The organism is Stutzerimonas stutzeri, from assembly GCF_002890915.1.
Taxonomy (GTDB): Bacteria; Pseudomonadota; Gammaproteobacteria; order Pseudomonadales; family Pseudomonadaceae; genus Stutzerimonas; species Stutzerimonas stutzeri_AF.
In genome coordinates this window covers 170,638-226,180 of the sequence record NZ_POUT01000007.1, presented here as the reverse complement: position 1 = coordinate 226,180, position 55,543 = coordinate 170,638, and the positions used below count along the sequence as shown (strand labels likewise).

Annotated in this window: 56 protein-coding genes (2 of these 56 running past the window's edge); 28 read left to right on the top strand and 28 right to left on the bottom strand. The window is 66.1% G+C overall.

From position 1 onward, the window contains the following. The 7 genes in view from CXK94_RS14080 to nirS are tightly spaced (at most 57 nt apart) and all read right to left on the bottom strand, a layout consistent with a single transcriptional unit that may run on beyond the window. Positions 1–216 carry the beginning of an Lrp/AsnC family transcriptional regulator gene (locus tag CXK94_RS14080; protein WP_037039962.1) on the bottom strand. 228 nt of this gene lie to the left of the window's left edge, so the window shows 216 of its 444 coding nt (coding positions 1–216); its start codon is at positions 214–216; its stop codon lies off the left edge, out of view. Next, positions 209–724, bottom strand: a complete 516-nt coding sequence (locus CXK94_RS14075) for an Lrp/AsnC family transcriptional regulator (protein ID WP_037039960.1) — start codon at positions 722–724, stop codon at positions 209–211. The genes CXK94_RS14080 and CXK94_RS14075 overlap by 8 nt, the downstream gene beginning before the upstream one ends. Continuing rightward, complete coding sequence (locus CXK94_RS14070) at positions 721–1,179, bottom strand: Lrp/AsnC family transcriptional regulator (protein WP_102894813.1); 459 nt, start codon at positions 1,177–1,179, stop codon at positions 721–723. The genes CXK94_RS14075 and CXK94_RS14070 overlap by 4 nt, the downstream gene beginning before the upstream one ends. Before the next feature lies 1 nt (position 1,180). After that, positions 1,181–2,356, bottom strand: a complete 1,176-nt coding sequence (locus tag CXK94_RS14065) for a cytochrome D1 domain-containing protein (RefSeq protein ID WP_102894812.1) — start codon at positions 2,354–2,356, stop codon at positions 1,181–1,183. Continuing rightward, entirely contained in the window at positions 2,353–2,694 is a 342-nt protein-coding gene (locus CXK94_RS14060) for a c-type cytochrome (protein ID WP_037039951.1), read from the bottom strand. Before CXK94_RS14060 ends, CXK94_RS14065 begins: the two co-directional genes overlap by 4 nt. Positions 2,695–2,710: 16 nt before the next feature. After that, a complete protein-coding gene (locus CXK94_RS14055) occupies positions 2,711–3,025 on the bottom strand; it encodes a c-type cytochrome (protein ID WP_037039948.1) in 315 nt (104 codons plus the stop codon). Between the two features lie 57 nt (positions 3,026–3,082). Further along, entirely contained in the window at positions 3,083–4,795 is a 1,713-nt protein-coding gene (gene nirS, locus CXK94_RS14050) for a nitrite reductase (protein ID WP_102894811.1), read from the bottom strand. Positions 4,796–5,170: 375 nt separating this feature from the next. On the opposite strand from nirS, the gene CXK94_RS14045 reads away from it, so the two are divergent. The 7 genes from CXK94_RS14045 to CXK94_RS14015 all read left to right on the top strand — a co-directional run bounded on the left by CXK94_RS14045 (position 5,171) and on the right by CXK94_RS14015 (position 11,621). After that, positions 5,171–5,950, top strand: a complete 780-nt coding sequence (locus tag CXK94_RS14045) for a CbbQ/NirQ/NorQ/GpvN family protein (protein ID WP_102894810.1) — start codon at positions 5,171–5,173, stop codon at positions 5,948–5,950. Then, positions 5,934–6,521, top strand: a complete 588-nt coding sequence (locus tag CXK94_RS14040) for a cytochrome c oxidase subunit 3 (protein WP_037039942.1) — start codon at positions 5,934–5,936, stop codon at positions 6,519–6,521. The genes CXK94_RS14045 and CXK94_RS14040 overlap by 17 nt, the downstream gene beginning before the upstream one ends. A 27-nt stretch (positions 6,522–6,548) precedes the next feature. Further along, positions 6,549–6,797, top strand: a complete 249-nt coding sequence (locus CXK94_RS14035) for a cytochrome C oxidase subunit IV family protein (RefSeq protein ID WP_037039940.1) — start codon at positions 6,549–6,551, stop codon at positions 6,795–6,797. Between the two features lie 251 nt (positions 6,798–7,048). Continuing rightward, positions 7,049–8,230, top strand: coding sequence for a heme d1 biosynthesis radical SAM protein NirJ (nirJ, locus tag CXK94_RS14030; protein ID WP_102894809.1), 1,182 nt, complete (start codon positions 7,049–7,051; stop codon positions 8,228–8,230). A gap of 69 nt (positions 8,231–8,299) precedes the next feature. Then, positions 8,300–9,136 carry a uroporphyrinogen-III C-methyltransferase gene (gene cobA, locus CXK94_RS14025; RefSeq protein ID WP_102894808.1) on the top strand — a complete coding sequence of 279 codons (837 nt, stop codon included), beginning with the start codon at positions 8,300–8,302 and terminating at the stop codon, positions 9,134–9,136. Next, positions 9,127–10,650, top strand: coding sequence for a nitrite reductase (locus CXK94_RS14020; protein ID WP_102894807.1), 1,524 nt, complete (start codon positions 9,127–9,129; stop codon positions 10,648–10,650). Before cobA ends, CXK94_RS14020 begins: the two co-directional genes overlap by 10 nt. 110 nt (positions 10,651–10,760) lie before the next feature. Continuing rightward, positions 10,761–11,621: a LysR family transcriptional regulator gene (locus tag CXK94_RS14015; protein ID WP_037039935.1), complete on the top strand. Its 861-nt coding sequence runs from the start codon at positions 10,761–10,763 to the stop codon at positions 11,619–11,621. 12 nt (positions 11,622–11,633) lie between these two features. Here CXK94_RS14015 and CXK94_RS14010 read toward each other — a convergent pair whose 3' ends face one another. The 12 genes from CXK94_RS14010 to CXK94_RS22645 form a co-directional block, all read right to left on the bottom strand. Next, positions 11,634–12,770 carry an HPP family protein gene (locus CXK94_RS14010; protein WP_102894806.1) on the bottom strand — a complete coding sequence of 379 codons (1,137 nt, stop codon included), beginning with the start codon at positions 12,768–12,770 and terminating at the stop codon, positions 11,634–11,636. Positions 12,771–13,173: 403 nt separating this feature from the next. Continuing rightward, the gene (locus CXK94_RS14005; protein ID WP_102894805.1) at positions 13,174–14,286 is read right to left on the bottom strand and encodes a methyl-accepting chemotaxis protein; all 1,113 of its coding nucleotides are present in this window, start codon (positions 14,284–14,286) and stop codon (positions 13,174–13,176) included. 14 nt (positions 14,287–14,300) lie between these two features. Next, entirely contained in the window at positions 14,301–15,044 is a 744-nt protein-coding gene (locus CXK94_RS14000) for an SDR family NAD(P)-dependent oxidoreductase (protein WP_102894858.1), read from the bottom strand. A gap of 118 nt (positions 15,045–15,162) precedes the next feature. Continuing rightward, positions 15,163–16,353, bottom strand: coding sequence for an NnrS family protein (locus CXK94_RS13995; RefSeq protein ID WP_102894804.1), 1,191 nt, complete (start codon positions 16,351–16,353; stop codon positions 15,163–15,165). A gap of 361 nt (positions 16,354–16,714) precedes the next feature. Continuing rightward, positions 16,715–16,897: a twin-arginine translocase TatA/TatE family subunit gene (gene tatA / locus CXK94_RS13990; RefSeq protein WP_102894803.1), complete on the bottom strand. Its 183-nt coding sequence runs from the start codon at positions 16,895–16,897 to the stop codon at positions 16,715–16,717. Positions 16,898–16,928: 31 nt separating this feature from the next. Further along, positions 16,929–17,504, bottom strand: a complete 576-nt coding sequence (locus CXK94_RS13985; protein WP_037039917.1) for a nitrous oxide reductase accessory protein NosL — start codon at positions 17,502–17,504, stop codon at positions 16,929–16,931. Between the two features lie 23 nt (positions 17,505–17,527). Then, the gene (locus tag CXK94_RS13980; protein ID WP_037039914.1) at positions 17,528–18,358 is read right to left on the bottom strand and encodes an ABC transporter permease; all 831 of its coding nucleotides are present in this window, start codon (positions 18,356–18,358) and stop codon (positions 17,528–17,530) included. Beyond that, positions 18,355–19,281 (bottom strand): ABC transporter ATP-binding protein, encoded by a 927-nt coding sequence (locus tag CXK94_RS13975; RefSeq protein WP_037039911.1) that lies wholly within the window; start codon positions 19,279–19,281, stop codon positions 18,355–18,357. The genes CXK94_RS13980 and CXK94_RS13975 overlap by 4 nt, the downstream gene beginning before the upstream one ends. Further along, a complete protein-coding gene (locus CXK94_RS13970) occupies positions 19,278–20,576 on the bottom strand; it encodes a nitrous oxide reductase family maturation protein NosD (protein ID WP_102894802.1) in 1,299 nt (432 codons plus the stop codon). The genes CXK94_RS13975 and CXK94_RS13970 overlap by 4 nt, the downstream gene beginning before the upstream one ends. A 189-nt stretch (positions 20,577–20,765) precedes the next feature. Further along, on the bottom strand, positions 20,766–22,679 hold the full coding sequence (nosZ, locus tag CXK94_RS13965) for a TAT-dependent nitrous-oxide reductase (RefSeq protein WP_102894801.1): 1,914 nt from the start codon (positions 22,677–22,679) through the stop codon (positions 20,766–20,768). 67 nt (positions 22,680–22,746) lie between these two features. Then, positions 22,747–24,921, bottom strand: a complete 2,175-nt coding sequence (gene nosR / locus CXK94_RS13960; protein ID WP_102894800.1) for a transcriptional regulator NosR — start codon at positions 24,919–24,921, stop codon at positions 22,747–22,749. Between the two features lie 255 nt (positions 24,922–25,176). After that, on the bottom strand, positions 25,177–25,353 hold the full coding sequence (locus CXK94_RS22645) for a helix-turn-helix domain-containing protein (RefSeq protein ID WP_256046019.1): 177 nt from the start codon (positions 25,351–25,353) through the stop codon (positions 25,177–25,179). Between the two features lie 163 nt (positions 25,354–25,516). Between CXK94_RS22645 and CXK94_RS13950 the strand changes: the two genes are divergently transcribed. The 3 genes from CXK94_RS13950 (at position 25,517) to CXK94_RS13940 (ending at position 27,644) form a co-directional block, all read left to right on the top strand. Then, the gene (locus CXK94_RS13950) at positions 25,517–26,728 is read left to right on the top strand and encodes a hypothetical protein (RefSeq protein ID WP_256046018.1); all 1,212 of its coding nucleotides are present in this window, start codon (positions 25,517–25,519) and stop codon (positions 26,726–26,728) included. After that, positions 26,725–27,114, top strand: a complete 390-nt coding sequence (locus CXK94_RS13945; RefSeq protein WP_102894797.1) for a hypothetical protein — start codon at positions 26,725–26,727, stop codon at positions 27,112–27,114. Before CXK94_RS13950 ends, CXK94_RS13945 begins: the two co-directional genes overlap by 4 nt. Positions 27,115–27,242: 128 nt before the next feature. Continuing rightward, the gene (locus CXK94_RS13940; protein ID WP_102894796.1) at positions 27,243–27,644 is read left to right on the top strand and encodes a hypothetical protein; all 402 of its coding nucleotides are present in this window, start codon (positions 27,243–27,245) and stop codon (positions 27,642–27,644) included. 186 nt (positions 27,645–27,830) lie between these two features. On the opposite strand, the gene CXK94_RS13935 is transcribed toward CXK94_RS13940, so the two are convergent. From CXK94_RS13935 to CXK94_RS13925, 3 genes are all read right to left on the bottom strand, one after another. After that, positions 27,831–29,081 (bottom strand): acyl-CoA dehydrogenase family protein, encoded by a 1,251-nt coding sequence (locus CXK94_RS13935; protein WP_102894795.1) that lies wholly within the window; start codon positions 29,079–29,081, stop codon positions 27,831–27,833. A 181-nt stretch (positions 29,082–29,262) separates the two neighbouring features. Continuing rightward, entirely contained in the window at positions 29,263–29,703 is a 441-nt protein-coding gene (locus CXK94_RS13930; RefSeq protein ID WP_102894794.1) for a CopD family copper resistance protein, read from the bottom strand. Between the two features lie 65 nt (positions 29,704–29,768). Further along, positions 29,769–30,122 carry a hypothetical protein gene (locus CXK94_RS13925; protein WP_102894793.1) on the bottom strand — a complete coding sequence of 118 codons (354 nt, stop codon included), beginning with the start codon at positions 30,120–30,122 and terminating at the stop codon, positions 29,769–29,771. A gap of 216 nt (positions 30,123–30,338) precedes the next feature. Between CXK94_RS13925 and CXK94_RS13920 the strand changes: the two genes are divergently transcribed. Beyond that, positions 30,339–30,737 (top strand): DUF488 domain-containing protein, encoded by a 399-nt coding sequence (locus CXK94_RS13920; RefSeq protein WP_037039902.1) that lies wholly within the window; start codon positions 30,339–30,341, stop codon positions 30,735–30,737. Positions 30,738–30,838: 101 nt separating this feature from the next. On the opposite strand, the gene CXK94_RS13915 is transcribed toward CXK94_RS13920, so the two are convergent. After that, entirely contained in the window at positions 30,839–31,837 is a 999-nt protein-coding gene (locus CXK94_RS13915) for a TRAP transporter substrate-binding protein (protein WP_180984425.1), read from the bottom strand. A gap of 479 nt (positions 31,838–32,316) precedes the next feature. Here CXK94_RS13915 and CXK94_RS13910 point away from each other — a divergent pair, with 479 nt between their 5' ends. From CXK94_RS13910 to CXK94_RS13900, 3 genes are all read left to right on the top strand, one after another. Beyond that, positions 32,317–36,156, top strand: a complete 3,840-nt coding sequence (locus tag CXK94_RS13910; protein WP_102894792.1) for a response regulator — start codon at positions 32,317–32,319, stop codon at positions 36,154–36,156. A gap of 3 nt (positions 36,157–36,159) precedes the next feature. Continuing rightward, on the top strand, positions 36,160–37,221 hold the full coding sequence (locus tag CXK94_RS13905) for an HD-GYP domain-containing protein (protein WP_102894791.1): 1,062 nt from the start codon (positions 36,160–36,162) through the stop codon (positions 37,219–37,221). 286 nt (positions 37,222–37,507) lie between these two features. Beyond that, on the top strand, positions 37,508–38,884 hold the full coding sequence (locus CXK94_RS13900; RefSeq protein WP_102894790.1) for an L-serine ammonia-lyase: 1,377 nt from the start codon (positions 37,508–37,510) through the stop codon (positions 38,882–38,884). Positions 38,885–39,076: 192 nt separating this feature from the next. Here CXK94_RS13900 and CXK94_RS13895 read toward each other — a convergent pair whose 3' ends face one another. After that, positions 39,077–40,633, bottom strand: a complete 1,557-nt coding sequence (locus CXK94_RS13895) for a sigma-54-dependent transcriptional regulator (protein ID WP_102894789.1) — start codon at positions 40,631–40,633, stop codon at positions 39,077–39,079. 257 nt (positions 40,634–40,890) lie between these two features. Between CXK94_RS13895 and phhA the strand changes: the two genes are divergently transcribed. The 3 genes from phhA (at position 40,891) to CXK94_RS13880 (ending at position 43,380) form a co-directional block, all read left to right on the top strand. Then, positions 40,891–41,676, top strand: coding sequence for a phenylalanine 4-monooxygenase (gene phhA, locus CXK94_RS13890; protein ID WP_102894788.1), 786 nt, complete (start codon positions 40,891–40,893; stop codon positions 41,674–41,676). A 151-nt stretch (positions 41,677–41,827) separates the two neighbouring features. Further along, positions 41,828–42,184: a 4a-hydroxytetrahydrobiopterin dehydratase gene (locus tag CXK94_RS13885; RefSeq protein WP_037039976.1), complete on the top strand. Its 357-nt coding sequence runs from the start codon at positions 41,828–41,830 to the stop codon at positions 42,182–42,184. Then, a complete protein-coding gene (locus CXK94_RS13880) occupies positions 42,184–43,380 on the top strand; it encodes an amino acid aminotransferase (RefSeq protein WP_102894787.1) in 1,197 nt (398 codons plus the stop codon). Before CXK94_RS13885 ends, CXK94_RS13880 begins: the two co-directional genes overlap by 1 nt. A gap of 9 nt (positions 43,381–43,389) precedes the next feature. Here the strand turns inward: CXK94_RS13880 and CXK94_RS13875 are convergent, their stop codons facing one another. Further along, a complete protein-coding gene (locus CXK94_RS13875) occupies positions 43,390–43,914 on the bottom strand; it encodes a cytochrome b (RefSeq protein ID WP_102894786.1) in 525 nt (174 codons plus the stop codon). 171 nt (positions 43,915–44,085) lie between these two features. Here CXK94_RS13875 and CXK94_RS13870 point away from each other — a divergent pair, with 171 nt between their 5' ends. The 3 genes from CXK94_RS13870 (at position 44,086) to codA (ending at position 47,567) form a co-directional block, all read left to right on the top strand. Beyond that, positions 44,086–44,847 (top strand): phytanoyl-CoA dioxygenase family protein, encoded by a 762-nt coding sequence (locus tag CXK94_RS13870; protein ID WP_102894785.1) that lies wholly within the window; start codon positions 44,086–44,088, stop codon positions 44,845–44,847. Between the two features lie 193 nt (positions 44,848–45,040). Beyond that, positions 45,041–46,318 (top strand): cytosine permease, encoded by a 1,278-nt coding sequence (gene codB, locus CXK94_RS13865; protein WP_102894784.1) that lies wholly within the window; start codon positions 45,041–45,043, stop codon positions 46,316–46,318. Between the two features lie 13 nt (positions 46,319–46,331). Then, positions 46,332–47,567 carry a cytosine deaminase gene (gene codA, locus CXK94_RS13860; RefSeq protein ID WP_102894783.1) on the top strand — a complete coding sequence of 412 codons (1,236 nt, stop codon included), beginning with the start codon at positions 46,332–46,334 and terminating at the stop codon, positions 47,565–47,567. Here codA and CXK94_RS13855 read toward each other — a convergent pair. Next, complete coding sequence (locus tag CXK94_RS13855; protein WP_102894782.1) at positions 47,561–48,241, bottom strand: c-type cytochrome; 681 nt, start codon at positions 48,239–48,241, stop codon at positions 47,561–47,563. The genes codA and CXK94_RS13855 overlap by 7 nt on opposite strands. Positions 48,242–48,575: 334 nt before the next feature. Here CXK94_RS13855 and CXK94_RS13850 point away from each other — a divergent pair, with 334 nt between their 5' ends. Then, positions 48,576–49,079: an acyl-CoA thioesterase gene (locus tag CXK94_RS13850; RefSeq protein ID WP_037040487.1), complete on the top strand. Its 504-nt coding sequence runs from the start codon at positions 48,576–48,578 to the stop codon at positions 49,077–49,079. 109 nt (positions 49,080–49,188) lie between these two features. Further along, on the top strand, positions 49,189–49,530 hold the full coding sequence (locus tag CXK94_RS13845; RefSeq protein WP_037040483.1) for a zinc ribbon domain-containing protein YjdM: 342 nt from the start codon (positions 49,189–49,191) through the stop codon (positions 49,528–49,530). 189 nt (positions 49,531–49,719) lie between these two features. On the opposite strand, the gene CXK94_RS13840 is transcribed toward CXK94_RS13845, so the two are convergent. Then, on the bottom strand, positions 49,720–50,358 hold the full coding sequence (locus CXK94_RS13840) for a DUF1294 domain-containing protein (RefSeq protein WP_102894781.1): 639 nt from the start codon (positions 50,356–50,358) through the stop codon (positions 49,720–49,722). Between the two features lie 134 nt (positions 50,359–50,492). On the opposite strand from CXK94_RS13840, the gene CXK94_RS13835 reads away from it, so the two are divergent. The 5 genes from CXK94_RS13835 to zigA all read left to right on the top strand — a co-directional run bounded on the left by CXK94_RS13835 (position 50,493) and on the right by zigA (position 54,703). Further along, positions 50,493–51,326: an NYN domain-containing protein gene (locus tag CXK94_RS13835; RefSeq protein ID WP_102894780.1), complete on the top strand. Its 834-nt coding sequence runs from the start codon at positions 50,493–50,495 to the stop codon at positions 51,324–51,326. A gap of 111 nt (positions 51,327–51,437) precedes the next feature. Then, positions 51,438–51,818: a hypothetical protein gene (locus CXK94_RS13830; protein WP_102894779.1), complete on the top strand. Its 381-nt coding sequence runs from the start codon at positions 51,438–51,440 to the stop codon at positions 51,816–51,818. Between the two features lie 49 nt (positions 51,819–51,867). Next, positions 51,868–52,665 carry an AadA family aminoglycoside 3''-O-nucleotidyltransferase gene (locus tag CXK94_RS13825; protein WP_102894778.1) on the top strand — a complete coding sequence of 266 codons (798 nt, stop codon included), beginning with the start codon at positions 51,868–51,870 and terminating at the stop codon, positions 52,663–52,665. Between the two features lie 157 nt (positions 52,666–52,822). After that, on the top strand, positions 52,823–53,227 hold the full coding sequence (gene dksA, locus CXK94_RS13820; RefSeq protein WP_102894777.1) for an RNA polymerase-binding protein DksA: 405 nt from the start codon (positions 52,823–52,825) through the stop codon (positions 53,225–53,227). Positions 53,228–53,500: 273 nt separating this feature from the next. After that, positions 53,501–54,703, top strand: coding sequence for a zinc metallochaperone GTPase ZigA (gene zigA / locus CXK94_RS13815; RefSeq protein ID WP_102894776.1), 1,203 nt, complete (start codon positions 53,501–53,503; stop codon positions 54,701–54,703). A gap of 104 nt (positions 54,704–54,807) precedes the next feature. On the opposite strand, the gene CXK94_RS13810 is transcribed toward zigA, so the two are convergent. Then, complete coding sequence (locus CXK94_RS13810; protein ID WP_102894775.1) at positions 54,808–55,137, bottom strand: four-helix bundle copper-binding protein; 330 nt, start codon at positions 55,135–55,137, stop codon at positions 54,808–54,810. Positions 55,138–55,346: 209 nt separating this feature from the next. On the opposite strand from CXK94_RS13810, the gene CXK94_RS13805 reads away from it, so the two are divergent. Then, positions 55,347–55,543: the 5' end (the start) of an IMPACT family protein gene (locus tag CXK94_RS13805; RefSeq protein WP_102894774.1), read on the top strand. Its footprint extends 394 nt past the window's final position; only the first 197 of its 591 coding nucleotides appear in the window; its start codon is at positions 55,347–55,349; its stop codon lies off the right edge, out of view.

Sequence of the window (55,543 nt, the reverse complement as noted above, 5' to 3'; positions counted from 1 at the left end):
CGCCAGCGCCGCGAGGGTGAAGGCACCGCCCAGGCGCTCGATATCGAACATCGGCCCGAAGCGGGTCAGCACGCCGTCGTCCAGCAGCGCCTGCACCCGCGCGCGCAACGCCTCGGAGGTGCTGCCCAGTTCCTCGGCCAGCGCCTGCCAGGGGTGGCGGACCAGCGGCAGGCCGTGCTGCAGGCGATTGATCAGTTGCCGGTCGAATTCATCCATTGGCAACCTCCCTGGCCGGCGGCGGGGCATAGCGGCCGCCGCATTGCTTGAAGGCGCGCGTGCTGAACAGCAGTTGATGCGGCACTTCGTCGAGGCCGTTGGCGGCGAGCAGCGCCGCGATCAACTGGCAGACCTGCTCGCGTTCGCGCCCATGGACCATGCAGAACAGGTTGTACGGCCATTGCGGCAGGCGCCGCGGCCGCTGGTAGCAGAGGTTGACGCCGGCGGCCTGGCCGAGCCGGCGGCCCACCTCGTCGACCTGCGCGTCGGGGATGTCCAGCACCAGCATGGCATTGGCCCGGAAACCCAGGGCACGGTGCTTGAGCACCAGGCCGACGCGCCGGAACAGGCCCTCGTCCTGCCAGCGCTGGATCTGCTCGAGGACCTGCGCCTCGCTGGCGCCGACCTGCTCGGCGAGCCGTCGATAGGGGCGCGCATCCAGCGGCAGGCCGCCTTCGAGCAGGCGCCGCAGGTGCATCGCCTGCAACTCGTTCAGGCCGGCGTTCATGATGGTTCTCCCAGCGGAAAGCCCAGGTCGATGCGGTAGGCGTGCAGCATCGGCAGGTCGAGCGGCACCAGCCCGGTATCGGCCTCGATCTCGGCGAGCAGGCGGTCGATGTGCGGTCGGTCGGGCCCGGTCAGCACGAACCAGAGGTTGTAGCGATGCTCGCGCAGGTAGTTGTGGTTGACCTCGGGGTAGGCGTTGATGCGCGCGGCGACCTGCTCCAGCCGCGCCTGTGGCACGGCCAGCGCGACCAGGGTACTGGCGCCGGCGCGGCTGTGCTCGAATACCGGCCCGACACGCGAGAGACCGCCGCCGTCCTGCAGCTGCTCGAGGCAGGCGAGCACCTCGGCCTCGCTGCAGCCCAGCTCCTCGGCCATCGCGCGGTAGGGCTCGGCGCACAGCGGCATGCCATGCTGGTAACGGTCGATCAGGCGGCGGCCGAGGCTGTCGATGTGCATGTCACAACCCCGTCTCGTGGGCACGGCTGCTGAAGAAGATGCCGCTCGGGCTCTCGGCCGGCAGGCGCTTGATCAGCTCCAGGCGATAGGGGTCCCATACCTGCACCTCGTTGCCGTCGCGAACCGACAGCCACAGCTGGTCGCCACGCGCGGTGAACTCCATGTGCAGTACCGCCGGCCCCGGCTCCAGGTCGGCGATGATCTGGTGGGTCTCGCTGTCGATGACCTGGACCCGGTGGTTGTCCGGATGGGCGAAGTTGACCCAGATCTGCCGTGCATCGGGGCGGGCCATGACGAACACCGGCTGGCCGGCGACGTCGATGGCGTCGGTCTGCTTCCAGCTCTGCGAATCCATCACCAGCACGCGATGCTGGCCGATGGCCGGGACGAAGGTCTGGTTGCCGGCGACAGTCCAGCCCTCCAGGTGGGGCATCTTGTACACCGGCAGTTTTTCCTGGCCGCGGCCGTAGCCATCGAGAATGCGCTCGACGCCGCGCTCCGGATGCCACAGGTCGATCTTGCCCATGCCGTCCTCGCCGAACAGCCCGGCGATGTAGTAGCGGCCCTCCGGGGTCAGCAGCGCGTCGTAGGGTTGCTTGCCGATGTCGTCGAAACGGGTGATCTGCGGCGTGTTGCCCTGGCTGAAGTCCAGCAGCCAGGTTTCATTGGTATCGAACAAGCTGTAGATGAAGCGCCGGCCGGGCGCATCGATCACGCCGACCACCCGCGAGTTGCGGCTGCCGTCGGCCAGCGGCGTGGCGGGGATGTCGGCGACCAGTGCCAGGGTGCTGGCGTCGAAGACCTTGACCCCGCCCGGCTCGTAGTTGCCGACGGCGATCAGCGTGCCGTCCTGGCTGATCGCGCCGCCGATGCTGTTGCCGCCCTGCACCACGCGCCGGTCGATGCGCTGGCGCAGCAGGTCGACCTTGGTCAGTCCGCCGTCGCGGCCGAATACGTAGGCATAGCGCTCATCGCGGGAAAACACCACCGAGGCGTGGGACAGGTCGCCCAGCCCTTCGACGCGGGCGATGCGGCTCTGGCTGCTGCTCTCGATGATCTGCACGCTGCCGGTGGCGCGCTCCACCACCACGCCGAGGTCGCCCGTGCCGCGCAGCGGGTGTTGCGCGCAGGCCGTGAGCAAGGCGGCCGCGGCCAGCAGCAGAAAAGGACGGATCATGGCTTGGGATATCCTTCGAGTAGACGGTCGACCAGCCAGGCGATGTCCGCCTCGTCCAGCAGGGCCTTCCAGCCGGGCATGGCGGTGCCGGGGCGGCCGTGGGTGACGGTGGCGATCAGGCTGTCGCGGGGTTTGCCGGCAAGCGCTTCGCGGGTCAGCGCCGGCCCGAGGCCGCCGGTCATGCGCAGGCCGTGGCAAGAGCCGCAGTCCTGCAGGAGCAGATGGTCGAGCTGAACCTGGCGCTCGGGCGTGGGCGCCGCGGCCAGGGCAGCGGGAATCAGGAGGAAGGACGCCAGGGCGAGCCCCAGACGCGATACTGCATGGCGGGACTGGATCATGACGTCCTCCAGGGTATTACTTCTGGCTAAGAACCCACTCGGCGAGGATCTTGGCTTCTTCTTCGGTGACAGGGTTTGGCGGCATCGGGATCGGACCCCAGACACCCTGGCTGCCGTTCTTGATGTGCCCGGCGAGCAGGTCGGCGGCGCCGTCCTGGCCTGCGTACTTGGCGGCGACTTCCTTGAAAGCCGGGCCGACCAGCTTGGCGTCGATGCTATGGCACGCAGCGCAGGGCTTGCTCTTGAACAGCGCTTCGCCGTCCTGTGCGAACGCCGGCTGCAGGGCCAGCGCGCCGCCAAGGGCGAGCAATGGGAGCAGAACTTTCTTCATGAGTACTTCCTCAAGGCTAAAGCGGGGGCGGATCTTGAGGCCCGCCCCCTGGTTAACTCAGTACACGTCATACTGAGTGTTGTGGACGTTAAATTTACCGGTTGGGGTAATCAACCTTTTGTCCTTGATCACTGTTTTGAGCTTCAGGGTCTTGTCATCGACCACCACGATGGCCGATTCATCCTCCTGACCGCTCCACACCGAGAACCACACCTCGTCGCCGGCTTCGTTGTACTCAGGCTGCACGACACGCTTGGCACCGTCCTTCAGACCGGCCCACTCGCCGATCGGCAGCACCTTGAAACCGGCCTCCAGGTTGTCGATGTCGAATACCGCGGCCGACTGGCTGACATTGGCATCCGGGTGGAAGGTGGTATCCAGGTACAGGTGCTTGGACTTCGGATGGGTCTTGATGAACAGCGAACCACCGCCCTGGCCCTTGAGGCTGTCGACGTGTTTCCAGGCGTATTGCGGGTGGTTCTTCGGATCGGTACCGATCAGCGAAATGCTCTCGTCGCCGAGGTGGCTGGTCGCCCAGACCGGACCGTATTTGGGGTGCGTGAAGTTGGCGCCACGTCCCGGGTGCGGGATCTTGCCGACTTCAACCAGCGCGCTCAGCTTGCGTTCCTTGGAGTCGACCACCGCCACCTTGTTGGAGTTGTTGGCCGCCGTCATGAAGTAGCGGTGCGTGCTGTCCCAGCCACCGTCGTGCAGGAACGGCGCGGCGTTGATGCTGGTGGTGGTGAGGTTGTCGATGTCCTTGTAGTTGACCAGCAGGATCTTGCCGGTTTCCTTGACGTTGACGATGAACTCGGGATGCTCGTGCGAGGCGATGATCGCCGCCACGCGCGGTTCCGGGTGGTACTCCTGCTTGTCCACGGTCATGCCGCGGGTGGAGACGATCTGCAGCGGTTGCAGGGTCTCGCCATCCATGATGGTGAACTGCGGCGGCCAGTAGTCGCCGGCGATCACGTACTTGTCCTCGTAGCCCTTGTACTTGGAGGTCTCCACCGAGCGCGCCTCGATACCCACCTTGATCTCGGCGACCTTGGTCGGCTCCTTGGCCCACAGGTCGATCATGTCGATCTTGGCGTCGCGACCGATCACCAGCAGGTAGCGGCCGGAGGCGGACATGCGCGAGATGTGCACGGCGTAGCCGGTATCGATGGTCTTGACGATCTTCTTGCTGCCGCCGTCGATCAGCGCGATCTTGCCGTCGTCACGCAGGGTGACGGAGAACAGGTTCGCCAGATCCAGATTGTTCATCTGCTTCTTCGGACGATCTTCCGGCTTGACCAGGACCTTCCAGGAGTTCTTCATCTCGGCCATGCCCCACTCCGGCGGAGTCGGCGGCGTGTGCTGGATGTACTTGGCCATCAGCGTGATCTGATCTTTGGTCAGCGAATTGGAGGTACCCCAGTTCGGCATGCCGGCGGGCGAGCCGTAGGTGATCAGCGCTTCCAGGTAGGCCTGGCCACGCTCCTGGGTGATGTCCGGGGTCAGCGGCTTGCCGGTCGCACCCTTGCGCAGCACGCCATGGCAGCCGGCGCAGCGCTGGAAGTAGATTTCCTTGGCCTGCTCGAATTCTGCGGCGTTCAGATCGGGTGCGCCGGGAGAACGCACGACCTGGGCGCTGGAGGGGTCGACGGCCGAGGCCTGGCCCTTGTAGGCGGCCTCGGCTTTGTCTTCCGGATTGTTCTGCGCCTGGGCGACGCCCAGAGCGAGCAACGAAAAGCCGGCTACAAGTCCGGCCAGTAGTGGTTTGCGCATACTGTTTCTCCTCTGAATCGCTTCATGCGATTCCTGCTAAGTGACGGCGGTGCGGCAATTCCCGGTGCTTGATTGGTGCGCTTGCATCCTAGGAGAGGCCAAATCGTCAAGCGCTTGACGACAATCAAGAGAACCCCCGAGACCCCACAAGCGTGACGCCTTGTCGCGGGGCAGCCGGCCGAACGTGGCACACGCCAACGCAAGGCGGGCGCCGCCTGGTCGCCAATTCCGCCGGGACTTGATCGCAATCAAGCTTTGCCGGCGGATGGCTTGAGCTGGGAACGCCGCGACCGGTAGCTTGGCGACAGATGCTTAACCAACTGCAGCAGTGAGGTATTGCCTGTGAATGCGCCTGAAATCCCAACTGCCACTGGCATGCCGGACGCGCCCTTCTATCAGCCGCTGGGCAACGAGGAGGTGCTGTTCGAGCAGGCCTGGCGCCACGGCATGCCGGTGCTGATCAAGGGCCCGACCGGCTGTGGCAAGACCCGCTTCGTGCAGCACATGGCGCACCGGCTGAACCTGCCGCTGTATACCGTGGCCTGTCACGACGACCTTTCCGCCGCCGACCTGGTCGGCCGTCACCTGATCGGCGCCCAGGGCACCTGGTGGCAGGACGGGCCGCTGACCCGTGCGGTGCGCGAAGGCGGCATCTGCTACCTGGACGAAGTGGTCGAGGCGCGCCAGGACACCGCCGTGGTGCTGCACCCGCTGGCCGACGACCGCCGCGAGCTGTTCATCGAGCGCACCGGCGAAGCGCTCAAGGCACCGCCGGGCTTCATGCTGGTGGTGTCCTACAACCCCGGCTACCAGAACCTGCTCAAGGGCATGAAGCCAAGCACCCGCCAGCGTTTCGTGGCGATGCGCTTCGACTACCCGCCGGCCGCCGAGGAGGAGCGCATCGTCGCCAACGAGGCGCAGGTGGATGCCGGGCTCGCGGCGCAGGTGGTCAAGCTCGGCCAGGCCTTGCGCCGGCTGGAGCAGCACGACCTGGAGGAAGTCGCCTCGACCCGCCTGCTGATCTTCACCGCGCGGATGATCCGCTCCGGGATGACGCCGCGACAGGCCTGCCTGGCCTGCCTCGCCGAGCCACTGTCGGACGACCCGCAGACCGTTACCGCACTGATGGACGTGGTCGATGTCCACTTCGGCTGAAATACTCGCCGCCCCCGGCCGGCGCTTGCCGGGCGACCTGGCGATGTGGTTCTTCATCCTCGCCGAGTTGAGCGTGTTCGCCATCCTGATCCTGGCCTTCGCATTCACGCAGATGTTCCATCCGCAGCTGTTCGGCGAGAGCCGTGCGGCGCTGGACAGTTCCATCGGCCTGGCGCTGACCCTCAGCCTGCTGACCTCCGGCTTGCTCGCCGCGCTGGCGGTGGAGCAGGTGCGCAAGGCCAAGCAGGGGCGCGCGGCGTTGCTGCTGCTCGTCGCGCTGGCGTCGGCCTGCATCTACGTGGTGCTCAAGCTCAATGAGTACGGGCACCTGGCCGGGCTCGGGCTGGATATCGAGCACAACACCTTCTTCACCCTGTACTGGATCCTCACCGGCTTCCATTTCCTCCACGTGCTGCTGGGCATGGTGATCCTCGCCTGGCTGGCCGAGCGCTGCCGCCGCCGCGCCTACCGGCCGGAGGAGCACAGCGGGCTGGAATCCGGGGTGCTCTACTGGCACATGGTCGATCTGGTCTGGGTGCTGCTGTTCCCCCTGGTCTACGTACTGAACTGATCAGGGCCGTTGACGACGAGGCAAGTGATGTCCGCTACCAAGACCCTGGTCGCCTGCTGGTTGGGGCTGGCCATACTGTCGATCTCCACCGTGCTGCTGGGCAGCGCCGGCTCGACCCTGCTGCTGGCCGGCGCCGTACTGCTCGCCGCGCTGGGCAAGGCCTGGCTGATCACCGAGGGCTTCATGGAATTGCGCCACGCGCCGCGACTGTGGCGCCTGCTGCTGCTCGGCTGGCCGCTGGCGATGGCCGCCGGCGTGCTGCTGGCGCTGCGCTAGCGTCACAACGCAGCCCATAGGGTGGGCTTCAGTCCACCAACGGCGATCAAGCGCAAGGTGGATCGGTGAGGCGTGATCCACCCTACGCAGGCCATGCCGGACCGCATGGCCAAGATCGCCCACCGCGGTCCAGCGCCTACGCACCCATTTGTTGTTTCCGATCAAGGATGGCGAGCGCGCCGTCGGAGATTCTGCAGCCATCGAATCACGCGTCACGCCCCGTTTTTGGCGCGTCATGAGGAGAGACGCTCATGTTGAGAATCAGCCATTACCTGCGCGCCCTGGCCCGGCCGACCCTGCCCGTACTCGGTGCCCGCAGCGCCAGCGGCACCCGACCACCGGTGGTGATCTGGAACCTGCTGCGGCGCTGCAACCTGACCTGCAAGCACTGCTATGCCACCTCCGCCGACAGCGAGTTCCGCGACGAGCTGGATACCGCCGAAGCGCTGAAGGTGATCGACGAACTGCAGGAGGCCGGCGTACGCGTGCTGATCCTCTCCGGCGGCGAACCGCTGCTGCGCGACGACATCTTCCAGCTCGCCGACTACGCCCGCGACAAGGGCTTCTTCGTCGCCCTGTCGACCAACGGCACGCTGATCGACGAAGGCAACATCGCACGCATCGCCGCGGCACGCTTCGACTACGTCGGCATCAGCATCGACGGGCTGGAAGCGGTGCACGACGAATGGCGCCAGCTCAAGGGCAGCTTCGCCGCCTCCATGCACGCCATCGACCTGTGCCGCCAGCACGACATCCGCGTCGGCCTGCGCACCACCCTGACGCAGAACAACTACCCGCAGCTGCCGGCCATTCTGGCGCTGATGCGCGAGCACGACGTGCAGAAGTTCTACCTCTCGCACCTCAACTACAGCGGCCGCGGCAAGCGCAGCCGCAAGGCCGACGCCCACCACCAGATGACCCGCGACGCCATGCGCCAGCTGTTCGAGCAGGCCTGGGACGACGTGCAGCACGGCCGCGAGACCGATTTCGTCAGCGGCAACAACGACGCCGACGCCATCCTCCTGCTGCAGTGGGTCGAGGAGCGCCTGCCCGAACACCGCGAGCGCCTGGAGCAGCTGCTGCGCGCCTGGGGCGGCAACGCCTCGGGCAGCGGCATCGCCAACATCGACAACATCGGCGACGTGCATCCGGACACCTACTGGTGGCAGCACACCGTCGGCAACGTGCGCCGCCAGCGCTTCCGCGACATCTGGCTGGAGGCTCCCGCACCGCTGCTCGAGCAACTGCGCCAGCACCCGCGCGCCGTCGGCGGACGCTGCGCCGAATGCCGCTGGCTGCCGATCTGCAACGGCAACACCCGCACCCGCGCCTGGGCCGAAGGCAATCTCTGGGGCGAAGACCCCGGCTGCTACCTCTCCGACGAGGAGATCGGCCTGCCGACGCCCGTGCGCATCCCCAGCATCGCCATCTGATCGATCAAAGCGGCCGCCACGTGCCGCAGCAAGCACTCCGTAAGCCCGATGAGAATTCAGGAGCACCGCATGGACCAGCCACTCACACTTCCCGCTTCGCTGAGCGCCACGTTCGCCCCCGGCGAAGTCGCTCTGGTCGGCGCCGGCCCGGGAGACCCCGGCCTGCTCACCCTGCGCGCCTGGAGTCTACTGCAACAGGCCGACGCCGTGGTCTACGACCGCCTGGTCAGCGACGACCTGATGGCCCTGCTGCCGGCGAGCTGCAGCCGCCACTACGTCGGCAAGACCAGTGGCTACCACAGCCTGCCGCAACCGGAGATCAACCAGCTGCTGGCCACCCTGGCCCGGCAGGACAAGCGCGTGGTGCGCCTCAAGGGCGGCGACCCGTTCATCTTCGGCCGCGGCGCCGAGGAGCTCGAATTCCTCCTGCAGCGCGGCATCGGCTGCCAGGTGGTGCCCGGCATCACCGCCGCCGCCGGCTGCAGCGCCTACGCCGGCATCCCGCTGACCCACCGCGACCTGGCCCACTCCTGCCAGTTCATCACCGGCCACCTGCAGGCCAACGGCGAACTGCACCTGCCCTGGGAAGCGCTGGCCCAGGGCGGCCAGACCCTGGTGTTCTACATGGGCCTGGCCAGCCTCGGTGAAATTTCGCGCAACCTGATCGCCGCCGGCCTGCCGGTGGACACGCCGGCGGCCCTGATCGGCAACGGCACCCGCCCGAACCAGCAGGTGGTGCGCTGCACGCTGCGGCAACTGCCGAGCATGGCCGACGAGCAGCAGCTCACCCCGCCGACCCTGACCGTGATCGGTCGGGTGGTCGGGCTGTTCGCCGAGCGCCAGGTCGAGCATCCGGCGCGTCTGCACGGCGACCCGCTGCCGGTAGCGGAGGCCCTATGCAACTGATGTCTGCCCTGCTGCTGGCCGCCGCGCTGCCGGCTGCCACCTTCGTCGCCCTCGACCTGGCCATCCCCCAGGCCGCCGCGGCCGACCTCCCGGCGAATGCCCAGGCGCTGTATGAACAGCACTGCCAAAGCTGCCACGGCGCCAACCGTCTCGGCGGTGCCGGCCCGGCGCTGCTGCCGGAGAGCCTCAGCCGGATCAAGCCCGCCGAGGCCCACAAGGTGATCCGCGAAGGCCGCCCGGCCAGCCAGATGGCCGCCTACGCCGACGTGCTGGACGAGGCGCAGATCGCCAGCCTGGTGAACTACCTCTACCAGCCACCCGCCACTCCGCCGAGCTGGAGCGACGCGGACATCCGCGCCAGCCACCGCCTGCTCGCCGACCTGGCCAAGCTGCCGACGACGCCGCAGCACGGCGCCGATCCGCTGAACCTGTTCGTCGTGGTGGAAGCCGGCGATCATCATGTGACCATCCTCGACGGCGACCGCTTCGAGCCGCTGACCCGCTTCCAGTCGCACTTCGCCCTGCATGGCGGACCGAAGTTCTCGCCGGACGGGCGCTTCGTCTATTTCGCCTCGCGTGACGGCTGGATCAGCCAGTACGACCTGCACAACCTGACCAAGGTCGCCGAAGTGCGTGCCGGGCTGAACACCCGCAACCTGGCGGTGAGCAACGACGGGCGCTGGGTGCTGGTGGGCAACTACCTGCCGGGCAACCTGGTGCTGCTCGATGCCCGCGACCTGTCGCTGGTCAAGCACATCCCCGCCGTGGGCGAGGACGGTACGCCGTCGCGGGTCAGCGCCGTGTACACCGCGCCGCCGCGTGACAGTTTCGTGGTCGCGCTGAAGGACGTGAAAGAGGCCTGGGAACTGTCCTATGCCGGCGAGCCGACCTTCGAGCCACGGCGGATCAAGGCGCGCGACTTCCTCGACGACTTCTCCTTCACCCCCGACTACAGCCACCTGCTGGCCACCTCGCGCCAGGCCCACGGCGGCCAGGTGATCGACCTCGACAGCGGCCAGGCGGTCACCGACATCCCGCTGCCGGGCATGCCGCACCTGGGCTCGGGCATCTACTGGAAGCGCGGCGGCAAGTGGGTGTTCGCCACGCCGAACGTCAGCCAGGGGCTGATCTCGGTGCTCGACCTGGAAACCTGGAAACTGATCAAGGAGATTCCCACCGAAGGCCCGGGGTTCTTCATGCGCAGCCAGCAGAACTCGCCCTACGCCTGGACCGACGTGTTCTTCGGGCCGAACAACGACGCCGTGCACCTGATCGACAAACAGACCCTGGAAGTCGCCCACACCTTGCGGCCGATGCCCGGCAAGAACGCCGCCCACGTCGAGTTCACCAACGACGGCCGCTATGCCCTGCTCAGCGTCTGGGACACCGAGGGCGCGCTGATCGTCTACGACGCCAACACCCTGGAGGAGATCAAGCGCATCCCGATGAACAAGCCGTCCGGCAAGTACAACGTCGGCAACAAGATCGAGTTCGCCGAAGGCACTTCGCACTAGGGCTGTTGCCCTTTCGTCGCACGCCTGGTTGCCGAGCACTGCAGCCAGGCGCAGCGCAACCGTCATACAATTGCCGGTCAAATCATTTTCATTGCACTGAAGGCCCGCCCATGGACATCGATCTCGCCCGCACCTTTCTCGAGATCATCCGCAGCGGCAGCTTCATCGCCACCGCCGAGCGCCTGCACGTCACCCAGACCGCCGTCACCGCACGGGTGCAGAACCTGGAGAACCAGCTCGGCTGCCGGCTGTTCGTGCGCAACCGCGCCGGCGCCCGGCTGACGGCCGACGGCGAGCGCTTCGTCGCCTATGCCCACCAGCTGGTACAGACCTGGGAAGCGGCGCGGCGCGACCTGCCGCTGCCACGCGGCTATGGCGAACTGCTCACCCTCGGCTCCGAGGTGAGCCTGTGCAATCCGTTGATGCTGGCCTGGGTGCAGCGGCTGCGCCAGGAGCTGCCGGGCCATGCCCTGCGCAACGAGGTGGCCAGCGACAGCGAGCTGCAGCACAAGCTCGACCTCGGCGTGCTGGATGCCGCGCTGGTGCACCAGCCGGAATACCTGCCCGGCCTGCAGGTGGAGCAGCTGCTGGAGGAAAAGCTGATCCAGGTGGTGCACAGCCGCGAGCCGGCCCCCTACCTCTACGTCGACTGGGGCCCGACCTTCCGCAAGCAGCACGACCAGGCGCTCCCCGAGCATCGCCGGGCCGCCCTCAGCTTCAGCCTCGGCCCGCTGGCGCTGCAGTACCTGCTGCAATGCGGCGGGCGCGGCTACTTCCGTACCCGGGTGGTGCAGCGTTATCTGGACGAAGGCATCCTCAAGCGCGTCGAGCAGGCGCCGGAATTCAGCTATCCGGTCTATCTGGTGCATGCCCGCGCCAGCGAATCGCCGGCGCTGCTCACAGCGGTGGAGCTGCTGCGCGAAGTGGCGCGCGACGAATACGACTGGTCGCGCTGGTACTACGAGCTCTGACGCGCGCCCGGCTCAGTCCGGCAGGTGCTTGAGCCAGTTGCGATACAGCGCGGCGATCAGATCGGTCTGGGTGATCATGCCCACCAGCAGCCCCTGCTGGTCGACCACCGGCAGGCAGTGCAGACCGCGGTCGGAGAGCAGGTAGACCAGCTCGACCATGTGCGTGTCGGCCGTCACCGAAATCACCGGCGCACTCATGATGGCGCGCAGCTTGGTGCCACGCAGGAAGCGCAGCTGGCCGAAGCTCAGCCGCCCCGGGCGCGGATGGAAATGCTTGAGCAGGTCCACCAGGGTGACGATACCGACCAGCTCGCGGCCCTTGCCCACCACCGGCAGGCAGCGCAGGCGGTGACGCTGCAGCGTCTGCCAGGCCTCGCCGATGAAGGTGTCCGGCGTGTGCCAGTGCAGATCGCGGGACATGATGTCCGCCGCGGTGATCTCGCCCATGCTGCGGCGCAGCGCATGCTTCTCGGTCTGCTTGAGCAGCCGCTCCAGGTCGTCCCGGGTCACGTCGACATACTCGCCGAAATCGCGCAGCGCACGGTCGAGGTCGTCGGGGCTGAAACTCATACGCTCGCCCGGCAGGGGGTCGCGGGTGTGGTGCAGGTTCTCCCGCGGCAACCGCGGTTTCGGGTAGGCATGGCGGGTCAGGTTGTTGTAGAGCAAGGCCACGGCCAGCAGCAGCAACGAGTTGAACGCCACCGGGTAGAGCAAGCCGTAGCCCAGCCGATGGATCTCCGGGCTGCCCACCACCGCCACCAGCGCCAGCGCCACGCCCGGCGGATGCAGGCAGCGCAGACCGAACAGACAGACCAGCACCAGGCAGACGCACAGTGCCGTCGCGACCATCGGCGGCAGGCCGCCGAGGCCCAGGCTGATGCCGATCAGGGTGGCGACCAGATTGCCGCCGAGTACCGACCAGGGTTGCGCGAACGGGCTCGACGAAGCGGCGAACACCAGCACCGCCGAGGCGCCGGCCGGGGCGATGAGCTGCAGCGTCAGGCTCACGCCGAACAGCCCGAAGCCACTGCAGAGCGTCAGCAGCATGACGATGGCGATGCCGATGGCGGCGCGTATCCATTCTTTCGGTGGGGCGTTGAGCGGAGCGGGAACGAAGGAGCGGAACCAGTCGATGAGGTTGTCGTGCATGTGTCCTGCTTGATCGGTGCAGCGGAAGGCGAGCAATGCGCCCCCCGCAAACGTCCATCCCTGGACCAGAGGAGCATTACATAAACAGACGCCCCGCGTGATTCGCATGCACCGTTGCGGCAGATTGCCACACGACAGGACGTCCGAGCATTGTCGGCGGGGTCTTGGATAATCTCTAACGAATAGTTTTGCTGACATACAGCAAATAAAGTGATTTCAAACGAGTTTATAGGCAGCTTTCGGCCTGCAATCGCCGCGAGGGCGCGCCCCCACAGGTTCGGGCTGCGCTGGCTGCTTTTGTGGGAGGCCCGCCCTCGGGGCGATGCTTTTCGAGCTTCACGTTATAGCCTGAGCGCGGACGGCACCCAGGGCGATTCCGAATCGGCGGGTTGCAATTCTCGCCCTACGCTGCCGCCGCGCTAGCGGCCCGCTCGTATTGCTCGATCACCGCGGTGACGATGCGCATCACCTCCAGGTTGGCCTCCTCCATCCGCCCGAGATGCCCGAGCGCCACCTCCAGGGCGTCCGCGCTGAATGCCTTCAGCGCCGCCTGGCCCTGCTCGTGCACCGCGGTGTGCGGCCGCTCGATCTCGCGGAAATGATCCAGCCCCTGAACCTCGCGATTGCCTTCGCCGTAGTACCAGCGCCCGAACCGGCATTCGCGCTCGCCAGGCAATTGCACGACGGCCTGTCGGTCGTTGCCCAGCAGGTGATTGTAGACCACGAATTTCAGCGACAACTCGTCGAGGTTGGCCAGCTCGACACCAGCCCGCAGGGACGAACGCTCGATGCCGCTGCGCATGCTGCCGGCCAGCCGGTGCAGGTTGCGCATGGCATCCACCGCCGCCTCGGTGGTGCGGCTGAAACCCTGGGCATGAGTGCCCTGCAGCTGGATGTAGGCGTGCACGTGCTGGATCTCGTCCTGCACCTCGCCAATCTTGCGCACGATGTCGTCGGTGGCCAGGGCGGTCTTTTCCGCCAGGCTGCGGATTTCCCCGGCGACCACCGCGAAGCCGCGCCCGGCCTCGCCGGCGCGCGCCGCCTCGATCGCCGCATTCAGCGCCAGGAGGTTGGTCTGGCTGGCAATGCCGCTGATGAGGTCGACGATGCCGTTGATCTCCTTGGACCGTGCGGCCAGGGTATCGACCTTGAGCGAGGCCTGCGCCAGGCCGCTCTCCATTTCCGCGGCCTTGTCCTGCAGCTCGCCGAAGTGCTTCTGGTTGCTCAGCGCTGCGACCGCCACCTGCTCGGCCCGCGCGCGGTTCTCGCCCAACTGCCCGGTGAGGTATTCGAACGAATCGCCCAGATGCGTCACCGAAGTGCTGAAGCGGATCAGGTTGCCGGACACCCCGCGGTAGTAGTCGAGCTGTCGCTGGCTGCGCCGGTTGGCCTCCTCGGCCGTGGCCAACGCCTGCTCCAGCGCCGCGACGCGTGCCGCCTGCGCGGCGTTGGCGGCCTGCAGTTCAGCCTGCTCGCGCTGCAGCCGGCGCGCCGTGCTTTTCCATTGGAACCACATGCCTCACCCCCGCTTCAGCTCACGGTATAGCCGTTGTCCACCACCCAGTCCTGGCCGTAGACGCCGCGAGCGCCTTGCGACAGCTGGAACAGGATGACGTTGGCGACCGCCGCGGACTCGAGGAAGTGCCCCGGCAGCAGCCGTTGGGTGACGCCTTCGGCAACGCCTTCGAGCTGATCGTCGCTCAGCCCCAGCGTGCCCCAGATGGCGGTGGCGGTCGGCCCGGGCGAAACCATGTTGATGCGCACGTCCAGCGGCGCGAACTCGACCGCCAGGGTCCGTGCCTGGGCCGCCAGCGCCGCCTTGCTGGCGATGTACGCCGCCAGGCCGGGAAAGCTCGAACGGATCAGGAAGGTGCCGACGAATACCACCGAGGCGGGCTTGGCCAGCTCGTTGCGCAGCGCCGCGAAGGTATTCAGGGCACCGGCGCCATTGACCCGCCACTGCCGGTCGAACGCCGCCATGTCCAGGCCATCGGCCAGTTCCGCGATGCCGGCATTGGGCACCACGTAGTGCACCGGCCCCAGCTCGGCCGCGCGCCGGCAGAGCTGGCGCAGGTCGTCGGCCGAGGTGACGTCGCCGGCCAGCCAGTACAGCTGCTCGGGGTGGGTTTCCATCAAGGGTTCGAGGCCACCGAGGCTGCGCGACATCGCCAGCACCCGCGCGCCCCGCTGCAGCAGCGCCGCGCATAGCGCCAGACCGATACCCGAACTGGCGCCGGTAACCACTGCCAGACGATCCTGAAACTCGCTTTTCATCATCATCTCCGATGCTCGACGCACGCCGAGTCGCAGGCTGCCCCGGATGAGGCAGCGGTATTGAAGTGGGACGTAAATGGACGGGCGCGCCGGGCGCCCGCCGGTTTGCTCGATCCGCTCAGCCCGGATGCCCATCCACGCGGGGCGCGACCAGCATCGGCGCGTAGCGCCAGGCGTACAGGGCGAAGGCCAGCGCCCAGCAACCCGCCGCCAGCCAGAGGCCGCCGACCGGCCAGGCCACCGAGACGAACACCCGTGCCGCGGTGCCGAGGTTGAGCAGGATGAAGGCCGCGACGATGCCCGGCGGCAGCTGCAACGGCCGGCCAGTGTGGCCGAGCGTGACGCGGGCGATCATCGCCAGGATCAGGCCGCTCATCGAGCCGACGGTCAGCGCATGCAGCGCGGGGCTGGACTGAGCCAGCAGGCCGAAATGCCACAGCGCCAGGCCGAAGGCCGCCACCACCAGCCAGAGCATCGCCACGTGCAACGACCACAGCAGCGGGACGTTCCAGATGCCCTTGTCGTACCAGCGCGCCAGCCGCAGCAGATGACCCGCGCCGATGGCGAGGAACAGTACGCCCAGCAGCGGCTGCGCCTGCAACGCCAGGCCCACGGCATGCAGCACGGCGATCACGCCGGTCCCGACCAGCAGTGCGATATCCAGCCAGACCCAGGGTTTGATCGCCTCGACCTTGCCCAACCCGCGCTGGGTGAAGAACGGGATCACCCGGCCACCGATCAGTGCCATCAGCGCCGCCACCAGCCACAAGCCGGCCAGCACGCCCTGGCGCTGCAGGCCGTCGTCGCCCTGCAGCAGGCCGACCAGCATCAGCGCGTCGGCACCGAGCATCAGCGACAGCACTATCACGATGGGGTAGTTGCGTTTCTGCCGGACGGCCCAGAGCATCCGCGCCATCATCCCGGCGAGCGCCAGCAGGAACAGCAGGTCCAGCGGCGCCAGCCAGCCGGCCGGCAAGCCGAACAGCCAGCCCAGCCGGGCCGCCAGCCAGACCAGCGCAAGGCCCATCAGGCGATGGCCGGAGGGTGCCGCCTGGCCGGTCCAGGTCTGCACCGCGGTCAGCAGAAAGCCGGCGACGATGGCCATGGCGAAGCCGAACAGCATCTCGTGCCGGTGCCAGGCGAGCCAGCCGCCGGTGGGCTGCAGGCCCGGCCACAGACCGGTCCAGGCCGCAACCCAGAGGGGGATCGCGAGCAACGCATAGACGCTGCCGGCGAGGAAGAAGGGGCGAAACGCGAGCCGCCAGACGGGCGGGATACTCAGGGCTTTTCGCCGATCGATAACGTGCACGGAAGGCCTCCCAGAACTCTCTTCGCTGCCGCATGCCCGGCATGCCGGCGCAGCCGCGCCCTCCGGACTGGGGGCGCTGGCTACTTTTTACAGGTTAGGAGCCCTGCGCAGACTTGATTGCAATCAGCTTTTTTTCGAGACGGGTGAGAAGTGACAATCGGTCGGAAGTGCCCGGAGGGCGGCTGCACCAGTGCAGTGCAGCACGATCGCTTTCGGCTCCCGTGGAAGCTCGGCGCTGGAGGATGCTCCCGCAGTTACGGGCAGGGCGCGCCGCCTAGCGGTTCGGTACGGGCCGGGCCGCTTTTGCGCAAGGCCCGGCCTCGGGGTGAAGGCTTTCCCATGGAGCGGGATACAAGCCGCCCTACTTCAACTCCTGCTTGACCGTATCGGTCTGAGCCGTGGTTTCGCCGTCGTTCATCGACTTGCGAAAGCCGCTGATCGCGCTGCCCAGGTCCGAACCCAGGCCACGCAGGCGCTTGGTGCCGAACAGCATGACGACGATCAGGAGAATGATCAGAAGTTGCCAGACGCTGATGCCCATCATTTTTGCTTACCTCGGTGTGTTGAACGGCGGGTCAGTGACCCGCGTGATCCTGATTGTGCGCAGCGGCCGGCATATGGCCGTGCATGTCGCCATGCTGCATGCGCGCCGCTTCCTGCAGCAGCGTCTGGTCGATCTCCGCGAAGCGCAGCACGCGCCCCCCATGCAGGCTGGCGAGCGCCTTGGCGTCCTTCTCCTCGGCGAAACTGGCGAGGGTGGCGCCCATGGCGCTCTTGAGCGAAGTGCCGACGACATAGTAGGCGCTGGTCGCATCGATCAGGTGCTCGTCGTTCGGATGCTCCCACACGCTGCGCCCCATGTCGTGGACGTACAGCTTGGCATCGAGCCGGCGGTTTTCCGGCTGCAGCCACCAGCCGAGCATCTCGGCGGTGGAACAGAACTTCTTCACGCCGCCCTTCTCCACCGCCTGGCCCTTGGGCCCGGGGAAATCGCTGATGATCATGCCGCACACGTGGCATTCGTCGCTGTCGTGGAAGGCCACCGGGTCGAGCCGCTGCTGGACTTCTTCCTTTTCGCCGCAGGCCGCGAGGCCCAGGCCCAGCATCAGAACGAGCAGCGCGCGGACGCCAGTGTGGTACAGCCGAGTCATATTCGTCTCCTTGAGAATGCACATCACGCCAGGCGCCGCCGGAAAATCCGGTAGGCCAGCAGCAGCGACACCCCGGCCCAGGCCAGCAGGCACAGCCAGAGCACGGCGCCGGGCACCGGCAGGTCGCTGCCCAGCGACAGCACGCCCATGGCGCTGCCGCTGCCTTCGAAGCCGGACAGGTTGATCAGCCGGTAGATGTCGGTGGGGTTGAGCAGCAGCAGCCAGGGCAGCAGCTCGGGGTTGAACTTGCCTTCGCTGAGCACCAGCAGCGCCAGCAGCACCAGGTCGAAGACCAGCACGAAGAGGAACCACACGCCGAGCGCCAGCCCGGCGGCGCTGGACTTCTCGTTGACCTTGCCACTGAGCACGTAGGCCAGGGCGAGGAACACCCAGCCGAGCAGCGTCGAGGACAGCATGAAGCGGCCGAAGGCCCAGAGCAGCAGACCCAGCTCGATGTCCTCGACCAGCACGGCGATCGCCAGCGCGGCGCAGCCGAAGCCGATCAGCACCGCCAGGGCGAGGATCAGCCCATGGCCGACGAACTTGCCCAGCAGGATCTGCCCGCGCCCCAGCGGATAGGTCAGCAGCAGCATCAGCGTGCCGCCCTCGTCCTCGCCGACGATGGCATCGTAGGCCAGCAGCAGCGCGATCAGCGGCATCAGGAAGGTGGCCAGGCTGGCCAGGCTGGCGATGGTCGCCGGGATCGAGGTGAACCCCAGCTGGCCGGACGCCGCGGCGCCGAGCCAGGCGATGCCCACCGCGAGCACGGCGAACAGCAGGCTGATGGCGAGCAGCCAGCGGTTGCGCAGGCCGTCGCTGAGTTCCTTGCGGGCGATGTTCCACACCTGGTTCATGCTCTGCCCTCCTGGGCGCGCACGTCGCCGGCGCGCTCCATGTAGTAGCGGTACAGGTCCTCCAGCGAGGGCTGGTGGATCTCGATGTCCTCCGGCGCGCCCTCGCCGAGCAGCTGGCGCAGCAACACCAGCTTGTGGCCGTTGACCGCCACCACTTCGATGCTCGACTCGCTGAGCCCACGCGCGCTGTGGCCGGCGTCGTTCCAGCGGCGCAGCCAGCTATCCCGCTCGCTGATGCCGCTGGCACGGATACGCACCGGCAGGCCGGCCTCGGCGCGCAGCTGCGTCAGGCTGCCCACCGCCTGCAGGCGGCCCTTGGCGAGGATCGCCGCGCGGTTGATGTGCGCCTCGACCCCCGGCAGCACGTGGGAGCAGAGGATGATGCTGGTGCCGCGCTGGCGCAGGCGGTCGATCAGCAGGTAGAGGTCCTGGGTGGCGATGGGGTCCAAACCCACCGTCGGTTCGTCGAGCAACAGCAGCCGCGGCTCGCCGAGCAGCGCCTGGGCCAGGCCGAGGCGCTGGCGCATGCCCTTGGAATAGGTCTTCACCCGGCGGTCGGCGGCGTGCGCCAGGCCGACCTGCTCAAGCAGCTCGTCCACCTGGCTCACTGCGGCGCCCTTGAGGCGGGCGAAATGGCGCAGGGTCTCGCGGCCGGTGAGTTGCGGATAGAAGGTGACGTTCTCCGGCAGGTAGCCGAGCTGGCGGCGCACCTGCGGATCGTTCGGCGCGCGGCCGAGCACCCGCACCTGCCCCACGCTCGGCGCGAGCAGGCCGAGGATCAGCTTCATGCTGGTGGTCTTGCCGGCGCCGTTGTGGCCGAACAGCCCCAGCACTTCTCCCTCGCCGAGGTTCAGATTCAAATCGTGCAGCACGGTCATGCTGCCGTAACGCTGGCTTACGCCCTGGATCTCGACGGCGTTCATGACGTTGGTTCCTGGTTTTCGATTAGGAGACTTTCGGTCGGCAGCTTCATCAATGGATGGCTGTCCTGCACCCCGGGCGACTTGAGCACCGGAAAGGCCCGCTGTACCCAGCGCAGCACCTCGATGCTCGGGCTGTTCATCAGCAGGCGTACCTGCGGGTACAGCCAGAGCAGGCGGTCGACGTTGTCGTTGGGCTCGTAGGCCACGTCGCCGAGGCCATCGTCGTTGCGGTCCCAGCCCAGGTAGTCGCTCCAGTAGTTACCGCGACCGTCCACCGACCATTCCTGGTTGCGGGTGGCGACGTACTTGACCTGTTGCTGGTTGCCGATGAAGGCGTTGCCGGAGATGCGATTGTCCTCCGATCCGGCAGTGAGATGGATGCCCAGGCCGCTGCGGGCTAAATGGTTGTGTTCGATGGTGTTGAACAACGAATTGTAGATGAACAGCGCCTTGCCCTCGCCGCCGCTGATCATGCTGTCACCTTCGGTATCGCCGCGCTGCACGTCGCTGACGAAGTTGTCGCGGATGGTCGAGTAGGTGATGTAGTTCATCAGGATGCCGTAGTTCTGGTCATGCTCGGAGCGGTTGCCGGTCACCGTCAGCTTGCGGCTCTGCATCAGCGCGAAGCCGGTGCGGGTGCGGCGGGTGATGTTGCCGATCACGCTGTTGTCGTTGGCGAACATGTAGTGCACGCCGTAGCGCAGGTCCTCGAGGACATTGCCCTCCAGGTGGTTGCCGTTGGAGGTATCGATATAGATGCCGTCGCGCGTATCGCGCACATGGTTGCCGACGACCCGGGCGCCATGCACCGCATACAGGTGGATGCCGTTGCCGCGATCCTGCGAGCGCACGCTGGCGTCGCCGACGATGCGGTTGCCGATCACGCCGACGTCCTGCGTGCCGTCGACCCAGATGCCGAAGCCAGCGCCTTCGAGGCGGTTGTCGCGGATCACCGCGCCCCGCGCCCCGGCGGTGATGAACACGGCCGCATTCATTTCGGTCAGGTCGCGGCCCCAATCGAGCAGGGTGCAGCCTTCGACGGTCACGTCGGGCGCGTTGATGGTCAGCGCGTTGCCGGCGCCCTGCGCGCGGATGATCGCACCGGGCTCGCAGCGCAGCTGCAGCGGCTGGTCGATATGGAACTGGCCGGCATACTCGCCGGCGGGCAATCGCCAGTGATGGTCACCCTCGGCCTGCAGCGGCAGAGCGGTGATCGGTTGCGGCGCCGCCTGGGCCACGCCGCCGAGAAACAGGAGCACCAGAAGTGCCAGGGGTTGAAGCACTGGTTGGAGCACTGCGTTTACCTTCTTTCTATCTGCCGGTTTGCGTATAGCAACTGTTTTTGTAGGAGCCGGCTTGCCGGCGATGCTCTTGGCTGATCGCCGGCAAACCGGCTCCTACAGGTTCGATTGGCAAACCGCAGCTTTTCATCCTCTGGAGGGGGCCGCGGCCACAGGCTGCGACTCCCCTTGCCCAGACAGGACTCAGGCCGGCTCGACCATCATGCGGCCGACCATTTCCATGTGCAGCGCGTGGCAGAACCAGCTGCAGTAGTACCAGTGCAGGCCGGGCTTGTCGGCAACAAAGGTAACGGAAGAGGTCTGCTGCGGGCTGATCTCCATACTCACACCATGGTTGACCATGACGAAGCCGTGGGACACGTCCTCGATCTGGTCGATGTTGGTGATGGTCACGGTGACTTCGTCGCCCTGCTTGACGGTGAACTCGGTGACGCCGTACGCCGGCGCCATGGAGGTCATGTACACGCGCACCTTGTTGCCGTCACGGATGACCTTGTTGTCGGTATCCAGGTTGATGCCGTCCTTCTTGGCCATGGCCACGGTCGGCGCGAAGTACGGATCGTTGCGGTCCCAGATCTTGCGGGTCTTGATCTGGTCGCGACGGGCCATGATGCAGTCGTGCGGCTCGGCGAAGGTCGGGCCGTCATGCACCAGCTTCATCTCGTCGCCGGAGATGTCGATCAACTGGTCGTTTTCCGGGTGCAGCGGGCCGGTGGGCAGGAAGCGGTCCTTGGAGAACTTGCACAGCGCCACCAGCCACTTGCCATCGGCTTCGCTGGTTTCGCACAGCGAGGCGTGCAGGTGGCCCGGCTGGTAGTGCACGTCGAGCTTCTGCTTGATGTAGTTGACCTTCTCGCCCTTGTAGGCGCGGCGGGCCTCCTCCATGTTCCACTTGACCACCTGGCTGTCGATGAACAGCGTGGTGTAGGCGTTGCCGCGGCCGTCGAAGGTGGTGTGCAGCGGGCCGAGACCCAGCTCGGGCTCGCCGACGACCACGTCGCGCGGGTCCTTGAGCTTGCCGGCGAACAGGTCGGGCAGCATGTCGATGGCGATCATCGACACGGTCGGCGACAGCTTGCCGTTGGCGATGAAGTACTTGCCATCGGACGAGGTGTTGCAGCCGTGCGGGTTCTTCGGCACCGGCACGTAGCGGGTGAACGCGCTGTCGTTGCCGTTCTTCTTGCGACCGTCGAGCACCGGCACCTTGGAGTCGCCCAGGGTAACAAACTTGCCGTCCTTGACCGCTTTCTCGGCAGCATGGATGTCGAACACCACCACCCAGTCGCGCTCGTTGCGCATCATGCCGCCCAGGTCGAAGGCCTTCTCCGAGTTGTAGCAGGTGGCAGCAGCGAAGCGACCGGTGTAGTCGGCATCGGTGTTATCGAGGTTGCCGTCGACGATGATCTGGAAGGCCATCTCCATCTTCTCGGCGTCGATGACGTTGTACATCGTGTAGCTGTTCTCGTCCTGCAGGTCGAAGACCTTGCCATCGTTCGGATGCGGAATCACGAACTCGGCATTGGCGAAGACATACTTGGTGTGCGGCACCTTCTGCAGGCGCAGACCGTGGATCGCCTGGCAGTTCGGCACGGTCAGGATCTTGTCGCACTTCATGATGTCCAGACGGATGCGCGCGACACGGGTGTTGGCCTTGTCGTTGATGAACAGGTACTTGCCATCGTACTTGCCGTCGGTCATGGAGATGTGCGGATGGTGGCAGTCGCCGTTCTGGAACTTGGCGCTGTCGCCGAGGATGTGCTTGCTCTCGTTGGTCAGGCCCCAGCCGGTGGCGGAGTCGACGTTGAACACCGGGATGCGCATCAGCTCGCGCATCGACGGAATGCCCAGCACACGGACCTCGCCCTGGTGGCCGCCGCTCCAGAAGCCGTAGTACTCATCCAGCTCGCCCGGTGCGACATGGATCTTCTGCTGCGCGTCCTTGACCGCTGCGGCCCAGGTTTCGCGGCTCATCACCGCGCCGCCCAGCGCCGTGGCGGCAACCGCCGCTCCGGTTACCGCACTGGCGCCCAGGAAGCCGCGACGGCTGAGGCCGCCCTTCTCCAGCACCTCGGGATTGCTCTTGCTCTTGTCACTCATGGGGTTTCGCTCCTTTGGGACATCTCTTCAAACACGATCGATCGAGCGCCTCGCCGCCGGCGGCCGCTCAGGGTTCCACCACTTGCACTACGGGAATCAGGTCAGCGGATGTCGGCGCCTTCTTGTCGCGCTTCTTGCGCTTTTGCTTGTTCACCAGCGGCGGGCACTTGTGGTCGTTGTGGTAAGTCATCTGGCAATCGAGACAGTAGTGGCACTCGTTGGCGTTGATGTGACCGTCGGGGTGGATCGCCTGGATCTCGCACTCCTTGGCGCACAACTGACAGGGGGTGCCGCACTCCTTGCGCCGCTTGAGCCAGTCGAACAGGCGCAGCTTGGTCGGGATCGCCAGCGCCGCGCCCAGCGGGCAGACGTAGCGGCAGTACACCTTGCGGGTGAAGACGTTGATCACCAGCAGGAACACCGCGTAGGCGACGAACCACCACTGGCGGTCGAACTTGAGCATGACCGCGGTCTTGAACGGCTCCACCTCGGCCGCCTTCTCGGCCAGCATCATCGACTCCAGGGAGATGCCGAACAGCACCAGCAGGATGATGTACTTGATCGCCCAGAGCCGCTCGTGCACCGCGAAGGGCAGTTCGTACTGCGGGATCTTCAGCTTGCGCGCGGCCTCGTTGATCAGCTCCTGCAGCGCGCCGAACGGGCACAGCCAGCCGCAGAACACGCCACGGCCCCAGAGCAGGATGGTCGCCGCGGTGAAGGTCCAGATGATGAAGATCACCGGGTCGGAGAGGAACAGCTCCCAGCGGAAGTCCTGGAACAGCGCATGGACGAAGGTCAGCACGTTGACCACCGACAGCTGCCCCAGCATGTACCAGCCGATGAACAGCACGGTGAACAACAGGTAGCCACGGCGCAGCCAGTGCAGGAAGTGCGGCTTCTCGGTGAACTTGTCCTGCAGGAAGAGGATCACCGTCAGCAGCAGCAGCGCCGCGACGATCACGCCGATCTGGAAGCTCTTCTGGTACCAGATGTTCAGCCACATCGGCCGATTGGCTTCCTCGATGGCGGCCAGTTCCTCGGCGGTGGGTTGCGGCCGCTCGATGTAGGCCTCGGGCATCTGGTAGGGCAGTTCGAAGCTGGTGAACACGCCGCTGATCGGGCCGGTCTGGCGCCGCACCAGCAGCTCCAGGTTCCAGGGCGAGCCCGGGTCGAACGCCACGTGCTCGCGGACGATGAAGATCGCCATCTCGCTGAAGCCCGGCATGCCTTCGGCATAGACGTCGGACAGGCGGATGAAGTCCAGGTCGCGGAAGCTGATGATGTTGCCGAACTGGCGCAGCTGTACCCGATCGAAGATGCCGCCGCGCACGTAGCCCGAGCCCTTGAACGAGTAGTCGCCGCTGCCCAGCACGGCGATGGCGTGCTCGCCGGGCTTGAGCCCCTGCATGAGGTCGCGGTACTGGCTGTCGCCCAGCAGGTTGCGGCCGATGGTCGGCGGATTCAGGTGGGTGGCGTAGAGGTCGATGAAGGTTTCGCCGGCAGTCTCCGGCGAGGCCTCGTCGATGCCCTCGGCCTCGGTGCCCTTGAACGCCTCGTCGATCTGCCCGCGGGTCAGGTGCAGGCGGCGGATCGCACCGTTGCCGGTGAGTTCGCTCCAGCTGGCCGGCTGGTAGACGTCCTCGCGCACGCTGGCGGGCTTCGGCCGGGCGCTCGCGCCGGCGTCGATCAGCCCCAGCGACACGGCCACCTCATGGGCGGCGCGCATGACGATCTCGTTGATCACCATCACCGTGACGGTCGCGCCGGTCACCGCATCGATGGTCACCGCATTGCTGTCGCTGGAACGACCGACCACCACGCGCTGATCGGCCTTGATGCCGGCGTAATGCGCGTTGAAGTCGTGGACCTTTTGCTCGGGGATACCGATCAGCAGGATCGGCTCGTGGTGCTCGAGCATGTAGGCGTCCTTGATCGCCCCTTGCGGATCGAGCAGCACCTGCAGGTTGATCGGCTTGCCGGAGTAGGCCGGAATGTTGGTGACGTTGATGGTCTGGAAGGCATAGCCGAGGACCTCGTCACCCTTGCGCAGGGTGCGGACCTGGTAGTCGCCCTCGGGCTCGGAGATGCTCTGGGCATCGGGGAAGAATTGCTCGATACGCTGCTGCTCGGCCTCGTACACCGTGGCCTGTGCTGGCAGCACCGCAGCCATCATGGCCAGGAGAATGACGAGGCTTTTTCCCCATGAGAACAACGCGCCGGCGACAGAAAGCTGGGGCTTCATCAGGTTACCTACTTCCACTGCTCGATTGCGGCGCAATGGTAGGTGAGGCATTCGGCAAGCCCCCTTGACTGCAATCAAGGTCGCTCCCGAACCACGCCCGAACCAGCCGGACCATTGCCTTGCATCAATGAAACGCCTCAAATTGGTGCAATGCACCATTGGTGAGCATAGGCCATCGTGGCGAAAACGGGAGCGCCACGACCTGCGGCGACTCGTGGAGACAAGCGCCACGGCCAGCCCCGTGCCGATGCCACCTTATGCGGGCTCGCCGACATCCTTCGCCAGGCAGGTCTGGCGAAACTGGCTCGGTGACACACCGAAGCGCTCCTTGAACGCGGTGGCGAAGTTGGCCCCGCTGGTGAACCCCACCTCCTGACCGATAGCCTGAACCTCCAGGCTGGTCCCGGCGAGCAGCACACAGGCTTCCTTCATGCGCCCGACATGCTGCTGCTCTAGCACAAGTTTCGTGAACAGAGGCCAATTGACCGTGCCCTTGAAACAGTACACTCCTGCCCGGACTTGACAGCATAGGGAAGTGCTCATGGGGACGGATAACCTTAAAGACCCAACCTACCCGTTCGCCAGGAGCGGGGACTTGGATACCGACTGGAGGGCAGGCAGCATCGGCTACCGGGACTCCAGTTGGGAGATTGATCGGGGCTGGAGCCAGCAGGCCGAGTTGCCGAAGAGCAAGCCCGGTAACGGCGGTGCCTCCTTCGCCGCCTGGGAGGAGAAAGCCGAGGTCATACCCGAGCTAACGGACTGGCCGCCACCCGACATGCTCAAGCTCCCCGAGCCCCTGCCGCCTGGCTTCTACCTCGTGCCGCGCAGCATGTCCGGCGAACAAGTGCTCGCCAGGCTATTCGCCGACCAACCTCACTCACACCTGACCAACCGCATCAAGGCACTGAATCCCACCTTCGCCCAAGGTTTCAAGGCTGGGGAAATATTCGTCCTCGGTAACCTGCTCAATCCCTCTGCCTGCCTGCGCGAAGAGGCCGAGCTGATGGATGCGGCCACGAAGGTGCGCACCGCCTTAGAGCCGCTAAGCGAAGGCGAGGCTGACTTCATGGCAGCGCATCAGGCCGAAATCGCCTTGATGGTGAACGGCGCCAGCCAGTCACTGGGGATAGGCAAGGATGTCCTGGAAACGGGCCTGAAACAGATCACGGGCACCCTGCACGACCTCGAATTCCTGCATCAACGCGAGTTCGCCACGCATGGCCACCTGCAGAGCCCACGGTTCTTCGCCTCACGCCAACAACTGTACCGCCAGCTCGACGCCCAGTTGAAAGCGACCTTCCTCGGCAAACAGCTGGGGCTAGGCGACTACTCGACATTACGCCGCGATCTCGGCATCTCCACTCGCAGCCTGGTCCACCACTGGAGCAAAGGTGGAGGTCCCGGACAGATACCCGGCTACGCCACCCATATGGACGAGATTGCCAAGGCAGCCAAATATCTCAAGTACGGTGGTTATATTGGCTTTGCCCTGGGCGGTACGGCCTCGACTTTGAAGGTTCAAGAGGTATGCCGGGCAGGGGAAACCCAGGCCTGCCAGAAAATCCGCTTCACCGAGACGGGTGGTTTTGCCGGTGGGATAGGTGGCGGAACGCTTGCTGTGGGCATTGCCAGTCGTTTTGCGGCAGGGCCTATTTGTGCGGCTATCGGTTTGGGATCTGGCGGTATAGGCGGAATTGTGTGCGGCCTGGTCGTGGTCGGCGGCGCTTCAGTTGTGGGTGGGGCTGGCGGCGGAGCAGGTGGGGAGTGGATGGGGGAATTCTTGTACGAGCAAACTAGACCATGACTGCCTTCTGGACATCTTGGTGGGCATTCGCTTTTATGCTGGCACCCTTTGTAATCGGGGCCATTGGGCAAGCCATCACGGTCTATATGGTTTATCACGACCTAGACGAAATGAAAGCAGCTTTCCCGAACAGCCGCCATATTCGAAACCAGTTGAATATATGGGCTGGCCCTGGATTCATTGCGCGTTATATGCAGGTCAATGCCATAACAGGCGCCGTACTGCTTTCGGGTTTCTACCTGCGCCGTGGTGAGCTGGAGCCTGATGAAATAGAGAATTTTCCGACTCATCTTAAACCCCGGATGCTTTGGTCATCTTGGCTCTTGGGGATTGCTGCTGCTTGGCTATTTCTAGCGGTTGGCCTGCTCAAACTCACGAAAGGCTGAACGAATATCTCCTGAGCAAGAGGCCGCCCTGCCTTCGGGCAGGGCGGTCGCCATGCAACTTCTGGTATGGCTGGCGGCGGATGGGCTGGAGAACTGGCCGAGGAAAAGATCTATGAACGGAGCCAGCAATGAATTTCAGCACTTGGTTTGAAACTTGGCCTCTGGATTTGCAGATTGCATTCCTTTTGGCCCCCTTCGTGATCGCTCTGTCTGGTGTAGCGATTGGCGTCTTTATCGCCTGTCGCCGCTTCGACACCATGCTTTCGGCGCTTTCGAACAGCGCCTGGGCCAGGCAGCAGGACATTTTGGGAACAACAAGCCTGGCTTCACGTTTCTACTTGGTTGGCACGCTCAGCGGGGCCTTGTTCTTTTCGGCGTTCAATGTCCGCAAAGGGGTACTCGATGCCGACGATGTTAGAAATTTCCCCCCCTCTCTGCGGCGTCTAATGGCCGTGTCTACCTGGCTGGGATTTGTCGGCATGGCCTGGCTGCTCCTGGCAGTTAGCCTGCTCAAACTCACGAAAGGCTGAACGAATATCTCCTGAGCAAGAGGCCACCCTGCCTTCGGGCAGGGCGGTCGCCATGCAACTTCTGGTGTGGCTGGCGGCGGATGGGCTGGAGAACTGGCAACCGAGCCAAGCGCGCCGGCGGCAACCGCTACGTCTTCAGCGGCGAAGCTGTCCTGGCCGCACGGCCGGAGCCAGGCGCCGACCCGCTCAGTGCCGGCCCGGCGGGGTGAGGTAGGCCGCGGTCGCGCCGCGGCTGGCTTCGCTGGCCTTGAGCTCCATCCTGGCGATGCTGCGCAGGTGCACCTGGTCCGGCCCATCGGCGAAGCGCAGCGCACGGCCGCCGGTCCACATGTCCGCCAGCGGCGTGTCCGGGGTCAGGCCCATGGCGCCGTAGACCTGGATGGCGCGATCCACGACATTGGTGTGCATGCGCGGCACCAGCGCCTTGATCATGGCGATCTCCTTGCGCGCGGCCTTGGCGCCGACCTCGTCGATCATCCAGGCGGTCTTGAGCACCAACAGGCGCGCCTGCTCGATCTCGATGCGCGATTCGGCGATCCAGTCGCCAATGTTGGAATACTGCTGCAGGTACTTGCCGAACGCCTTGCGCTCCTGGCAACGCTCGACCATCAGCTCCAGCGCCAGTTCGGCCATGCCGATCGAGCGCATGCAGTGGTGAATGCGCCCCGGCCCGAGGCGCGCCTGGGCCATCATGAAACCGTCGCCTTCCTGGCCCAGCAGGTTGCTCGCCGGCACCCGCACGTTGCGCAGCAGCAGCTCGCTATGGCCTTCCGGGGCGATGTGGTTCATCACCGGGATGTTGCGCAGCAGCTCGACGCCGGGCGTGTCGAACGGCACCAGGATCATGCTCTGCTGGTGGTGGGTGTCGGCCTGCGGGTCGGTCTTGCCCATCACGATCAGCAGCCGGCAGTTGGGATGCGAGGCGTTGGTGATGAACCATTTGCGGCCATTGATCACGTAGTCATCGCCGTCGCGCTGGATCAGCGTCTGGATGTTGGTGGCGTCGGACGACGGCACGTCCGGTTCGGTCATGGCGAAGGCCGAGCGGATCTCGCCTTCGAGCAGCGGCTTGAGCCAGCGCTCGCGCTGCGCGGGCGTGGCGAACAGGTGCAGCAGCTCCATGTTGCCGGTATCCGGTGCGTTGCAGTTGAACACCTCGGAAGCCCAGTGCACGCGGCCCATGATCTCCGCCAGTGGCGCGTATTCCAGGTTGCTCAGGCCCATGCCCGGCTCGTCCTCGCGCAACGACGGCAGGAACAGGTTCCACAGCCCCTCGGAACGGGCCAGGGCCTTGAGGTCCTCCATGAACGAGACCGGATAGCGGCCGGCGCCGACCTCGGCATGCCAGGCGCCGATACGCGGCACGATGTACTGCTCCATGAAGGCGCGCAGCTGCTGGCGCAGCGCTTCCACGCGCGGGCTGTAGGCGAAATTCATGCGGAACCTCTGCTGATCCGGGAATGATGCAGCCACCATAGACGCCGTGGCGGCGAACGCAACGAGCGTGCGGCGGCTGAATCGCTCGCCATCAGCACCACGAAAAGCGCGGCCATTCTTGACCGAAATCATCACCGCCCGCGAAGGACCTGCTAGGACGGTGCGGCAGGATACGCCCGCCCTACCAGTGCAGGTAGAACATCCCCTTGGCCAGCAACACGATGCCGATCATCTGAGCGAAGATCGCCCAGTGGAGCGCTCGGTAGCGGGCCGGCGTCATGCTCCCGCGGCGCAGCAGGATCGCCACCAGGCCGAAGCTGACGAACACGCCGATCGCCAGCAGGATCTTCAGCGAAAGCAGCGTGGCGAAGCTGCTGGCCAAGGGATCGGCCAGTGCCTGGCGGTGATACCAGGCCAGCCCGATGCCGGCGCCGTAGACGAACAGCACCACCCAGTGCAGCACCACCCGCGAGCGGGCACCCACGGCCCGATCCACCGCCAGCATGGTCTGCTCGCCGAGCTGCCGCCGGATACGTCCGAGGATCATCACCTCGAAGAACAGCGTACCGATGAAGAAGATCGCCGCCAGCAGATGCAGCACATGCAGCAGTGAATAACTCATCAGGGCCTCCGTTAGGGTCCGTTGCCGTTTCGTACGCGGGCGCAGGAAGACTACCTGCACGGCCGCTACTTCGCAGCAGCGGTGATCCGTGCGCCGTCACGCTCGATATGCTCGCCCTGCAGGAAGCGACCGTCCGAGGTGCGGATGCGCGAGGTGCTGCCGTCATCCTTCTTCACCACGTAGAGGGTCTGCTCCAGCCCGGTGGCACTCTGCACGCCCTGCCCCATCAGGTAACCGACGCCGCCACCGACCAGCGCGCCTATCGGCCCGCCCGCCGCCGCGCCGAGCATAAAGCCGCTGAGCCCGCCGAAGCCACCGCCCACCGCGCGATCTTCGTGCACTTCGAGAATTTCGTCCGCGCTGGCCAGGTTGCTTGCCAGAATTGCCGCTGCCGCAAACAGAACCGTCGACTTTTTCATGTGTTGCCCTCTTGAATGAATGGTTGTCGCAGTCATTCTTTTCAGGAAACGTGCCGACTATTTAGGCCTTATAAATCAATAAGATGAAAAATTCACGGTCATTAAAACCCAAACAGTAAAGGTATTAATCACAGCACATAAAGGTATTAAATACCCACAAGATAGCCCTGGCTTAGCCTACGCTGGCTGCAAGCCCACTGCACAGAGAACGAACCCATGATCCAGTGCAAACGCGCCTACCAGGCCGCGGCGGCAAGCGACGGCAGACGGGTACTGGTGGACCGGCTCTGGCCACGCAACTGCCGCAAGGAAAACCTGCCGCTGGACGCCTGGCTACCGGCGCTGGCGCCCTCGACCGAACTGCGGCGCGCCTTCAAGGGCGGCAGCCTGGCCTTCGCCGAGTTCCGCCAGCGTTATCGCACGGAACTGGCGGCCCACCCCGAACACTGGTGGCCGCTGCTGGAGCCGGCCGAGCGTGGCACGCTGACGTTGATCTATGCCGCCCGCGACGAACAGCACAACAACGCACAAGTGCTCGCCGAATGGCTGGAGGAAGAGCTGGATCGGTTGGATCGCCCCAGCTCGCCGGCCTGTTATGCCGGCCGGCAAGCATAGGGCGGTGCCGCCCCCTTGGCGGATGATCCGGCGCCTGGCAGAAGCATCGCCAGCAAGCCGGTGCCGGCGGATGGCGATGAGTGCTTCGGGCCGCGAAGGCCTCAGCGCCGGCGGTTGACCGTCATCGCCGCGCGGATCACGTCGGCACCGATGTCCGCCTCGTAGGCGTTCCAGACCGGCAGCATCTTGTCGCGCCACAGCTGGCGCTCTTCCGCCGTCAGGGTGATCAGCTGGCTGCGGCCGCTGGCGAGAATGCGTTCGCGATCGCGCTGGTTCACGGCGGCGGCCTCGCGGTTCACCGCCTGGGTCACTTCGAGAATGATGCCTTCCAGCTCGGAGCGCAGGGCGAACGGCATGCTCAACCAGAACTCGTTGTTGGTGATCAGCATGTAGTCCAGCACGCCGTGGTTGCTCTCGGTGATATAGGGCTGAACGCTGTGCATGTTCTGGCTGAGGATGTTCGACCAGGGGTTCTCGGCGCCCTGCACAACGCCGCCCTTGAGCGACTCGTAGACCTTGGCGAACGGCAGCACCACCGACTTGGCGCCGACCGCGGCGAACTGCGCCTCGAGCACCGGCGAGGGCTGGATACGGAACGCCAGGCCGCTGGCATCCTGCGGCGTGCGCAGCGCCGTGGTGGCGGAAAGCTGCTTCAGGCCGTTGTTCCAGTAGGCCAGGCCGTAGACGCCATAGTCGGCCATCGAACGCAGCAACTGGCGCGCGGTTTCGCGCTTCTGGAAGCGCTGCAGCGCCTCGGCATCGTCGAACAGGAAGGGCAGGTCGAACACCTGCAGCTTCTTCGTGTAGGGCGCGAACTTGGACATCGACGGCGCCAGCAGCTGTACCTTGTTGTCGAACAGCGCCTGCATTTCCTCGGCATCGCCGACCAGCGTCGAGTTCGGGTACACCTCGACCCGGACCTTGCCGGCCAGGCGCTCCTCCACCAGCTTCTTCAGCAGCAGGGCGCCCTTGCCCTTGGGCGTGTCATCCGCCACCACGTGGGCGAACTTGATGACCACCGGCTCGCCATCGGCGGCCATGGCCGGAGCGGCCAGAACATACAGCGCCGCGAGCGCTGCGGTAACGCAAGACCTGAACATGGACTCCCCCAAATGCAATGCATCGAGCTGGGCACCTCGTGAGCGCCGCCCGATTCGGTCAGTGAAATGAAATGGATGAAGCCGTTGCGCTGCGGGCAGCGGTCCACCGGAGGCAGCTCATTCGCGGCGGTGTCCACCGGCGGCTACCTTTATTGGAATGCCCTGCAGGCGAAGCGCGCATCGGCCTCGCTCGCAGGTGAGGCGAAGTGTTCGACATAGGCAACGCCGGTACAAGCAGGGGGCCACATGTCCAGCCCGCACTTGCAGACTGGTTCACGTTTGCGCCAGCAGTCCATGCAAGACGCGCGAATAGCAAAACAGACCGCCGCGCAAGGCCCTGTCACAGCTCGCGCAACATTAGTCGTATATGACCTGTGCAGGCGTGAAAAGCCCTTCTAGACTGGCTAGTGGCTATCATCGAAGCAACGGGCCTCGTTGCTCGCCCAACCACCCTCTGAATCCAAAGGCGGGCCTCCTCGGTGAAGCTTCGAAAGCTCAGCAACCTCGTTTCCCTGCTGGTGATGGGCCTGCTAGGCATGGCCTGCATCAGCGTGCTGCTGGCGTTCGCCCTGGCGCAGGAGCGTCGCGACGGCTTGTTGGAACTCCAGCGGGCCAGCGAGATGCTAAACCGCTTCCAGCGCGCCAACGAAGCCTTGACCGATGCCACCGAAGGCTACGCCTATACGCGCCAGCCGCATTACCTGGAAGCCTATCGGCAAGCCGTCGAACGGTTCGGCGGCCGCGAGCCGCTGCTCGCCACGCTGCACCAGTATCCGGTGCTCGAGAGCGAGCGGGCACTGCTGGAGCAGGCGCGGCAAGCCTCGGCCAGGCTGACGGCCATGGAGGCCGCCGTATTCGCCTTCGCCGAAGGTGGCGACGGCACCACGGCACTGGACACGATCTACGGCACACGCTACCGCCAGCACAAGATGGCGCTCAACGACCTGATCGGCGACATCGCCCAGAACATGCGCAACCGCATGCCCGCCGTCCTCGAGCAGCTCAACCGCAAGGTACAGCACGCCATGCTGGCAGCCCTGCTGGCCATGGCGCTGACCCTCCTGCTGGTGCTGGTCACGCTCTTCTACCTGTACAAGCGCAAGGTGCTCGATCCGCTGGAGGACCTGACCCGCAAGACCCACCGCCTGGCGCAGGGCGAGCGCGGGCTGGACTTCAGCCAGGCCGAGAACAACGAGCTGGGCAACCTCTCGCGGGCGCTCCAGGACTACCAGAACACCATGGCGGAACTGGAAAGCCAGCGCCTGAAGCTCAGGAGCACCGAGTCCTGGTACCGCCACATCATCGAGGCATCGCCAGACCCCATGGTGGTCGTGGATGACCGCGGCATCATCCTCATGGCCAATCCGAGGATGCATGAGACGTTCGGCTACCAGCCCGGCGAGCTGCTCGGCCTCGACGCCGACCTGCTGGTACCTGCGCGCTTTCGCACGAAACACGCGCTGATGCGCGAGGCATTCCTGCAGCGCGGCGGCACCCTCGCGGTGGGCAGCCGCGCCGGCAGCTACATCGGCCAGACCAAGTCCGGCCGCGAACTGCCGCTGGAAATGAGCATGACACGCATGCCCTACCTGGACGAACAGGGAATCTGCCTCTGCGCCGTGCTGCGCGACGTCAGCCAGCGCATGGCCTACGAGCAGACCATCGCCGACCAGCTCAACTTCAAGCGCGTGCTGCTCAATACCCTGCCCTACCCGGTGTTCTTCAAGGATGTGCAAGGCCGTTACCTGGGCTTCAACCAAGCGTTCCTCGACGCCTTCGCGCTACGCGAGGACGACCTGCTCGGCAAGACCGTGCAGGACCTGATCAGGCTGCCGGCGGACAAGCGGGACTTTTTCCAGGAGCGCAACCAGGAGTTGCTGTGCCAGGGCGGCACGCTCACCCTCGAGGCGGAGATCCCGCTGGCCGACGGGCACGTGCATCCGGTGATCTATTCCCTGGCCAGCTTCACCGACAGCGAGCAGCGCATCAGCGGACTGGTCGGCACCCTGATCGACATCGGCGCGCAGAAGGAATCGGAACGCGTCATCGGCGAAGCCCGCCGGCTGGCCGAGGAGGCGGCGCGGATGAAGTCGGACTTCCTGGCGAACATGAGCCACGAGATCCGCACGCCGATGAACGTCATCATCGGCATGTCACACCTGGCGCTGCAATCCGACCTCGCCCCCGGCCAGCGCAACTACATCGAGAAGGTCCACGGCGCCGCCCAGGGGCTGCTGGGCATCATCAACGACATCCTCGATTTCTCCAAGATCGAGGCCGGCAAGCTCGCCTTCGAACAGGCGCACTTCCAACTCGACGAGGTCATGCACAACCTCGCCGACCTCTCGGTGATCAACGCCCAGGACAAGGGCCTGGAACTGCTCTTCGACATCGCCACCGACGTACCCACCGCGCTGGTCGGCGACCAGCTGCGGCTCGGCCAGGTGCTGCTCAACCTGCTCAGCAATGCCATCAAGTTCACCGAGCACGGTGAGGTCAAGGTCGCCATCCGCGTCGAGGCGTTCGGTGAAGAGGATGTCAGCCTGCGCTTCGAGGTCAGCGACACCGGCATCGGTATCGCCGAGGACGACCGCCGCAAGCTGTTCCAGGCCTTCACCCAGGCCGACTCGTCCACCTCGCGGCGCCATGGCGGCACCGGCCTGGGGCTGACCATCAGCAAGCGCCTGGTGGAAATGATGCACGGCGCGATCGGCGTCGAATCGACACCCGGCGCCGGCAGTACCTTCTGGTTCAGTGCGCGCTTCGGCCTGCAGCAGGAACAGCGCGAACTGCCGGTGTGCGACGAGGACGTAAGGGGCATGCGCATCCTGGTGGTGGACGACAACGCCAGTGCACGGCAGATCTTCACCGCCATGCTCGGCTCGCTGGGCTTCGTGGTGGCCACCCTCAGCCGCGGCGAAGACGCCATCGACGAACTGCTGCGCGCCCAGCAGCAGGGCCACCCCTATCGCCTGGTGATCATGGACTGGCTGATGCCCGGCATGGGCGGCGTCGAAGCCGTGCGCCACATCCGCGCCAGCCAAGTGGCCGAGACACCGCTGTTCGTCATGGCCACCGCCTACAGCCGCGACGAATTGCTGGCGAGCCTGGGCGACCTGCCGATCGAGGCGGTCCTGATCAAACCGGTGACCCCCTCGATCCTGCTCAACACCATCCTCAATGCCTTCGGCAAACAGGCCGCGCGCCAGCCCCAGCGCAACCTGCTGGCGAGCGAGTACCGCCAGGCCCGCGAAGCGCTGCGCGGCGCGCACCTGCTGTTGGTCGAGGACAACCCGGTCAACCAGGAAATGGCGGTGGACATCCTCGACCAGGCCGGCATCCACGTGGATGTCGCCGAGCACGGCGCGCAGGCCTTGGAAATGCTGCTGCACGGCGACTACGACGGCGTCCTGATGGATTGCCAGATGCCGGTGATGGACGGCTTCGAGGCCACCCGGCGGATTCGCCAGCAGCTCGGCCTGCTCGACCTGCCGGTGCTGGCGATGACCGCCAACGCCATGGCCGGCGACAAGGAAAGCTGCCTGGCCGCCGGCATGAACGCCCACATCGCCAAACCGATCGACGTGCAGCGGCTGTTCATCACCCTGCGCCAGTGGATCACGCCACGCCAGGCGCCACCGGCCCCCGCGATCGCCGAGCCGCCGGCGAACGTCGCCTTGCTGCCGGCGATTCCCGCTCTGTCGCAACAGGCGCAGGCCCTCGACCGCCTGGCCGGCGACGCGGCACTGCTGCAGCACCTGATCCGGCGCTTCGGCGAAACCCAGGCCGACAGCGTCGAGCGCATCCGCCAGGCACTCGCCGAGGACGATCGCGCCAGCGCCGCACGCATCGCCCACACGCTCAAGGGGCTCGCCGCGACCATCGGCGCCGCGCAGCTGGCCGAGCAGGCCGCCACCCTGGAGCAGCAGCTCCGCCAGCCGCAGCACGCCCCCACGGCCGTCGCCGCGCTCGAACAGACGCTCGAGCGCCTACTGGAGGACATCCATCATGCGCTGCCGCCCCCCGCGCAGGAGGAGCCGCCAGAGCAGGTCGCGGGCGAGCGGCAACTGCTGCTCGGCCAGCTGGATCGACTGGCCACGCTGCTGCGCGCCGACGATGCCGCCGCGCTGCGCGAGGCGCCGGGCATCGTCGAGCAATTGAGGGTCATGCAGCGCAGGGCGACGGCCGATGAACTGAACGGGCTGGTCGCGCGCTACGCGTTCGACGAAGCCCTGGCACTGGTGGCGGAGCTCACCCGCGAAATGACAGGAAACCGCGACGCACACGTCGCCTCGGCGCAACCACACAGACAGGGATAGACCGTGACCGGAACCGAACAGCCCAGCACCATCCTCGTGGTCGACGATCAGCCGCAGAACATCGACCTGCTCACCAGAGTACTCGCGCCCTTCTACCGCACCCGGGTCGCCCTCGACGGCGAGAAGGCGCTGCGCATCGCCTTCTCCGAGGACCCGCCGGACCTGATCCTGCTGGACGTGATGCTGCCGGGGCTGGACGGTTTCCAGATCTGCGAGCGGCTCAAGCGCAATCCGGACACCCGCGCCATCCCGGTCATCTTCATCACCGGCATGAGCGAGATCGAGGACGAGCGCAAGGGCCTGCAACTGGGCGCGGTGGACTACCTCACCAAGCCCATCAGCCCGCACCTGGTGCTGGCCCGGGTACAGACCCACCTGGCGCTCTACGACCAGACCCGCGAGCTGACGCGCCTGGTCAACCTGCGCACCGCCGAGCTGAACAACAGCCGCCTGCAGATCATCCGCCGCCTCGGCCGCGCCGCGGAATTCCGCGACAACGAGACCGGCAACCACATCATCCGCATGAGCCATTTCTCGCGCCTGCTCAGCCAGGCGGCGGGCTTCGGCGAGAACTTCACCGAAATGCTGTTCAACGCCGCGCCGATGCACGACGTCGGCAAGATCGGCGTGCCGGACCACATCCTGCTCAAGCAGGGCAGGCTGGACGCCGAGGAGTGGGCGATCATGCGCCAGCACGCGCAGATGGGCGCGGACATCATCGGCAACCACTGCGACGAGCTGCTGCAGGCGGCCCGTACCATCGCCCTCTGCCACCACGAGAAATGGGACGGCAGCGGCTATCCGCGCGGCCTGCGCGGCGAGGAAATCCCGCTGATGGCGCGCGTCATCGCCATCGCCGACGTGTTCGACGCGCTCACCTCGGAACGCCCCTACAAGAAGGCCTGGGCGGTGGAGGATGCACTGGACTACATCGAGCAGCAGGCCGGCCGGCATTTCGATCCGGCGCTGATCGAGCCATTCCGACAGGCGCTGCCGGACATCCTGCACATCCGCGAGAAATACGCCGACCGCCATGGCGCCCTGCTGGATACCGACCTGGCGTAGGGGCTTCCCCCGTAGGGCGGGACCACGTCGAGTCTCGGAGGAGCGCGTAGGGTGGAAAACCGCGGAGCGTTTTCCACCAGGCTGCACGGCCTCAGGGGAAGACGCCATCGGCGCCAGGCAGATCGAAGGTCGCCATCGACCAGGCCGAGCAGACGGCCACCGCCGTGCGCAACGGCCTCGCCGCCAATCCCCGGCCGCTCCCCCGACGGTCCCCGCTCTGTCACTATCGACGGGCCACGCGGTCTAGGCTAGGAGTATCCCGGCAATCACGCCACTGGAGCCGCCCATGTCCCTCAGCGTTTTCGACCTGTTCAAGATCGGCATCGGCCCCTCCAGCTCGCATACGGTCGGGCCGATGCGCGCGGCGCGGCGCTTCGCCGAGGGCCTGCGCCGCGACCGCTTGCTGGAGACCACCGCCAGCGTCAAGGTCGAGCTGTACGGTTCGCTCGGCGCCACCGGCAAGGGCCATGGCAGCGACAAGGCGGTGCTGCTCGGGCTGGAGGGCGAACAACCCGAGTCGGTGGACACCACGACGATTCCGGCACGCCTGGCGGCGATCCGCGAAAGCGCCGAGCTGCACCTGCTCGGCGAAAAGGCCATCCGCTTCGACGTCGCCGAGCAGTTGGTCTTCATCCGCAAGGCGCTGCCCTACCATCCCAACGGCATGATCTTCCGCGCCTTCGATGCCGCCGGCCTGCAACTGCGCAGCCGGGAGTACTACTCGGTGGGCGGCGGTTTCGTCGTCGACGAGCAGGCCGCCGGCAGCGACCGCATCGTCGAGGACGCCACCGCGCTGCCCTACCCGTTCCACAGCGCCGCCGAGCTGCTCGGCCACTGCACGGCGCATGGCCTGAGCATCAGCCAGCTGATGCTGGCCAACGAAGCCGCCTGGCGTCCGCAGGCGCAGACCCGCGCCGGGCTGCTGGAGATCTGGCGGGTGATGCAGGAATGCGTGGCCGCCGGCTGTCGCACCGAAGGCGTGATGCCCGGCGGGCTCAAGGTCCGCCGCCGCGCCGCGGGCCTGTACCGCCAGCTCAGCGAACACCCCGAGGCCAACCTGCGCGACACGCTCAACGTGCTGGACTGGGTCGATCTCTACGCCCTGGCGGTGAACGAGGAAAACGCCAGCGGCGGGCGCGTGGTCACCGCGCCGACCAATGGTGCCGCCGGCATCGTCCCGGCGCTGCTGCACTACTACGTGCGCTTCGTGCCGGGCGCCAGCGAGGACGGCGTGGTGCGCTTCCTGCTCACCGCCGCGGCGATCGGCATCCTCTACAAGGAGAACGCCTCGATCTCCGGCGCCGAAGTCGGCTGCCAGGGCGAGGTCGGCGTGGCCTGCTCGATGGCCGCCGGCGCGCTCTGCGAAGTGCTCGGCGGCACCCCGCAACAGGTGGAGAACGCCGCCGAGATCGGCATGGAACACAACCTCGGGCTGACCTGCGACCCGGTCGGCGGGCTGGTCCAGGTGCCCTGCATCGAGCGCAACGCCATGGGCGCGGTGAAGGCGATCAACGCCGCGCGCATGGCCCTGCGCGGCGACGGCCGGCATTTCATCTCGCTGGACAAGGTGATCCGCACCATGCGCCAGACCGGCGCCGACATGAAGAGTAAATACAAGGAGACTGCCCGCGGCGGGCTGGCGGTGAACATCATCGAATGCTGAAGTGATTCATCCCACGAGCCGGGCCGGACCGCCTGGCTCGTGGGAACCCGGTTCGCCAGACGCCCCGCACTCGTTGGACTTCGTCGCTATGCGGCTCAACCCAACTACGATCGGCATCGGCCGTAGGTTGGGTTGAGTGCAGCGAAGCCCAACACCGCACCGAGGCCCGAGCGAACCTCCAGCGCGCGCCACTTACCCCTCCCTGCCGATGCCGTGCTCGCGCAACTTGTTGGCGATGGTGGTATGCGACACGCCGAGGCGCTTGCCCAGCAGGCGGCTGCTGGGGTACTGCGCGTAGAGGCCTTCCAACACCGCCTTCTCGAAGCGCCCGACGATGGCGCTCAGGTCGCCGTCCAGGGAGAAATCGCCCAGCGGCTGCGCCGCGCCGTAGCCCGGCAGGCGGATGTGCTCGGGTTTGATGGTGCCGCCCTCGCAGAGCGAAACCGCCTGGAACAGGGTGTTTTCCAGCTGGCGCACGTTGCCCGGCCAGTGGTAGCCGGCCAGCCGCTCCAGCGCCTGCGGCGAGAGCGTCGGCAGGGCGCAGCCGATCTGTCGGCTGGCCTGGTCGATGAAATGCAGCGCCAGCGGCTGCAAGCCGTCCAGGCAGTCGCGCAGCGGCGGAATGTGCAGCGACAGTACGTTGAGGCGGTGATAGAGGTCCTGGCGGAACTGGCCAGCGGCGCAGAGCTCGGAGAGGTCCACCTGGGTCGCGCAGATCACCCGCACGTCGAGATAGACCTCCTCGTCGCTGCCGACCCGGCGGAAGCCGCCATCCTGCAGGAAGCGCAGCAGCTTGGCCTGCAGCCGCGGACTCATCTCGCCGACGCCGTCGAGAAACAGCGTGCCGCCGGCGGTGAGTTCCAGCAGGCCGAGCTTACCCTCCGGCCGCGCGCCTTCGAAGGCGCCGGGGCCGTAGCCGAACAGCTCGGTCTCGGCCATCGATTCCGGCAGCCCGGCGCAGTTGAGCGCCATGAACGGCGACTGCCCGCGCGGGCTGGACAGGTGGCAGGCGCGCGCCAGCAGCTCCTTGCCGGTGCCGGTCTCGCCCTCGATCAGCAGTGGCGCATCCAGCGGCGCCATGCGCCGCGCCTCGCGCACCACCGCGGCCATCACCTTGGAGCTCTGGAAGATGCTGTCGAAGCCACGCAGCTCCTGCTTGCGCACCTGGTAGATGCGCTCCCCTACCCGATCCGCCCGATGCAGGGTGAGCACCGCGCCAGCCAGCGCCTCGCTGTCGTCGTGCCCGGACTGCAGCGGGGCGATGTCGGCGAGGAACACGTCGCCCTTGATCTTCACCCGCAGGCCGTTGATCCGCGCCTTGTTGGCACGCACCAGCTCGGGCAGGTCGAAATCCTCGGCGTAGCGCGACAGGCTCATGCCCGGCACCTCGTCGACGCGCACGCCGAGCAGCTGCGCCGCCGCGCGGTTGGCGGCGACGATGGCGCCGCTCATGTCGATCGACAGCACCGGGAAGTCCAGCGCGCCGAGCAGGGCATTGAGTTCCAGCGAATGCCGTTCACTGGGCATCAGGCTGACCTTGCGCAGTTCGAACACGCCCGGCAGCGCCTCGATCTTCGGCCGCAGCGCCTGCAGCTGCAGGTTCATCAGGTTGGGGCAGTGCAGGTAGACGGCGTTGCCCTGCTCGCCGCCCACCTCGCCACGGGCGACGTTGATGCCGTAGTCGACCAGCAGGTTGAGCATGTCGCGCAGGATGCCGACGCGGTTCTGGCAATGGATCTTGATACGCATGGGAGCTGCCCTGTTGTTGTTGTCGGGGGCGGCGGGCTTTTCAGCGATGCCCGCAAATTTCCGTCAAGATTATTTGCCATGCGCAGCGATCGACAAGGCCGTCCATCCGATGACTGCGGCGATCGTCATGCTTTCGTTACAAAAACGCCCGAGCACCTGCGACAACACGCCGCAGCAAGGCCTCGCTCCGGGCATGCGCTCGCGTTCGAATGGGGGCATCGAGAACAACAAGATGCCCGAGCGGCGCAGGAGTACCGATGAAAACCACCCACTACGTTGCCCGCGAACCGGACGCGCAGGGGCACATCCACTATCCGGACGCCGAACACGCCGTCTGGCAGACGCTGATCGAGCGGCAACTGAAGCTGCTCGACGGTCGTGCCTGCCCGGAATACCTCGCTGGCCTCGCGCAACTCGCCCTGCCCCATGAGCGCATCCCTCAGCTCGGCGAAATCAACCGCGTGCTGCAGGCCAGCACCGGCTGGCAGGTGGCGCGGGTGCCGGCGCTGATCCCGTTCCAGACCTTCTTCGAGCTGCTGGCGAGCAAACGCTTTCCGGTGGCCACCTTCATCCGCACGCCGCAGGAGCTGGACTACCTGCAGGAACCGGACATCTTCCACGAGATCTTCGGCCACTGCCCGCTGCTGACCAACCCCTGGTTCGCCGAGTTCACCCACACCTACGGCCAGCTCGGCCTGCGCGCGAGCAAGGAGGAACGCGTCTACCTGGCGCGGCTGTACTGGATGACCATCGAATTCGGCCTGGTCGACACCCCGGCCGGTCGGCGCATCTATGGTGGCGGCATCCTCTCCTCGCCGAAGGAGACGCTCTACAGCCTGTCCGAGGTGCCCGAGCAGCAGCCCTTCGATGCCCTGGAAGCCATGCGCACGCCTTACCGCATCGACATCCTGCAGCCGCTGTATTTCGTCCTGCCGGACCTGCACGCGCTGTTCGACCTGGCCCGCCAGGACATCATGGCGCTGGTCCACGAGGCCATGCACCTCGGCCTGCACGCACCGAAATTCCCGCCCAAGGCAGCGTAGGGTGGATAACGCCGAAGGCTTATCCACGCGTCGCTCGAGGCCGCCGCTCGGCCTGTGCAAGCCAAACGTGCAGGCCGAAACCGACGCGTGGAAAACGCTGCGCGGTTTTCCACCCTACATTGTTTAAATGATCAAACAAAAGGACCGAACCATGACCGCCCTCACCCAAGCCCATTGCGAAGCCTGCCGTGCCGATGCGCCGAAGGTCTCCGACGAGGAACTGGCCACGCTGATCCGCGAGATTCCCGACTGGAACATCGAAACCCGTGACGGCCACATGGAGCTGGAGAAGGTCTTCCTGTTCAAGAACTTCAGGCACGCCCTGGCCTTCACCAACGCGGTCGGCGAGATCGCCGAAGCCGAGGGCCACCATCCCGGGCTGCTCACCGAATGGGGCAAGGTTACCGTCACCTGGTGGAGCCACTCGATCAAGGGCCTGCACCGCAACGACTTCATCATGGCCGCGCGCACCGATCAGCTCGCGAGCACGGCAGAAGGACGCAAGTAATGCACTTCGGTCAGATTTCCCGCGTACCCGGCGATCCGATCCTCGGGCTCATGGAGCTGTACAACAGCGATCCGAACCCGGCCAAGATCGACCTCGGCGTCGGCGTCTACAAGGATTCCCAGGGCCTGACACCGATCCCGCGGGCGGTGAAGCTGGCCGAGCAGCGGCTGGTGGACAGCGAGCAGACCAAGAGCTACATCGGCGGCCACGGCGACCCACAGTTCGGCGCCCAGTTGCTGCGTCTGGTGCTCGGCGGCCGCTCGATCGCCCTCAGCGAGCACCGCGCCGGCTGCACGCAGACGCCCGGCGGTACCGGGGCGCTGCGTCTGGCCGGCGAGTTCATCGCCAAGTGCCTGCCCGGACGCGGCATCTGGCTGAGCGAGCCGACCTGGCCGATCCACGAAACCCTCTTCGCCGCCGCCCGCCTGCCGGTCAACCACTACCCCTATGTCGGTGCCGACAACCGCCTCGATGTCGACGGCATGCTCGCCGTCCTGCAGCAGGTTCCGCGGGGCGACGTCGTGCTGCTGCATGCCTGCTGCCACAACCCCACCGGCTTCGATCTCAGCCAGGACGACTGGTTGCGGGTACTGGACGTGGTGCGCACGCGCGAGCTGCTGCCGCTGTTCGACTTCGCCTACCAGGGCTTCGGCGACGGCCTGGAAGAGGACGCCTGGGCGGTGCGCCTGTTCGCCGAAACGCTGCCGGAAATGCTGATCACCAGCTCCTGCTCGAAGAACTTCGGCCTGTATCGCGAACGCACCGGCGCGCTGCTGGCCATCACCGCCAATACCGAGCGCCTGCTGGATGTGCGCAGCCAGCTCGCCTCGCTGGCGCGCAACCTCTGGTCGACGCCGCCGGCCCATGGCGCCGCGGTGGTGGCGGCGATCCTCGCCGACGACCCGCTGCGGCAGATCTGGCAGGACGAGGTCGAGCGCATGCGCCAGCGCATCGCCAGCCTGCGCCGCGGGCTGGTGGAGGCCCTGACGCCTTACGGCCTGGACCGGCGCTTCGCCCACATCGCCCGACAGCGCGGGATGTTCTCCTACACCGGGCTGAGCGCCGAGCAGGTGCGCCGCCTGCGTGCCGAGGATGCGGTGTACCTGCTCGAGACCGGCCGCGCCAACGTCGCCGGGCTGGATGCCGAGCGCCTGGACCAGCTGGCGCAAGCCATTGCGCGCGTGGTGCAGGGCTGAGCGCAGACCTCAGCGCAGCAGCGGCAGCATGCCCTTGAGGGTATCGTCGCGCCGCACGTAGTGGTGCCACAGCGCGGCGCCGGCGTGGCCGATGAGCATGGCGAACAACAGGTACTGGCCGAGGATGTGCACATCCTTGGCCAGCCCGCGCACATCGGACGACAGCGGCAGCGGGCCGACCTCCACCAGCCAGAACAGGCTGAACGGCCGGCTGCCGAACAGCAGGCCGGACAGCGGCAGCGCCAGCAGCAACAGGTAGAGCAACCCGTGGCCGGCCGCGACCATGCAGCGCTCCAGCGGTGGCTTGGCCGGCAACGGCTCGACGGCACGGCGCCGCGCGAACAGACGCAGCACGGTAAGCAGCAGCACCAGCACGCCCAGCGACTTGTGCAGGGTGAACACATTGCCCTTGCCGCCGAGCAGGGCTTCGAAGAATGCCTCACTGCCGTAGGGCAGCGCGACGATCAGCAGGATCAGTGCGGCGGTGAGCCAGTGGCAGGCGATCTGCAACCTGGTGAAACGAGGGCGGGTCATCGGCACATCCGGTTTTCAGCGAAACATGAGCGGGCGGGGATTGTCCCCCAATGCGCCCGCAGGATTGAAATCCCTTTACCCAAAGCTGACCGAAAACAGCGCCTGAGCCGCAGTCCATGGCCGGCACGGCTATCCTTGTAGCGACCCGAGCAACCGGAAACATCGCCTGCCATGTCGCCCGACAGCCTCACTGCGAGCCGCCTGCGAGCCCTGCACGAGCAGGGCTTCGTGCTGTTGCCGGGCGTGATCACGCCCACGCGGGTCGCCGAACTGCGCGCGGCGATCGACGACCTGGAGCCGATCCACTGGGACTACCAGGGGCTGGTGGACGATCACTACAAGTGCGTCTTCAATCGCTCGCCGTTCTGGTTGCCGTACCTAGACCTGCCCGGCGTGATCGAGCTGGCCGAAGCGGCCCTGGGCGAGGACTGCCACGTGATCGGCCAGACCGCCTGGCGCAGCCATCCGGGCTTCGTCGGCGGCGAACTGCACGCCGACTACCTGGCCATGCAGCTGCCGGAAAGCCTGCTCGCCGATCCGGCTTTCGAGCTGCCGATGCAGGTCTGCACCGCGCACCTGTACCTCGACCGCATCGACGCGCAGCTCTGCCCGACCCTGGTGATTCCCGGCAGCCATCGCGCCGGACGCAAGCCGCGCCCGGGCGAAACGCAGTGGCAGGGCCACAAAGCCGAGCCGGTGCTGTGCCAAGCCGGCGACGTGCTGTTCTTTCGCAGCGACCTCTGGCACGCCGGCAGCCGCAACCGCACGCAGGACCGCAGCCGCTACCTGCTGCAGGTGCACTATGGGCGGCGGATGATCGCCCAGAAGTTCTCACCGTACCTGCACTTCGTCTTCGCGCCCGAGGTGCTGGCCGCCGCCACGCCGCGCCAGCGCCGCCTGCTCGGCGAGCACGAGCCGGCCGAGTACGACTGAGCCGCCACCGTGCACAGCGGCGCCGGCGCGGTCGAAACCGGTGCACGCCCCCGGCGCGGCGCACCATTGCGTGCCCCCTCGCACGCTCGGCTCGCCGGCGTTTCCCGCGACACTGGCGGCCTGTCCACTCGGTCAACTAATGGCATGACACCTGCTACACCCCGCCACCCCTTCTCGACGCGGAGCAACGACGATGACCCAGCACAGCGACAGCGATTTCCCCTTGAGCGAAGTCCCGGCGAGCGCGCGCAAGGGCCTGTGGTCCACCTCGATCCTGCTGTTCGGCTTCACCTTCTTCACCGCCACCATGTTCGCCGGCGGCAAGCTCGGCCTGGCCTTCGACTTCAAGACCATGCTCTGGGCGGCGGTGATCGGCAACCTGCTGCTCGGCCTCTATGCCGCCGCGCTCGGGCTGATCGCCTGCCGCAGCGGGCTGAACTCGGTGCTGATGGGGCGCTTCTGCTTCGGCGAAAGCGGCAGCCGGCTCTCGGACCTGCTGCTCGGCTTCACCCAGGTCGGCTGGTATGCCTGGGGCACCGCGACCATCGCCATCGTGCTGGTCCGGCTGCTCGAACTGCCGGAAGGCTGGACGATGCCACTGATGGTGCTGTTCGGTTTCGGCTTCTGCCTGACCGCCTTCGTCGGCTACCGCGGCCTGGACCTGCTGTCGCGCGTGGCGGTGCCGGCGATGCTGATCCTGCTGCTGGTGTCGCTGTGGATCGCTACCCGCGACATCGGCGGCCTGCAACCGCTGCTGGCGGTCCAGCCGAGCGAAGAGCTGACCCTGGGCATGGCCATCACCCTGATCTTCGGCACCTTCGTCAGCGGCGCGACCCAGGCCACCAACTGGACACGTTTCGCCAAGAGCGGCAAGGTCGCGGTATGGGCCAGTCTGATCGGCTTCTTCATCGGCAACGGCCTGATGATCGTCGCCGGTGCCTACGGAGCCATCGTCTACCAGCAGCCGGACATCGTCGAGGTGCTGGTGCTGCAGGGCCTGTCCATGGCCGCGGTGGTGATGCTGTTTCTCAACCTCTGGACCACCCAGGACAACACCATCTACAACTTCGCCGCCGCCGGCTGCAACCTGCTGCGCACCGAGCGGCGCCGGCTGGTGACCCTGGGTGGCGCCTGCATCGGCACGCTGCTGGCGCTCGGCGGCATGTACGAGCTGCTGATTCCGTTCCTGATCCTGCTCGGCTCGATCATTCCGCCGATCGGCGGGGTGATCATGGCCGACTTCTTCTACCGGCACCGCGGCCAGTACCCGAAGCTGGCCGAGGCGCGCCTGCCGAAGTACAACGGCCTGGGCCTGGCGGCCTACGTGCTCGGCGCCGCCTGCGCCTATTTCTCGCCCTGGATTGCTCCCATCGTCGGCATACTGGTGAGCGCCACGGCCTATATTGTCCTGCACGAGGGCCGGCGCCTGGCCCTGTCGCGCACGGTACTGACGCAATCGAGCTCACGCTGAACAAGGAGTCGCCATGAACATCCTCAACGCCCGCCTGCGCGGCCGCAGCGGCCTGCATCGCATCGAACTGGACGGCGCGCGCATCGCCGCCATCAGCGCGCAGCAGGCGCCGGCCGAAGCCAGCGAGGGCGATATCGACGCCGCCAGCAACCTGGTGGTGCCGCCCTTCGTCGAACCGCACATCCACCTGGACGCCACCCTTACCGCCGGCGAGCCGGCCTGGAACATGAGCGGCACGCTGTTCGAAGGCATCGAACGCTGGGGCGAGCGCAAGGCGCTGGTGACCCACGAGGACACCAAGGCGCGGGCGAAGAAAACCATCGACATGCTGGTCGACCACGGCATCCAGCATGTGCGCACGCATGTCGACGTCACCGATCCGACGCTGTCGGCGCTCAAATCGATGCTCGAAGTGCGCGAGGAAACCCGCCACCTGATCGACCTGCAGATCGTCGCCTTCCCGCAGGAGGGCATCGAGTCGTTCAAGGGCGGTCGCGAGCTGATGACCGAGGCGATCGCCATGGGCGCCGACGTGGTCGGCGGCATTCCGCACTTCGAGAACACCCGCGACCAGGGCGTCGGCTCGATCAAGTTCCTCATGGACCTGGCCGAGCGCAGCGGCTGCCTGGTGGACGTGCACTGCGACGAGACCGACGACCCGCAGTCGCGCTTTCTCGAGGTGCTCGCCGAAGAGGCGCGGGTGCGCGAGATGGGCGAGCGCGTCACCGCCAGCCACACCACGGCGATGGGCTCCTACGACAACGCCTACTGCTCCAAGCTGTTCCGCCTGCTCAAGCTGTCGGGGATCAACTTCGTCTCCTGCCCGACCGAGAGCATCCACCTGCAGGGCCGCTTCGACAGCTATCCCAAGCGCCGCGGGCTGACCCGCGTGGCCGAGATCGACCGCGCCGGAATGAACGTCTGCTTCGGCCAGGACTCCATCGTCGATCCCTGGTATCCCTTGGGCAACGGCAACATCCTGCGCATCCTCGAAGCCGGCCTGCACATCTGCCACATGCTCGGCTACGAAGACCTGCAGCGTTGCCTCGACCTGATTAGCGACAACAGCGCGCGCACGCTGAACCTCGGCGAACGCTACGGGCTGGAGGCGGGACGGCCGGCGAACCTGCTGATCCTCTCGGCGCCGGACGATTACGAGCTATTGCGCACCCAGGGCCATGCGCGGGTATCGATCCGTAGTGGCAAGGTACTGATGCGCCGGACGCCGGCGCATATCGAGCGTTACTGAGCGGCCACCTTGCGCAACCGGGGGATGTTGGCCATCTCCTCGGCCGGGCTCAGCTGCAGATGCGACAGGTAGCTCGCCAGGGCCTCGACGTCCGCCGCGGAGAGGTGTGCGGCCACACCAATCATCACCGACCCGGCACGGCTGGGGTCGTTCTCGCGGAAGCGCGTCAATGCCTTGCGGATGTACTCGTCCGGCTGCCCGGCCAGCCGCGGCATGGTCTCCATGCCCTCGGCATGGGTACCATGGCAGCCGGTGCAAGTCGTCCGGAAGATGCGCTCACCCGTCTTGCGCAGCACCTCGTCCGGCGCGCCTTCCGGCGGGTTGACCTTCTGCTGGCTGAAGTACACCGCGACGTTCACCCGATCTTCCAGGGTGAGGTTCTGGGCCAGCTTGGACATGACGAAGTCGATACGCTCGCCACTGGCGAACTTCTCGAAGGAGTGGAACAGGTAGAGCGGGTTCTGCCCGGCGAGATTGGGGATGTGCTTGCGCTTGCTGTTGCCGGTCTCGCCATGGCAATAGGTGCAGAACACCGCCCGCTCCTGCCCCGCCAGGCTGGCCTGCTGGCGACGCTGCTCATCGGCCATCAGGTAGTTGAAACGCTCCATCGCCTCCTCGCTGGCATGGGAAAACGGAACGAAGCAGCTGAGCAGGACGAGAACGAGAACACGCATGGGGATCATCCGGTACCGAGGTGGTCAGTGGGGCGCTTTTTGTCGCCCGACTATAGGGATGGGAAAAACCCCGAACCCCGGCATAAATCAACAAAAGGCGTTCCCGGCCGGACCGCCCGGCACCTTTCGTGAAAACCATCACAGTTCACCGCCCCCGGGCCCAATCCGCATGGCAATCCTGCCGTTACGGCAGCCATTACCGCCAACCCACTGCGCGCTTGCGCCGCATTGACGATCGAAAAAAAAGATGAAGCGAATCGAAAAATGCCGCACACAGCGGCCGCGTGTTCGACTAAAGTAGCACCCCTTCATCCACCGAGGAGCCGTGACCCCCATGCTAGATGGACATGCAGAGCTGACCATGACCGTACTGATGACGCCGGACAAAGCCAATTTTTCCGGCAATGTACATGGCGGCACGCTGCTCAAGTATCTCGACGAAGTCGCCTACGCCTGCGCCAGCCGCTACGCCGGGCAATACGTCGTGACGCTCTCGGTGGACCAGGTGGTGTTTCGCCAGCCGGTGCACGTCGGCGAACTGGTCACCTTCCTCGCCTCGGTCAACTACACCGGCACCACGTCGATGGAGATCGGCATCAAGGTGGTCACCGAGGACATCCGTTCGAAGACCGTACGCCATACCAATAGCTGCTTCTTCACCATGGTCGCCCTCGGTGAGGACGGCAAGCCGGTGCCGGTGCCACCGCTGAATCCGAAGACGCCCGAGCAGCAGCGCCGCTTTGCCCAGGCCTACCAGCGCCGCGAAATCCGCCGCGAGCTGGAACAGCGCTATCGCGACCTGCGCACCGGCAACGAGCCCCTCGCCGCGGTGAAATGACCCTGCCACGCTGCCATGGATGGCACGCCGCGTCTCGCGCGGCGCCCCAAGCGGGGCAAAACCTTATACAATGCGCGGCTTTCCGCAAATGCCGACTCGAGGACCTGCCGTGAGCACGCTGCCCCCCTGCCCCAAATGCAACTCCGAATACACCTATGAAGATGGCCAGATGCTGGTCTGTCCGGAGTGCGCCCACGAGTGGTCCGCCACCGAGGAGGCAGCCGCCGGCGAGCAGGACAAGGTGATCAAGGACTCGGTCGGCAACACCCTGCAGGACGGCGACACCGTCACCGTGATCAAGGACCTGAAGGTCAAGGGCTCGTCCCTGGTGGTCAAGGTCGGCACCAAGGTGAAGAACATCCGCCTGTGCGACGGCGACCACGACATCGACTGCAAGATCGACGGCATCGGCGCCATGAAGCTGAAGTCCGAATTCGTCAAGAAAGTCTGAGGCCCCGGCGCTCGACGAAGCCCGGCATCTCGCCGTAATGCTGTTCACTTAACGACTCAAGCTGGATCTGTAGGAGCGGGCCACCACGCCCGCGATTCGCGCGCATGGCGCGCTCCTACAAAGTACTCTCCGTGCTTATCTGAACAGCATTAGGCATCTCGCCGGGCTTTTTCATGCCCGCCATTCGACTCACAACAAACGCAGCAGCCAGTCCCAGCGCTCGCGGGTGAACCCGCCGCCGATGAACAGCAAATCGATCCAGAACGCCTGGTGCAACGCCACGATCGCCCAGCACAGCAACTGGTAGCCGGGCTTGCGCGTCTTGTGCCGCAGCAGTTGCTGCGCCAGCAGTGCGCCAGGCCAGCCGCCGGCGAGTTCGAACAGATGCAGCGTGGTTTCTGGCGTGCGCCAGCGGTCCTTCAGCGCACTGCGCTTGTCGCGCCAGTAGAGCCAGAAGGTCAGCAGGCTGGCGAGGGCATAGATCATCAGCGGCACTGCCGAACCCAACCGGTACAGGCTGCCCACCAGCGGCAGCAGGCAGAGCAATGCGAGCACCAGCAGCTTGGCCGGCCATTGCCGCACCGTACCGGCAAGCCGCCGCGGCGGACGGTTGCGCGTCGACGACACCTCGAGACGCAGCCACTCGGCCCGTGGGCGCCCCTGGCGGTCGTGCCCGAGCACGTAGAGCACCGGGTCTCCCGCCATGGGCCGCTGGCCGCCGCGCACCGCCGAGACATGCACGAACACCTCCTCGCCGCCCTGCTCGGGGCGGATGAAACCGAAGCCCTGCCGGTCGTTCCAGCTTTTCAGGGTGCCACGCCGCTCCATAGCCGATTCCGTATCGACGAAAGCGCCATGCTAACCGAGCCCGCACCGCTCGGCATCGCTCGCCACCAGCCGCCTATGGCCATCAGCCGGCCGTCGGCGTTATGGTCAGGCCATCTCCAGTCCAGGGACGTACCATGGCCAGCAAACCCAGTAGTTCGAACAAGCAGAAGCATCTCGCGGTCCTGATCGACGCCGACAACGCCCCGGCGGCCATCGTCGAGGGCCTGTTCGAGGAGATCGCCAAGTACGGCGTCGCCAGCGTCAAGCGCATCTACGGCGACTGGACCAAACCCAACCTGGGCAGCTGGAAGAAGGTGCTGCTGGACCACTCGATCCAGCCGATCCAGCAGTTCGCCTACACCTCGGGCAAGAACGCCACCGACAGCTCGCTGATCATCGACGCCATGGACCTGCTCTACACCCGCCGCTTCGACGGCTTCTGCCTGGTCTCCAGCGACAGCGACTTCACCCGCCTGGCCGCGCGCATACGTGAAGAGGGCCTGACCGTCTACGGCTTCGGCGAACAGAAGACGCCCTCGCCGTTCGTCTCCGCCTGCGACAAGTTCGTCTACACCGAGATCCTGCGTGCCGACGCGCCGAAGAACGCCGCCGAGGCCCCGGCGCCAGAAAAGCTCGCCGCGGCCGCTGCGCAGATGGAACAGGCGCACGACAAGCCGACCCGCGCAGGCGACAAGGGCACCCCGATCGAGTGCCCGCAGGTCCCGGTGGACTTCATCGCCAAGGTGCTCGACGACCTTTCCGAGGAGGACGACTGGATCCAGCTCGGCACCCTCGGACAGAACATCAGCAAACTGCGCCCGGCCTTCGACCCGCGCCTGTACGGCTGCAAGAAACTGAGCGACCTGATCGCCGGCCAGCCCAAGCGCTTCGAGCTGGAATCGCGGGGCAGCAGCGCGACCGGCGGCAAGGACCTGTACGTGCGGATCAAGAAGCCGGCCAGAAGCTGAACAGCCTGCCGCACCACCTTGCGCCTCATCATTTGCAACCATTCCTTCGGCGCCGCGCCGAACCGACGACCTCCGCCCCCTTCTAAAGGGGACCGAACTATGGAGGTTCCCATGAGCAAGCAGCTACTCGTCGCCTGCGGCCTGGCGCTCTGCGCGCCGGTCGCCCTGGCCCAGACGCCCGAGCCGGAAATCATCACCCACCTCAACGGCCTGGATATCGAGATCAGCCCCATGGGCGTGCCGACCCGGGCCCCCGGGGTCGACGGGGAACTGCTCGGCGTACGGGCGGTGAAGGTGTTCAACCACAGCGGCCAGCAGGTGTCGTGCGAATTCCATGTGCCGGACGAAGCCCGTTCCGACACCTCCGCCTCGCCGGTATTCAACGTGGCGCCCGGCGCCCAGGCGACCGAGCGCGTTCCGGGCGAGTATTCCCCGGACCAACCCTACGCCGAGATCACCTGCCGGCCGACCGAGCGCGTGCCGGGCAATTGAAGCGCCGGTATCTTCCTTCCGGCTCACGGTCCGACCAGACTAGGCCAGCATGAATCCGCCCATACCCACCGAGATCGCCGAACAGCTGGCCAACGCCTGCGCCGTGCTCAAGCAGCATCTAGGCGAAACACTGCTGGCCATCCACCTGTTCGGCTCGGCAGTCGACGGCGGCCTCAGGCCGCACAGCGACAGCGACCTGCTGGTGACGGTGGGCACGCCCTTGCCCGGCGCGGTACGGCGAGCGCTGATGCTGGATCTGCTGTCGGTTTCGGCATGGCCCGGCACCGATCCATCGCTGCGCGCGCTGGAGGTCACGGTGCTGGCCCGCGACCAGCTGGTGCCTTGGCGCTACCCGCCGCAGCGTGAACTGCAGTTCGGCGAATGGCTGCGCGAAGAACTGCAGGCCGGCGTCATCCCGCCCGCCACCGCCGACCCCGATATCGCCATCCTGCTGAGCCAAGCCAGGCAGCACAGCCTGTGCCTGACCGGGCCGCCCATGCCCGAGCTGTTCGGGCCGGTCCCCCGGGAAGACTTCGCCAGGGCGCTGGTGGCTACCGTCACCCAGTGGGGCGAGGCATCGGACTGGCAGGGAGACGAGCGCAACGTGGTGCTGGCGCTGGCGCGCATCTGGTTCAGCGCCGCCACCGGCGCCATCGCCCCCAAGGATGTCGCCGCATGTTGGGCCCTCGAACGCCTGCCGCCGGAGCATCGCCCCGTCCTGGCCTACGCACGAGACACCTATCTCGGAAGCGCCAATCACAACCTGGCCGAGCGCGCCGAGCAGGTGGCCGCATTCATGCGCTATGCCAGGAGCGTGATCGAGCACCACCTTCCAGGCACGCGTTAGGCCCGACGCGGCTGCAAGCCCACCCCACCACGCCGCCCTATCAACGTCCGAAACTCTCTACCAAACGCAGCACCTCTCAAGCAAGACAGGCGGTAGCCTATTTTTCCAAAATGTTCGTTATGTTATAACAACTACTAATGATTCGCAGAATACCACCATGACCGAAGCCGAACTCCTCGCCCAGCCCGCCAATGCCTACATGAGCGCCGAACAGCAGGCGTTCTTCCGCGACCTGCTGCTGCGCCAGCGCGAAGCGCTGCAGGCGCGCATCGCCGATGAATTCGACGCACTGCGCGAGCAGGAGCCCAGCAGCGACCCGGCCGACATCGGCAGCGCCGAGGAACAACGCCAGTGGCAACTGCGTGTGCTGGGACGCGAGAAGAAGCTGCTCGACAAGATCGACCATGCGCTCGATACGCTGGCCCGCGGCGAATACGGCTGGTGCCGCGAAACCGGCGAACCGATCGGCCTGCAGCGGCTGCTGCTGCGCCCCACCACGACGCTGTCCATCGAGGCGAAGGAACGCCAGGAACAGCGCGAAAAACACACCAGGGTTTGTTGACGTTTCGCTCGCGGCCGCGCCGGAGCCAGTTTTTGCGCGGAGCAAGGCATGAGGAGAGAAGTTTGGTTATTCCAAATGAACGACGAGTAACGCAGCACCGCGCAAAAACTGGCCCGGCCCGAAGGGTTGCGCGGCAAATGGCACCCGCTGTCGTTGCAGGACTTGGCAAGGGCATAACCATTGTCTGCATCCTGCGCCTAACCGGGTGCCATTTGGCGCAGCAACGCGGCTCGCGCCGAAACGTCAACAGACCCTAACGCCTGAGAGAATCCCATGAAGCGCCTTCCCGTTACCGTTCTGTCCGGCTTCCTCGGCGCCGGCAAGAGCACCCTGCTCAACCATGTCCTGAAGAACCGCGAGAACCGCCGCGTCGCGGTGATCGTCAACGACATGAGCGAGATCAACATCGACGGCGGCGAGGTGCAGCGCGGCGTCAGCCTCAACCGCGCCGAGGAGAAGCTGGTGGAGATGAGCAACGGCTGCATCTGCTGCACCCTGCGCGAGGACCTGCTGGAGGAGGTCAGCCGGCTGGCCCGCGATGGGCGCTTCGACTACCTGCTGATCGAATCCACCGGCATTTCCGAGCCGCTGCCGGTGGCCGAGACCTTCACCTTCCGCGACGAGCAGGGCCGCAGCCTGAGTGACCTGGCGCGGCTGGATACCATGGTCACGGTGGTCGACGGGGTGAACTTCCTGCGCGACTTCCACGAAGCCGAAAGCCTGGCCAGCCGCGGCGAAACCCTCGGCGAGGAGGACGAGCGCTCGATCACCGAATTGCTGATCGAGCAGGTGGAGTTCGCCGACGTCATCCTGGTCAGCAAAATCGACCTGATCGGCGCCGCCGAACGCGAGGAACTGACCGCCATCCTCGCTCGCCTCAACACCCATGCCGAGATCCTGCCGATGAGCATGGGCCAGGTGGCGCTGGAGCGCATCCTCGACACCGGCCGCTTCGATTTCGAGCGCGCGGCCCTGGCACCGGGCTGGCTCAAGGAAATGCGCGGCGAGCACGTTCCGGAAACCGAGGAGTTCGGCATCGCTTCCAGCAGCTACCAGGCCCGTCGGCCCTTCCATCCGCAACGCTTCTTCGACTTTCTCGCCCGTGAGTGGCGCAACGGCCGGCTGCTGCGCTCCAAGGGCTTCTTCTGGCTAGCCAGCCGACCGGAGGAGGCCGGCAGTTGGTCGCAGGCCGGTGGCTTGATGCGCTACGACTATGCTGGGCGCTGGTGGCACTTCACGCCTGAGTCGCAGTGGCCGGCGGATACCGAGAGCCGCGCGGCGATACTCGGCAAATGCCACGGCGAGTTCGGCGATTGCCGGCAGGAACTGGTGTTCATCGGGCAGAACATCGACTTCGCGCGGCTGCGCAGCGAGCTGGACGCCTGCCTGCTGAGCGATGCGGAATGGCTGCTGGGCGTCGAGCACTGGCTACGCCTGCCGGATCCGTTCGGGCCATGGCATGAACAGCTGGTCTGATACGCCAGGCCGGACGTTGCGCCGTACGCGGGCAGCTTGCCGGTTCGGGCTCTCCTGACAGGACAGGTGCGAACCAGCAAGCGATCCGATTCAGCCGGCTGGCATCAAGCCGCCATCCGCTCGCATTCCTCGGCACACTGACGACAAGCCCGCGCGCACGCCTGACAGTGGTCGTGCGGATGCTTGGCGCACTCCTCGGCGCAATCGCGGCAGACCTGCGCGCAGAGCTTGCAGGCAGCCGCGGCATAGGCGCTGTCACGCGTCATCAGTACCGCGGCAATCGCACAGGTGTCGGCGCAATCGCGGTCGAGCTCGATACAGCGCGCCATCATCTTCACGTCTTCCTCGCGCAGGCAGGACGCCGCGCAGGTCTCGCAGGCCAGCGCACAGCTGGAACAGGCCTGGATGCACGACTGGTAACTGGAATTGAGCATGGAATTTCCTCCGTTGGCTGCCAGCGGTATGCGGTATCGCCGGGGCCATCGAGCCCATGCGATCCGCGCCTACTAGGTAGGCGCCCCGGCAACAGCCGAAGTTCAGCCCATGCGCCCGACGGTAGCCGCGGCTCCGCCCGGACGAAGCACGGCCAGATCGGGGCCGCTACAATGGCCGCCCATTCATGATCGCCTGCGCCAGACCCGCCATGCCCTTCACCCTTGCCACGCCCTGTGAACTGCTGGAAGTCATCAGCAAGAGCCGCTTTCTCGCCAAGGCAGCGCCGATATCGAGCGCCGACGAAGCGCAGGCATTCATCCAGGCGGTCAGCGACCCCAGCGCCACGCACAACTGCTGGGCCTGGAAGCTCGGCAACCAGTACCGTTTCAGCGATGACGGCGAGCC

Bases quoted from the DNA above. Each gene is read 5' to 3' on its own strand.
- CXK94_RS13925 (WP_102894793.1), bottom strand. From the start codon at position 30,122: ATGAAAAAGTCGACGGTTCTGTTTGCGGCAGCGGCAATTCTGGCAAGC.
- CXK94_RS13885 (WP_037039976.1), top strand. From the start codon at position 41,828: ATGACCGCCCTCACCCAAGCCCATTGCGAAGCCTGCCGTGCCGATGCG.
- dksA (WP_102894777.1), top strand. From the start codon at position 52,823: ATGACCGAAGCCGAACTCCTCGCCCAGCCCGCCAATGCCTACATGAGC.
- tatA (WP_102894803.1), bottom strand. From the start codon at position 16,897: ATGATGGGCATCAGCGTCTGGCAACTTCTGATCATTCTCCTGATCGTC.
- CXK94_RS13980 (WP_037039914.1), bottom strand. From the start codon at position 18,358: ATGAACCAGGTGTGGAACATCGCCCGCAAGGAACTCAGCGACGGCCTG.
- CXK94_RS13935 (WP_102894795.1), bottom strand. From the start codon at position 29,081: ATGAATTTCGCCTACAGCCCGCGCGTGGAAGCGCTGCGCCAGCAGCTG.
- nirS (WP_102894811.1), bottom strand. From the start codon at position 4,795: ATGCGCAAACCACTACTGGCCGGACTTGTAGCCGGCTTTTCGTTGCTC.
- CXK94_RS13810 (WP_102894775.1), bottom strand. From the start codon at position 55,137: ATGCTCAATTCCAGTTACCAGTCGTGCATCCAGGCCTGTTCCAGCTGT.
- CXK94_RS13825 (WP_102894778.1), top strand. From the start codon at position 51,868: ATGAATCCGCCCATACCCACCGAGATCGCCGAACAGCTGGCCAACGCC.
- CXK94_RS13945 (WP_102894797.1), top strand. From the start codon at position 26,725: ATGACTGCCTTCTGGACATCTTGGTGGGCATTCGCTTTTATGCTGGCA.
- CXK94_RS13920 (WP_037039902.1), top strand. From the start codon at position 30,339: ATGATCCAGTGCAAACGCGCCTACCAGGCCGCGGCGGCAAGCGACGGC.
- CXK94_RS13880 (WP_102894787.1), top strand. From the start codon at position 42,184: ATGCACTTCGGTCAGATTTCCCGCGTACCCGGCGATCCGATCCTCGGG.
- CXK94_RS13900 (WP_102894790.1), top strand. From the start codon at position 37,508: ATGTCCCTCAGCGTTTTCGACCTGTTCAAGATCGGCATCGGCCCCTCC.
- CXK94_RS14040 (WP_037039942.1), top strand. From the start codon at position 5,934: ATGTCCACTTCGGCTGAAATACTCGCCGCCCCCGGCCGGCGCTTGCCG.
- CXK94_RS13855 (WP_102894782.1), bottom strand. From the start codon at position 48,241: ATGCGTGTTCTCGTTCTCGTCCTGCTCAGCTGCTTCGTTCCGTTTTCC.
- CXK94_RS14055 (WP_037039948.1), bottom strand. From the start codon at position 3,025: ATGAAGAAAGTTCTGCTCCCATTGCTCGCCCTTGGCGGCGCGCTGGCC.
- CXK94_RS14000 (WP_102894858.1), bottom strand. From the start codon at position 15,044: ATGAAAAGCGAGTTTCAGGATCGTCTGGCAGTGGTTACCGGCGCCAGT.
- cobA (WP_102894808.1), top strand. From the start codon at position 8,300: ATGGACCAGCCACTCACACTTCCCGCTTCGCTGAGCGCCACGTTCGCC.
- zigA (WP_102894776.1), top strand. From the start codon at position 53,501: ATGAAGCGCCTTCCCGTTACCGTTCTGTCCGGCTTCCTCGGCGCCGGC.
- CXK94_RS13875 (WP_102894786.1), bottom strand. From the start codon at position 43,914: ATGACCCGCCCTCGTTTCACCAGGTTGCAGATCGCCTGCCACTGGCTC.
- nirJ (WP_102894809.1), top strand. From the start codon at position 7,049: ATGTTGAGAATCAGCCATTACCTGCGCGCCCTGGCCCGGCCGACCCTG.
- nosR (WP_102894800.1), bottom strand. From the start codon at position 24,921: ATGAAGCCCCAGCTTTCTGTCGCCGGCGCGTTGTTCTCATGGGGAAAA.
- CXK94_RS14010 (WP_102894806.1), bottom strand. From the start codon at position 12,770: ATGCACGACAACCTCATCGACTGGTTCCGCTCCTTCGTTCCCGCTCCG.
- CXK94_RS14020 (WP_102894807.1), top strand. From the start codon at position 9,127: ATGCAACTGATGTCTGCCCTGCTGCTGGCCGCCGCGCTGCCGGCTGCC.
- CXK94_RS13895 (WP_102894789.1), bottom strand. From the start codon at position 40,633: ATGCGTATCAAGATCCATTGCCAGAACCGCGTCGGCATCCTGCGCGAC.
- phhA (WP_102894788.1), top strand. From the start codon at position 40,891: ATGAAAACCACCCACTACGTTGCCCGCGAACCGGACGCGCAGGGGCAC.
- CXK94_RS13830 (WP_102894779.1), top strand. From the start codon at position 51,438: ATGAGCAAGCAGCTACTCGTCGCCTGCGGCCTGGCGCTCTGCGCGCCG.
- CXK94_RS13850 (WP_037040487.1), top strand. From the start codon at position 48,576: ATGCTAGATGGACATGCAGAGCTGACCATGACCGTACTGATGACGCCG.
- CXK94_RS14035 (WP_037039940.1), top strand. From the start codon at position 6,549: ATGTCCGCTACCAAGACCCTGGTCGCCTGCTGGTTGGGGCTGGCCATA.
- CXK94_RS13985 (WP_037039917.1), bottom strand. From the start codon at position 17,504: ATGACTCGGCTGTACCACACTGGCGTCCGCGCGCTGCTCGTTCTGATG.
- CXK94_RS14060 (WP_037039951.1), bottom strand. From the start codon at position 2,694: ATGATCCAGTCCCGCCATGCAGTATCGCGTCTGGGGCTCGCCCTGGCG.
- CXK94_RS13840 (WP_102894781.1), bottom strand. From the start codon at position 50,358: ATGGAGCGGCGTGGCACCCTGAAAAGCTGGAACGACCGGCAGGGCTTC.
- CXK94_RS14045 (WP_102894810.1), top strand. From the start codon at position 5,171: ATGCCGGACGCGCCCTTCTATCAGCCGCTGGGCAACGAGGAGGTGCTG.
- CXK94_RS22645 (WP_256046019.1), bottom strand. From the start codon at position 25,353: ATGAAGGAAGCCTGTGTGCTGCTCGCCGGGACCAGCCTGGAGGTTCAG.
- CXK94_RS14075 (WP_037039960.1), bottom strand. From the start codon at position 724: ATGAACGCCGGCCTGAACGAGTTGCAGGCGATGCACCTGCGGCGCCTG.
- CXK94_RS13915 (WP_180984425.1), bottom strand. From the start codon at position 31,837: ATGTTCAGGTCTTGCGTTACCGCAGCGCTCGCGGCGCTGTATGTTCTG.
- codB (WP_102894784.1), top strand. From the start codon at position 45,041: ATGACCCAGCACAGCGACAGCGATTTCCCCTTGAGCGAAGTCCCGGCG.
- CXK94_RS13835 (WP_102894780.1), top strand. From the start codon at position 50,493: ATGGCCAGCAAACCCAGTAGTTCGAACAAGCAGAAGCATCTCGCGGTC.
- CXK94_RS13870 (WP_102894785.1), top strand. From the start codon at position 44,086: ATGTCGCCCGACAGCCTCACTGCGAGCCGCCTGCGAGCCCTGCACGAG.
- codA (WP_102894783.1), top strand. From the start codon at position 46,332: ATGAACATCCTCAACGCCCGCCTGCGCGGCCGCAGCGGCCTGCATCGC.
- CXK94_RS14005 (WP_102894805.1), bottom strand. From the start codon at position 14,286: ATGTGGTTCCAATGGAAAAGCACGGCGCGCCGGCTGCAGCGCGAGCAG.
- nosZ (WP_102894801.1), bottom strand. From the start codon at position 22,679: ATGAGTGACAAGAGCAAGAGCAATCCCGAGGTGCTGGAGAAGGGCGGC.
- CXK94_RS14015 (WP_037039935.1), top strand. From the start codon at position 10,761: ATGGACATCGATCTCGCCCGCACCTTTCTCGAGATCATCCGCAGCGGC.
- CXK94_RS14070 (WP_102894813.1), bottom strand. From the start codon at position 1,179: ATGCACATCGACAGCCTCGGCCGCCGCCTGATCGACCGTTACCAGCAT.
- CXK94_RS14065 (WP_102894812.1), bottom strand. From the start codon at position 2,356: ATGATCCGTCCTTTTCTGCTGCTGGCCGCGGCCGCCTTGCTCACGGCC.
- CXK94_RS13940 (WP_102894796.1), top strand. From the start codon at position 27,243: ATGAATTTCAGCACTTGGTTTGAAACTTGGCCTCTGGATTTGCAGATT.
- CXK94_RS13930 (WP_102894794.1), bottom strand. From the start codon at position 29,703: ATGAGTTATTCACTGCTGCATGTGCTGCATCTGCTGGCGGCGATCTTC.
- CXK94_RS13975 (WP_037039911.1), bottom strand. From the start codon at position 19,281: ATGAACGCCGTCGAGATCCAGGGCGTAAGCCAGCGTTACGGCAGCATG.